Source organism: Jatrophihabitans lederbergiae, assembly GCF_031845305.1.
Classification (GTDB): Bacteria; Actinomycetota; Actinomycetes; order Mycobacteriales; family Jatrophihabitantaceae; genus Jatrophihabitans_A; species Jatrophihabitans_A lederbergiae.
This window is the reverse complement of sequence record NZ_JAVREH010000013.1, coordinates 1-57,535: the sequence shown is the minus strand read 5'-3', so window position 1 is coordinate 57,535 and position 57,535 is coordinate 1. Positions and strand designations below refer to the sequence as shown.

Genomic DNA, 57,535 nt, shown 5'->3' with positions numbered 1-57,535 from the left:
GCGATCCTGTTCACGATGGCGGCGACCACCCTGTGGTGGATGCTGCATGCCTGGCGCACGCCGGAGACCCTTTCCAGCACTGGGTTCAGCGGCCCGATCGATGCGCCACGGTTGTCCTTCAGCCTGCTCGTTCCGGCTCGGCACGAGCAGGCAGTGTTGGCCCGAACCCTCATCCGGCTGGCCGAGTCGCAGCATCCGGACGTGGAGGTCATCGCGATCATCGGTCACGACGATCCGGAAACCGAGATCCAGGCGCGGGTCGCCGAGAATGCCTTTCCGCACCGGATACGAGTGGTCATCGACCACTCCTGGCCGAAGAACAAGCCGAAGGCACTGATGACCGCGTTGCCGGAGTGTCGAGGCGAGATCATCGGGGTCTTCGATGCCGAGGACGATGTCGACGTTCGACTGCTTCGCTTCGTCGATTCCGCCTTCCGGCGAACCGGTGCCGACATCGTTCAGTCCGGAGTCCAGCTGATCGACTTCCGAGCTCGCTGGTTCAGCGTCCGCAACTGCCTGGAGTACTTCTTCTGGTTCCGCAGCAGGCTGCACCTGCAGGCCGAGCACGGCTTCATCCCGCTGGGCGGCAACACGGTCTTCGTTCGCGCCGATCGGCTGCGCGCGGCCGGCGGCTGGAACACCGAATGCCTCGCGGAGGACTGCGAATTGGGCGTTCGGATGTCAAGCCTGGGTGCCCGGACGGTGGTGGCTTACGACCCGCATGTCGTGACCCGGGAAGAGACCCCGCCGTCGGTTCGCGCGCTGCTCAAACAGCGCACCCGATGGAATCAGGGCTTCCTGCAGGTCTATCGCGCCGGGCTGTGGCGAGCTCTGCCACGGCGACGCCGGATCCTCGCCCGGTTCACGCTCGCCCAGCCGTTCCTGCAGGCCTTCGCCGGGCTGGCGGTGCCCGCCTCGATCGCGATGGTGCTCTGGGCGCGGGTTCCGGTCGCGGTGGCGTTGTTGTCGTTCTTACCGGCCATTCCGGTGCTGGCGACGGTGGCATTCGAGATCGCCGGCCTGCGTGATTTCTGCCGGTCCTACTACGTCCGGCCCCGGCTCAGCGATTATCTCCGGCTGGTGCTCGGCACGGTCCCGTATCAGCTGATCCTGTCGGCGGCCGCTGTGCGAGCAGTGATTCGCGAGCTGGTCGGTCAGCGCGGCTGGGAGAAGACCGAGCATGTCGGCACGTTCCTCGGCGAGGACGTCGATGGAAACAGTGAATCGGGGCTGGTGACCACATGACGACACTGGATGAGCGTCCATCCTCGGCAACCGCGATCCCGGCGCCGGGCGACTACGCCGCTCGCGGCCGGTGGCCGAGTTTCGGTCGCGCTCAGTTGGTCGGCGCGGTCGCGCTGCTAGCCGTGCTCGCGCTGCTGGTGCTGACTCACGTACGGGGCCTGGCCGGCTCGCCGTCGTTCGAGGACGACGAGGGCACCTACGTCTCTCAGGCCTGGTCCGTGCTGGTGCAACACCGGCTGGCGCCTTACACCTACTGGTATGACCACCCGCCGCTCGGCTGGATACAGCTTGCCGGTTGGTTCGGCCTGACCGGCGGTCTCAACCACGGGGCCGCCGTGCTGTCGGCACGATGGTTCGCGCTGGTGTGCGCGGTTCTCACCGCCGCCCTGACGTGGCTGGTGGCTCGTCGTGCCGGAGTGGGCCGGATAGGTGCGACGATGGCCGTCCTTGCCCTGGCGGTAAGTCCACTGGCCGTGGTGCAACAGCGGCTCGCGCTACTGGACAACACCGCAATGCCCTGGCTGCTCGGCTCATTTGCGCTCGTGCTGTCTCCGCGCCGCAGGATGTGGGCCGCGGCGGGTGCCGGTGCGTGCTTCGCTGTGGCGGTGCTCACCAAGGAGACCACGTTGCTGTTCGCGCCGGCGCTGGCGGTGGCCGTCCTGGCGCATGCCGACCGGCGGACCCGCTCGTTCACGGTCACCGCGATCACCAGCAGCGCCGTGCTGTTGTTGATCTTCTATCCGCTGTACGCGGCGCTGAAGGGTGAGCTGCTGCCTGGCTCCGGACACGTCAGCCTGTTCGACGCGATTCGCTTCCAGCTGTACGGGCGGCCATCCACCGGCAATCCACTCGCGGCCGATTCGCTGGGACATCAGGTGGTTCTCGGCTGGCTCGACACCGACCGGGTGTTGCCGATCACCGGCGTACTCGCGGCGGTCGCCTTGCTGTTCCTGCGCCGGTTGCGTTTCGTTGCGGTAGCGGTGCTACTGCCGGTGTTGTTCGCGCTGCGTCCGGGCTATCTGCCGATGGCCTACGTCATCGGCCTGTTGCCGTTCTTGGCGCTGGCCGTCGGTGCCGTGTTCGATCTACTGGTGTCCGCGGGTATGCCTCGCGCGGCCACCAACCCACTCGCCGCAACCGATTCCGGCAGCCACCGCAGGCAACTGACCCGGGCGGCGAGTGCGCTACTGGCCTGCGCGGCGGTAGTCGCGGCGGCAGGTTACGTCGCGCCGAAGTGGTCGGACGCAGATACCTACGTCGCGCACCAGAACGCCAATGACTATACTTTGACGGCCGAAAACTGGGTTTCAGGGCACCTTGCGCACCGCTCACGGATCATTGTCGACAACAGTGTCTGGACCGATCTGGTGCGGCGCGGCTTCAACCCGAACCTCGGCGTCATCTGGATGTACAAGCTCGACTACGCCACCAACCTGGACCCCTCGGTGCGACGGGCGCTGCCCGCCGGCTGGCGCGACTGCGACTACGTGCTCGTGACGCCGGTGCTGCGGGCAGCCGTCAGCAACACCCCCGGTGGTCTTCCTGAAATCCGTGACGCGCTGAATCACAGCCGGCTGGTGACCTCTTTCGGCACCGGAGCCGACCGCGTCGAACTCCGGAAACTTCTCAAGACGGGAATTTGATCATGACCGATACTTACCTCGACTCCAGCGCGGCGACGACGTCCGCCGTGACCACACCTGCCGCGGCCGATGTCCCGGCGGCGACGCCGGCCTATCCAGAGTTCAATTCGCAGCGGCGCGGCTACGATCGCGCGCAGGTCGATGAGTATGTGACCGAGCTGCGCCGGTTTTTGGCCGACGCTGAAACGCGAGCCGCCGAGGCACATACCCGGGCAGAGGAACTCAGCCGACTGCTGCGAGTAGCGGCCGCCGCTCAGTAAGATCGCATTGCGATCGTGGGGAAAAATCATTTGGCTGAAGTCGCCGCAGGCAGGGCCGCGTTGCTGCGTACGTTCCAGTGGCACGGGGGTCACGCTGACGTATGGCGCGTCTTCCGCGACGCGGATGCGTTCGAGCGTGTCGTGGCAGGCATGGTGGCGCCGTTTCGCACCGCGTCGATTACGGCGGTCGCGGGCATCGAGTCACGAGGATTCCTGCTCGGCGGTGCCGCAGCCATCCAACTCGGCGTCGGGTTCATCGCGATTCGCAAAGGCGGATCACTGTTCCCCGGCGACAAGGCTCGCCTGACCACCCCCCGCGACTACCGCGGACACAACCACGAACTGCTCATCCAACGCGACAGCGTTCATGCCCGCGACCGCGTCCTACTCGTCGATGACTGGGCGGAAACCGGCAGCCAAGCCAGCACCGTCCAACAGCTCGTTCGTAGCTGCGGAGCGGTACTCGTCGGCACCTCACTCATGATCGATCAACTCGACGAGACCACCCGCGCCGACCTCACGAACGTCGCCTCCCTGGTGCGCTTCACCGACCTGCCAGCCCTGGACTGACGTGCGCTCATCTGCGTCACGCCGCGCCTGACCGGGGTTGACCTCGGTGGCTCTTGCGCCATAGATGGAACGGCAAACTGCACACCACGATAGCCCGAAACTAGCGGCGAGACGACGACTCATTTATGGCACCGATTGGTGTCGGTAGCGGATCGTCATCCGGTCAGAGCGCCGACTGGATGTGGCTTTCGACCGCCGTGGCGCGAGTCGGGACGTCGCCAGGCGCGATGTCGACAAGTCTGAACCCGTGCTCTCGGTAGGTCGCTTCGTGGATGCGCTCGAACTCCAACGAGTCCGCGTAGCTGATCCGCCGAGCCGCGGTCGCGGTGACGAACCCGAGCGGGCGTAGTAAGAACACATCCTGCTCGAAGATCTTGTCCTTGACCACGCGGGCGATCTCATCGTTCAAGATCAGCGAACGGGCCGTTGCAAGTACCGCGCGAGGGCCAGGGAGCACAGCGGTGATCGGTCGAAGATCCGCACTGTGCCGTTGTCGCCAGCTTCGAGTTGGCGTTGCCGCTGCAGCTCGACGACCTGATCGAGGAAGTCTTCGCGTTCCCGCGGCTCATCGACTCCACGCGCCTGCTGTTTGGCGATGACGTCCGTCGCTGCCTCCGCCACCACGACGTAGCCCCGCTGCCCGAGTGCAGCCGCAACGGTGGTCTTGCCGCACCCCGGTGCGCCGGTAAGCACATAGCGCCTCATTGCAGGTCTCCTTCAATGTCAGTCGAGGTCGTGTGCAGTCCGTCAGGTGGGTGGGCAGCGTCATGTTGGAGCTGGCTGCCAACTCAGGCTCGCTGTCCAGCAGGCGGAGCTGCGGCGGTGTGAAGCGTCGAGTACGCCGTCGGAGCAGGCGCCCGGCGAGTGCGCAGGCTGCTCACGGGCGGACGCGGGATCAAGGTCCTCGAGAACTCGCAGGACGTCGGCCCATCGCTGCCGGTGCTCGGGCCCGTCGGTGAAGCGGGCCATCACCGTTTGTAGTGCGCGAGCGGCGCCATCGGCCGGAACAGGACCGACGGGCAGTTCGAGGAGCATGGCTGTCTGTGCTGACGACATGTCCTCAGCGTAGGCCCGGAACGTTTCGGTATGCGCCGAAGTGTGGACGCTATGTGCTTGGGCAACTGTGCCGGGTGACCATGGACGAGCGGCGCATGCAGCTGCCATTACGCCGAGCCGTGGTGCGCGATGTCCTTATTATTTCACGGTATCTGTACGGCGGAGGGTGTAGATCACCTAACAGTAGATTGGAGGTCCCCGGCTGCCTGGTCAGCCCAGTTCAGAGTTGCGTGGTTCGTAATCTGGCGGGACACTTCGATTTCGCGGGGGACGTGTGTTGGCCGGAAGCAGATGGGGGACTCGGTAGCAGCGGCGGCATCGCCCGAATGTGCCCTATAGGTCATGGTGCTGGCTTCAAACTGCCGGCGACAGTGACGCCCGATGCGGTTTTTCCGGAAGGTGTGGCAATGACTGATTCCACTCGACGCGGTTTCTTGGCCATGGCAGGCGCTGGAGCCGCCGCTGTCGGCGTCGCGGCTCTGGCCCCGGCGGCCGATGCCTCGACGCCCAGCAGCAGCAAGGCGGTCACCGTGACCGGCCCCGTTGTCGCGTACATCCACGATGTATCCAAGGGCGAGCTGTCGGTGATGATCGGCGAGCGCGAGGTAATCGTGCACGACCATGATCTCGTCAACCGGCTCGCACGGGCAGCTTCTTAACCCGTTCCTTCTCACGGGCGGCGACTTGATCCGTTGCCACCGTGCGAATCTCGCGCGTCGCGACGACAACCGGCGACGCCGCCCTGTAAACGTCCAGACCCCAGGAAGGTCAACTATGTCCTCGCATCGTGAAGCGCCGGAAACGTCCAAGGATCCGGTCGCCGACAACACTGACGTGTACGCTTTCATCTCGCCCGACCGACCCGACACGGTCACTCTCATCGCCAACTTCCTGCCCTTGCAGCTTCCGAACGGTGGGCCGAACTTCTACGAGTTCGGAGACGACGTTCTCTACGAGATCCACGTCTCCAACCGCGGTGACGCTCAAGCCGACATCAGCTACCAGTTCCGGTTCACCACCGAAATCCGTAACCCGGATACCTTCCTCTACAACACCGGCCCGATTCTGTCGCTGGGCAGCAAGAACTGGAACCGACCGCAGTTCTACTCGGTCACGCGCGTCACGCGCGGCGGCGACGCACACGTTCTGGCCTCCGGTCTTGCTGTACCGCCGTGCAACGTCGGAGTCCGGAGCACGCCTGACTATGACGACCTGTTCTTCCCGGAGGCACTACATCGACTGCCTGGCGGACGGCGGGTATTCGCCGGCCAGCGAGCGGAAGCGTTCCATGTCGACACCGGGAGTGTCTTCGACCTCGGCACGCTTCGTCCGTTCCAGAGCCACCACCTGATCCCGAGCGCGGATGCGATGGGCATCAACGGCTTGCAGGGCCTGAACGTGCACAGCATCGCCCTGCAGGTTCCGACCAGCGATCTGACGCGCCGGGGCGATGTGCCTGACGCAGACGACGTGCTGGAGTCGAATTCCGTCATCGGCGTATGGGCATCTGCCAGCCGTCCCAAGGTTCGGGTGTATGACGGCGGACCGTCCGGACGCCCCGTCGGGCACGGTCCGTTTCAGCAGGTCTCGCGACTGGCCAACCCGCTGTTCAACGAGCTGCTGGTTCCGATGGCCAAGAAAGATCTGTGGAACACGTTGCCGCCGTCGGCCGATGCCGCGTTCGCGAAGTACGTCGATCATCCCGAACTCGCAGCCCTGTTGCCGGTCCTGTATCCGACTACGTTCCCGCACCTGAAGTCCTACACCAAGGCCCGCGCCGACCTGGATGCCATTCTGCTCACCGGCATCCCGAAGGGAGTCGTGAAGGGATTCCAGAACTACACCGGTGCCACGAAAGCCGACATGCTCCGGTTGAACGTAGCGATTCCACCGGCGGCAAAGCCCAACGAGCTCGGAATTCTCGGTGGGGACCTCGCCGGATTCCCGAACGGGCGACGGGTCCTCGACGACGTCGCGACCATCGAGCTACGAGCCATCGCCGGCCTCACCATTCCGTTGGTCGATCCGAGCTTCCGACCTGATGCTGCAGCCGCGGGAGTCACCGACGGCACCCACAACACGAACGGTGCCTACCCGCGGACCTTCCCCTATCTCGCTACACCCCTTGGCGGCTACCAGTACAAGCCGGGGCCTGTTTCCGTCGACCAAAGCTGATCGACCAAAGCTGATCGACCAAAGCTGATCGACCAAGGCTGCTCGACCAAAGCTGATCGGCCAAGGCTGATCGGCCAAGGCTGATCGGCCAAGGCTGATCGGCCAAGGCTGATCGGCCAAGGCTGATCGGCCAAGGCTGATCGGCCAAGGCTGATCGGCCAAGGCTGATCGGGCAAGCTCAGAACACCGCGGTCCCGGCGGCCAGCAGGCCGCCGGGCACCGCCCATAGGAGCCACGCACATGCCCGAGGACAATACCCATGCCGGCCAAGGATCGGTCGTGCTCGACATCGGGGGCGACATCGGCGCTCTGATCGTCTCGGCGCCGGCGCAACTCGAAGGCGTCGAAATCGAGATTCGACCTACTTCGTCGGACCATTCGACTGGCACGCACGTACACACCCATCACGCATCCGGGCACGAGCACCACCTGCTGCACGTCGCCGTCCTCGGTAGACCCGCCAACGGGCGAATCCTGCATACCGCGGTGTTCGCCGAACTGACCGCTGGTTCCTACGAGCTATATCAACGCGACGGTGGGGCGGTAGCGCTCATCGTGTCTGTCCGCGGCGGTGAAGTCACCCACGCGTCGTGGCCCAGCCAAGAACCATGAGACCCCAACACCGTGATCCCTGAGAACCGGCTACGGCGTCGCTTCCAGCGCAGAGCGCTACTGGACCTCGGTACCGAGCAGCAGTCGCGGCCCGGCGCCGAACTCGGCCGCTACGTCCTGGGCGTTGTAGAGCGCGCAGCGGCGCAGGGAAAGACAGCCGCAGCCGATACACCCGTCCAGCCGGTCTTTGAGCGACTGCAGATCGGCAATGCGCTGGTCGATCGTCGCGCGCCACCGCCGCGACAGCCGGGTCCAGTCGCGCCGCGTCGGCGCTCGACCGTCGGGCAGTGTCGCCAGCGCCGTCTGGATGTCGGCCAGCGGAATCCCCAACTGCCGCGCGGCGCGCACGACGGCCAGCCGGCGCAGTTCGGTGCGGGCGTAGCGCCGCTGGTTGCCCGACGTCCTCGTCGAGCTAATCAGGCCGTTCTGCTCGTAGAAGCGCACCGCGGACACGCTGACGCCCGAACGCGCGGCGAAATCCCCGATGCTGAGCGTGGTCTCCATCGCCTCACCGTAGCGGCTTGACCTCGAGTGCACTTGAGGTATGAGAGTTGCCGCATGAACACGCATGCAACCCGATCCCAGATCATCGACTTCATGGCCCGGCAAACGGGCGACGAAAAACACGACGCCAGTGCCACCTCCGTCCTCGACGTCCTCTCGGCGCTGTACGGTGACGTCCTCGACGTGTCACCCGACGCCTTGGACGACCCTGACCGCGATCGCTTCTATCTGTCCAAGGGGCACGGGCCGATGGCCTACTTCGCGGTGCTGGCCGCGTACGGGTTCTTCGACCCCGACGTGCTGCCGACGTTTCGCGACTACGACTCCCCGCTCGGACTGCACCCGGACCGGCTGCGCGTGCCCGGCGTGGAGATCTCCAGCGGCTCACTCGGCCATGGGTTGGCGCTGGCCGTCGGAACCGCGCTGGCCGTGCGGCTGCACCGGAACACCGGTCGGATGATCGCGCTGCTCGGCGACGCCGAGTTCGACGAGGGCAGCAACGCCGAGGCGATCGCGGTCGCGGGACGCTTCGGCCTGGACGGGCTGACGGCCGTAGTGGTCGACAACCGCAGCGCGAGCCTCGGCTGGCCCGGCGGCATCGGCGCCCGCTTCGCTGTGGAGGGTTGGGGCACGACGACGGTCGAGGGCGGCGACCGCGATGCCCTGGTCACGGCGTTGCGCCATCGCGATCCACGCCGACCGCACGCCGTCGTCGTACGGGTCGCGGACAAGGCCGCCTGATGCGCGTCGCGTTCGTCGATGCCGCTATCGAAGCACTGGACACCCGTGACGATGCGGTGGTTGTGCTGGCGGATATCTCCACCGTCGCCTTCGCCGGCGTGCCGAACCGCCTGCGCGATCGTGTGATCAACGTCGGTATCCGCGAGCAAGCTCTGGTCGGCGTGGCCGGTGGGCTCGCGCTGGCCGGAATGGTGCCGATCGTGCACACCTACGCCACGTTCCTGATCGAGCGTGCGTTCGAGCAGATCAAGCTGGACCTGAGCCATCAGGACGTGCCCGCAGTGCTGGTGTCCATCGGCGCCTCGTACGACGAGCCCGCGTACGGGCGGACGCATCACGCTCCGGGCGACGTCGCGTTGCTGTCGACGCTGGGGGACTGGCACATCGAGGTGCCGTCGGCCGCGGCGGATGTGCGGCCGCTGCTCCTGGACGCGGTGGACCGGCGGGCCCGGACCTACCTGCGGCTCAGCGCGCAGACGGCGGCGCCGTCAACCGGCGGCCTGGCGGTCGTGCGCCGAGGCCGCGACGCGGTGGTGCTCGCCGTGGGACCGCTGCTGGATCGGGTGTGTGCGGCCGTCGACGACCTGGACGTCACGGTGCTGCACGTGCGGACCGTCCGCCCGCTCGACGCCGCCGCCCTCGCGGCCGAGACCGACCGCGTGCTCGCTGCGGGATCGGATTCCGCAGCGACGGTCGTGCTCGTGGAGCCTTACCTCGCGGGCACCGCAGCCGCGCAGATCAACGACGCGCTCGGGCACCGCGCACACCGACTGTTCAGCCACGGCGTGCGCCAGGCTGAGCTGCACCGCTTCGGCACCGTCGCCGATCACGACCGGGCGCACGGCCTCGACACAGACTCCCTGCGGTCCGCCATCACCGCGCAGGTGCACCGGGCCGGCTGCGTCGCGCATCCGGTCGACCAGTCGCAAGAGCCGGCCGAGTAAGAGTCGGCCGCCGAATGCGCCGTCCACCAGCGACTGCGGGGATCGGGACCACGATCGCCTGGTCACCATGCTGGAAACCATCCTCGAAGCTCCGGGCATAGTCCCGGGTAGCAGCCCATCAGCTCTTGCTGAATAGCGCGGTCTTCCTCCGCCGACGCAATCATGGGGCGCCCATGACGTGCCAGCCCGGTACGGCCGCACGCCGGTCAGATCTGGACGCCGCCCTGCAGCACGATTCGCTTGGTCCGGTCGGACCAAAGTACGGCCGGGTTCTCCACCGGGTTGCCGGCTACGATGAGCAGGTCGGCCACGGCGCCCTCTTGGATGCGTCCGAGATCGGACCGACCGATCAGCTCGGCGTTGACCGAGGTCGCCGAGCGCAGTGCGGTCAGCACCCCGTCCAGCTCGACCTGCAGCCGCAGTCCGTTGAGTTGCTCGTCCTCCAGTGCGCCCATCAGGTCGGTGCCGAAACCGACACGCACGCCGGCTGTCCGAGCGAGCTGTACGGCTTCGCGTCCCGCCTCGAGGACCTCGCGGTTCTTCTGTCGCGAGATCGCGGCCATGCCGACATCGGCCCCGCGCCGCTCCATGGCGTCGTAGGTAGCCAAGGTCGGCACCAAGAAGGCGCCGGCGGCTGCCATGGCCGCGGCGGTGTCGGCGTCCAGCAGGTTTCCGTGCTCGATGCTGCGCACCCCGTTGTCGATAGCGTGGCGGATCGCCTCCGACGAGTAGGCGTGCGCCGCGACATAGCTGCCGCGTCGAGCCGCCTCCTCTGTCACGGCGCGTATCTCGTCATCGGAATACTGCGGAATGCGGATCGGATCGGTCAGTGACACGACACCACCCGAGGTCATGATCTTGATGGCGTGGGCACCGCGTCGGAACCGCTCCCGCACGGCTCGCCGAAGCGGGTCCACACCATCGACAACCTCGACGGTGTGCGCGGAACAGCCGCACACGTCACTGTCCGCGGCGCGGACGTCGCCGTGACCTCCGGTCTGGCTCAGCGCCGGACCGGTCCACAGGTAGCGCGGCGCTGGAATCAGGCCCTCGGCAATGGCCCGAGCCAGCCCGGCGTCGCCACCGGAAGGGTCGCGCACAGTGGTGAATCCACGCGCCAGCGCAGCGCCGAGCCGACGGGCTGCGGCCAGTGCGACGTAGCTCAGTGGACGGGACTCCAACGCCAGCATGTCCAGATCGATGCCGTAGGCATGGCAGTGAGCGTCGATGAGCCCCGGCAGCACCGTTCCGCCGCGCGCGTCGAGAATGTGATCGGCTGGCTGCTCCGGTCCACCGACAGCGGCGATGCGGCCATCGACCACATGCACCGGTCCGTCGACGAGCTCATCCGACACCCCGTCGAAGACCAGGGCGTTGACTACCGACAGGGTGCTCACACCGCCTGCTCTCGCCGTAGGCTCGTGGCTTCCCCGTCCACCACGAAGGTCTCTGGATCCACGATCACACCGTACTCCCGCTCGGCGGCCGCAACCGATACGAAGCCGTTGCGCACGTCGTGCGCGACGCGGGCCGGCTCGCGTTGGAACGGATCGCTGTAACCGCCACCGCCCCCGGTGTTGTTCAGCAGCACGTCGCCGGCTTCGAGGTGGTTGTAGCTTCCCCCCTGCACGATCTCGCGGTCGGTTCCCGGGTTCAGCACGACGTGGTTGTTATCGCCCTCGGAGCCGCCAGCGATCGGCCATGGCTTCGTTTTTGTCTTGTACACCAGGCAGATCCCACTGGAGCGCGCGGTGAATCGGTACGCTCGCCCGACGCCGACGCCACCACGGTGCCGTCCCGCGCCGCCGCTGTCGGGCCGATAACCGTAGGACTCGATGAACATCGGGGACTTGGTCTCGAGAACCTCCACCGGGTTGTTGCGGCAGCCAGGCTCGGAGAGGTGCATGATGCCGTCCGCGCCGTCGCCGCCGGCATGTCCACCGAAGCCGACCGCTTCGTTGGTTGCCTCGAGCCACGCCTCACCATTGCGGGGATTGATGCCCAGCCCCATCATCGAGCAGACGTCACCGCCGGAGCAGGCCGGCACGATTTCCGGCATGCCCTGCGCGAGCGCCTTGAGCACCACCTCGCCGCCGATCAAGGCGGTCCACAGTGTGAAGGTCGGCATCGGCGGCACCGCGTGCATGACCGAGCCGGGCTCGGTGATCACCCGCAGCGGCCGGAAGTTGCCCGCCACCACGGATGTGTCGGGAGTAGTCATCGCTTTGAAGATCAGGCTGCAGAAGGCCGCGGTTTGGCCGACCGGCAGGTTGATCGGCCCGCGCACATCCCGGTCGCTGCCGGTCCAGTCGATGATCATCTCGTCATCGGCCACGGTGACGGTCACGTTCATCTTGATCATGCGGTCAAGGTCTATACCGTCGGAGTCGACGAAGTCGTGTGCGGTCCAGGTGCCCTTCGGCAGCTTGGCGAGGGCGAGCCGGGCCAGCTTTTCACCGTGATCGTTGATGGCCTCCATCGCGTTGACGAGCGTCGACGTGCCGTACTTCTCGGCGATCTCCCGTGTCCGGCGCACGCCCGTGAAGCACGCCGACACCTGCGCCTGGATGTCGCCGACAGTGCGCTCCGGTAACCGGCTGTTGAATCGGATGATGTTGAAGATATCCTCGTTCGGCTCGCCGGCGCGATAGAGCATGGTCGCGGGGAAGAACAACCCTTCCTGGTACATGTCAGTGGAGTCCAGGACGTAGCCCGGATCCTTCTGCTTCAGATCGAGCACATGAATCCGGCAGGAAGCGAAACCGACGAGTTCGTCCTCGACATGGACGGGCGCGAACACCAGCGGGTCCAGGGTGTGAGCCGAGGACCAGTACGGATAGTTCAACAGGAAGACGTCGCCCGGTCGCATCTTGTCGACGCCCAGGAACGTCATGGCCTCCTTGATGCCGTGGTCGTTTCCGCGGGTGAACACGGCGATACCCGGGGCGTCGGCGACCACGTCGCCGTTGGCGTCGTGAATGCCGATGCCGTAGTCGTGAATCTCATAAACCACCGTGTTGTAGGCCGTCCGGCACAGGTTGCGGGCCATCTCTTCGGCAGCGGCCAGCAGACCGTGCCTGATGATCTCTGTGGTGATCGAGTCATTCATCGGTGCTCAGGCCTTCCACTCGTTGCCGACGGTGATGATCATCTCGCCGTGCTCGCCTACCGTAAGTCGGTCGGCGGCGTGGATGACGGTCGTGGCGGTGTGCTCGGAGATGACTGCGGGGCCGGCAATCCTGTCGCCGGCCAGCAGGGATTCACGGGTGTACAGCCGGTAGCTCGCCGTCGGTTCGTCGACGGAGAGATACACCGAACGGACGCCGTCCGGCTCGGGTGCACCGGAGCCGCGTGATGCCATCTTCGGCAGGCTCGGCTTGTCGACGATTCCGGTGGCACGCAACCGCATCGTGGTGACCTCGATCGGGTCCTCCATGGTGTGGCCGTACTGACGTTCGTGCAGTTCGGCGAAGGCGGCCTCGACTGCGGTCGCCACGTCGGCAATGCCTTCGGGCACCAACACGGTGACGGTGTGCTCCTGGCCCGCGTAACGGACGTCCACACTGCGGGTGAGGACCTGCTCATCCTCGGCGAAGCCCTCGGTCCCGAGCTGCTCACGCGCTTGCGCTGTCATCGGGTCATAGCTGTCTGCCAGCCGTTCCGCGTTCAGAGCGGCCAGCGGGAAGACCGTCGTGCGCGAGAAGTCGTGCTGGACATCGGCCATCAGCATGCCGAAGGCAGAGAATGCCCCCTGCCCCGGCGGCACGATCACGGTGGGGATACCCAGCTCGTGCGCGACGTCGACGGCGACCAGCCCGCCGCCACCCCCGAAGGACAGCAGCGCGAAGTCCTTCGGATCCCGGCCGATCTCGACGGTGATCGAGCGGACCGCGCCCATGATCTTGGTCGTCGAGATACGCACGATGCCGCGCGCGAGCGCAAGGGCGCTCAGCCCCACCTCGGTCGCCAGCGGTTCGAGCGCGGCAATCGCGAGCTTGTCGTCCAGCGTGAGCCTTCCACCGAGCGGTGTAGCGGTGCCCAGATATCCGATCGCCAGGGCCGCGTCGGTGAAGGTAGGGATGGTGCCGCCGCGGCCGTAAGATGCCGGGCCGGGGTCAGCGCCAGCACTCTGCGGACCGACCTGGAGCGCTCCGGCCCCGTCGAGCCAGGCGATCGAGCCACCGCCCGCGCCGATGGTGTGGATGAACAGCGACGGTGTGTTGATCGGCAACTGCTCGAACTCCGCGCCCTGGTGCAGAACCGGCTTGCCGCCGACGATCAGCGAGGCGTCGAGGCTGGTTCCGCCCATATCGATGGTGATGAGGTTCTGCTCGCCGATCAGCTCGGAGAATGCCGCCGCACCGATCACTCCGCCGGCAGGCCCAGAGAGGATCAGGCTGACGGGCTGCTCCCTCGCCGAACGGGCGGTCATCGCGCCACCGCCCGAGCGCGTCATCAGAAACCGTCCGCTGAACCCACCCGCGGCCAGCTCACCCTCGAGCGTCTCCAGGTATCGACGCACGATCGGCTTGACGTACGCGTCCAGAACGGCAGTGCTGGTCCGCTCGTATTCCCGGTACTCGCGGGACAACTCGTGCGAGAGGGTCACTGCCACGTTCGGTGCCAGCTCTGCCAGGATCTCGCGCATCCGCAGTTCGTGCGCCGGGTTGACGTAGGAATGCAGAAACGCCACCGCGACCGAGTCGTAGCCGCGCTCGGCCACGGTACTGGCCACGACGCGCGCAGCCTCGACATCCAGCGGCTGGTGCACCGAGCCGTCGAACAGGCTGCGTTCGGGCACCTCGAAGGTGTCGTAGCGCTCGAGCAGGGCCGGCCGCGGGCGGTATGTGATGTCGTAGTTCGTCCGACGATCGGTCCGGCCCAGCAGGTACACGTCGCGGAAGCCGAGGGTGCCGATGACGGCGGCGCGGGCGCCGGTGCGGGTGAGCAGCGCATTGAGCCCGAGGGTCGTGCCGTGCGTGAACATTGTGACGTCCGGCAGTTCCGAGTCGGTGACGCCGAAGGCGTCCATCACGCCGGCGGTCGGCGCGGAAGGCGTCGTGGGCACTTTGTCGAAACGTAGCTCGCCGGAGGCCGATGAGAGTTCGACGACATCGGTGAATGTGCCGCCGACATCGATCGCGATGCGGCTGTTGCTGGTCATGGGTTCGCCTTTCATTCGTCGTGCGCACGCCAGGGTGCGACGGAGCGAGGCGGCCATCGCGGCGGATGTGCCGACATCGGCAGTTCGAGGGATTTATGCGCAGCACACCCGGGTGCGGCACGGACCATTCCGTGGCGCGGCGACGTGCTGGTGCAGCAGGCCGACCCAGAAGCCGTTGTCCCTCGGTCACGATGGTGCATGACGAGCCGGTTGCCGGTCAGCCGATTGATCCTCGCCGGTTGGCACGGCGAATCATTCGTACGCTGACACATCGGTATCGAGGGTGTCAACCGACTCGGGTTCAGTCCCGCGCGGAACGAATCCGGCATGCCGGAACGCTGCACATCGAGCTCGCCGGAGGCTGTGCTCGGCGCACATTCGCGCCGTCGTTCACGACGACAGCATTTCGCAATCGACCAGCTAGAACGAGGGGAGCGCCAGTGATCCGCAGTGTCCTCACCCTTCGTGCGGCGACCGGACAGGGCCGTGCGCTCGAAGAGTTCTATGACGAGAAGGGGGTCCTGACGCGTGCCCGGCAGTTCACCGGTTGCCGAGACGCCGTTCTGATGCGGTCCATCAGTGGCACTTCCGCCACCCACCTGGTCATCGCCGACTGGGACGGGCCAGCGGACTACCAGCGGTGGATCGATGATCCCTGGCGCGCTGCTGTGTCCCGGCAGCTCGCCACCCTGCTGGACACCGAGTGGAGCGAACCGATTGTTGGCGCAATTTATCAGTTCGTGACCGCGCGGTGAGTATGTCCACCCACGACTTCCCGCCATTCCTAATGTCTGAGGAGTACCCGTGACACGAGCTGTTCGACTTCTGGCGGTCGGTGCGACCGCCGCCCTGACGCTGACGGCTGCAGCGTGCAGCAAGCCTTCGTCCGGCACGGCCGGAACCACCGGCGCCGCATCCGCGAGTAAGTCAGTATCGCAGGACAAGAAACTGAGCATCGGCTTCCTCGGGTTCGCGAAGGCGAACTCGTTCGCGCAGGCAGGCTGGGCCGGAGTTCAGGAATACGCCGCGGCGCACAACGCGTCGGCGACCTTCCTGGACGCGAACTTCGACGCCCCCACCCAGGTCAACCAGCTGCAGGACGCCGTGACGTCCAAGCGCTACGACGTGGTCATCATCCAGGCCAACGACGGGACGGCCATGGTGAACCCGGTCAAGCAGGCGATCGCCGCGGGCATCACGGTCGTCGCCGAGTTCACCCCCATCGGAGGCCGCTACGACACCGCCGAGCCGCAGGTGCCCGGCACGATCAACATCATCGATCCGCCCACGGTGAACGGCAAGGGACTGGCCAAGCTCGGGATCCAGGCCTGCAAGGCCGCAAACGTCAGCAAGTGCCAGGTGGCCTATCTACAGGGCTTCGCCAACTTCCCGTTGGACACGGCCCGAACCAAAGCAGCAGTCGACGATCTTCGAGCCGGTGGCGCCGAGGTGATCTCCAACCTCGTCGGCGGTTACACCCAGGACAGCGGCCGGACGGCGATGCAGAACCTGTTGCAGGCGCACCCCGGCGTCAACGTGGTGATCGGCTCGTCGCAGGCGTTGGAAGGTGCGGCTCCGCTCGCCAAGGGCAAGAAGATTCAGTTCATCGGCAACGGCGGCTCGACTCAGGCCTTTGCCGCGGTGAACTCCGGAGCCTGGTTTGCGATTTATGACGTACCTGAGAAGGCCGATGGCGCCAAGGCGGCCGAGCTTGGGCTGGACAAGGCGCGCGGAAAGAACGTACCGACGTCCATGGCCACCTGCGACCTGACCAAGTTCGCCTGCCTTGGCACGAAGCAGACGCTTGCCGGGGTCACCGCCGACTACTCGGACTGACACAGCCGAAGCGGGGACGGTGCAGCACGCCGTCCCCGCTCCACTTCACACCGGGGCCCGACTGGAGGACGCGATGACACGTACCGGTAACCGAGCGCCGGCGGTGGCCGTACGCGGAGTCGGCAAGCGCTACAGCGGCGTGTCGGTGCTTCGCGACGTCGACCTGGACATCGCCCCGGGCGAGGTGCACAGCCTCGTGGGGGAGAACGGCGCAGGCAAAAGCACCCTGCTCAAGATTCTGGGCGGCGCGATTCGCGCCGACACCGGCTCCCTACACTTCGACGGCGCGCCGGTGAGCGTCGGCAATCCGCGTGACGCAATCGCCCATGGCGTCAGCCTTATCTCCCAAGAGGGGGCGTTGGTGCCGGTGTTGTCGGTACTCGAGAACGTCTTTCTCGCGCGATGGGCGAATCGTCTGGGATTCCGCCAAGCCCGGGCGGACCGCCGCAGATTCGATGAACTCATCGAGTTCACCGGCTTCGATGTCGATCCACGCGAGCGGGTCGACCGGCTGCCCATCGGAACCCAACAGCAGGTCGAAATCCTGCGTTCGCTGGGTCGCGGCGCACGCGTGTTGGCGCTGGACGAGCCCACCGCCGTGCTGGCCGAGCATGAGAAAGCGAACCTGCTCGAACTCATCCGCCGACTTTCCGCCAATGGGACAACGGTGATCCTGGTATCCCACTTCCTGGACGAGGTGCTCGGGGTCGCCGACCGGGTCACCGTCCTGCGGGACGGCTCGCTCGTCCTGAGCGACGACGTTGCCAACCACACGCCGGGTTCGCTGGTGCGGCACATGGTCGGACGTGAGGTCGACATGCTGTACCCCGAACCGGCGCCGGTGCCGCCGGACGCGCCGGTGCGGCTGTCTGCCAGCGGTCTGCGCAGGGGGCTGGTGCACGATGTCGATCTCACCGTTCGCGCCGGCGAGATCCTCGGCATTGCCGGTCTCGTGGGCAGTGGCCGCACCGAGACGCTGCGGCTGCTGTTCGGCGCCGACAAGGCCGTCGATGGCGTCATCGAGGTCGATGGCACGACGATCACTTCGATGAGCCCGCGTCGCAGCATGTCGGCCGGCGTGGCGTTGGTGCCGGAGTCGCGCAAGGAACAGGGCTTGGTGATGGCCCGCTCCGTACAGGACAACGTCGCATTGGCCTCGCTCGGTGAGCGACGACGGGGACCCTTCGTGCACCGAGCAGCCGAACGTACAGCCGTCGACAATGTCTCCCGCGCGGTGGACATCCGGGTCGCGCGCAAGGATGCCCCTGTCGAGACGCTGTCAGGTGGTAACCAGCAAAAGGCTCTGTTCGCCAAGTGGCTGCTGCGTTCGCCGCGGGTGCTGCTGATCGATGAGCCGACCCGTGGCGTAGACGTCGCGGCCAAAGCACAGATCCACCACCTCATCACCGGGCTCGCAGCTGAGGGAATGGCCGTCATCTGCGTGTCTTCCGAGATCGAAGAGCTGCTCGGGCTCTCGCACCGAGTGCTCGTGCTGCGGCACGGGCGTGCGGTCGGCGACTTCCCCCGCGGCACGCCGCGCGAAGTCGTCATCGCCGCTGCGTTTGGAGACGAAGGAGAAATCACGTGACCATCGACGCTGCCAAGAAGACCAGCGCCGCGCCGCATGCCGACCCGGACGCCAGCGTGCGCCGCGCCTTCCGCGTTCGCGATTACGGCATTGTCGTCGCGGCCGTCGCGATCGTTGTCGCGCTGTCTTTGAGCACCGACACCTTCCTCACCACGGCCAACATGGTCAACCTGCTGGATCAGTGCGCGGTCATCGGTCTGCTCGCGGCCGGCGCGACGGTATGTATCCTCAGCGGAGTTTTCGACCTCACCGCGAGCGCGACACTGGCGCTCTCGGCGATCATCGGGGTCAAGGCGGTCCGGGCGGTCGGTGTTCCGCTCGGATTCGGAACAGCCGTCCTCGCGGGCGCCGTGCTGGGACTGATCACCGGAACCATCGTGGTGCGCAGCGGGGTCAACTCCTTCATCGCCACCCTTGCGACCAGCATCATCTACCGCGGCCTGGCCGTCGTCCTCACCGCGGGTGCGATCGTGTACCCGCTGAGCAGCCAAGGGACCGACTTCGGCGTCCTGACCTGGCCGTCGCTGTTCAACCTCACATCCGCGACCATCCTGTTCATCATCGTCGTCGCCGTCATCGGGATCGTTGTCTCGGCGACCACCTTCGGCCGGCGCGTGTACGCGGTCGGCGGCAACTCCGAGGCTGCTCGCCTTTCCGGCATCAGGGTGGGCCAAATCCACGTCGCCGTATACGTGGTCAGCGGGATGTGCTCGGCGCTGGCCGGTCTCATCCTCGCCTCGCGTGCCGGCTCGGCACAGTCGAGCATGGCGACCGGGTTGGAGCTGTCGGCGATTGCGGCTGCTGTCATCGGCGGCACCAGCATTGTCGGCGGCGAGGGCGCGATCTGGCGTGGGGTTGTGGGGGCATTGTTGCTGACGCTGATCGGCAACGGATTCAACCTGCTGGGCTGGAACACCACCTACCAGCAGGTCGTGCAGGGGTGCTTGATCCTGTTTGCCGTCGGCGTCGATCGGTGGCTGCGCAAGCGGGCTCGCTAGCCACGCATACCCTTCTCGAATGTCGCCCCCAGTCGGAGAACCCGTGTACGCGGGAATCAGCTTGCGGCACCATCGTTGCGACGCGGTGGTGATCCAGGGCGGGGACGTTCGTCCTCTTCCGCCGGTCGCGGCAGGGCCGCACGCGATAGACGAGCTGCTCGCGGCGGTCGTCCGCGCCGCGCCGGGTGCGCTCGAAGCAGTGACGGTCGATATCTCGCAGGTGCTGCTGGCGGCCGTGGTGCAGCCGCTGCCGGATGTGCCACTCGTCATGGTGATCCGGATTGTTCCGCGAGCAGCGAGCGATCCAGCCCTGGCCCGGTCGCCGGCCGAGCTGGTCGAGCGGTTGATCGCGCGGCGGTTCACGGTCGCCGGCGGCCACGATCTGCTCGGCAACGAATTGTGTCCGCTCGACGTGACCGGTGTGGTTGAACTCTGCCGGGAGCTACAGGCCGCCGCCATTACCCGCGTAGCCATCGTCGGTGCCGGCTCGCAGGCTCAGCCGCAGCACGAGCGTGACGTCGCCGACGCGGTCCAAGCTGCCTTACCGGACGCCAGAATCTCGGCCGCCAGCGGTTTCGGCGGTCAGGGACTGGTCGCCCGCGAGGCCACGGTGACTCTTGACTGCGCGCTCGCAGCGCTCACCGACCGCCTGCTGCGGCGATGTGAGCGCGCGCTGGCTCGCTCGGCGCCGAAGGCCTCCTTGCGGGTGGCCCGCGGTGACGGTGGCTACAGCACACCGGCGCAGGTTCGGGCACTGCCCGTCGTCGCTCTCGGCGCCGACGATGCCCTGCAGTTGCGCGGGGCCGCGTATCTCAAAGGCATCCTAGATTGCCGCATCCTGCTGCCACGCCCGAGCGGCCAGGTCGCCGGAGATGTACGTCGTGGCCTGGTTGTGGTGCGTTCCGGTGAGCTTGCCGGCATCGGCACCGAACTCGTGGTGCCCACCGCGGTACTCGCGCCTGACCCTGGGCCGTCGCCCGAGGACGGAGAGCTGCGTCGGGTAACTGACGTACCGGTGGTGCTGACCGATCGCGATGCGGCAGAGCTGGCTTGCACCGGCGCTGCGGTGAGCCAGCCGACGTCCTGGCTGGATGAAGTGGCTTTCATCCGCTCGGCGCCCCAACTCGAGCGGGTGCGCCAGGACGCCGAGCAGCGCGCGACCGCAATCGTGATGGCCAACGGAGCCGCGCCCGGGTCGACCTATATCGCCGAGGTCTCGACGGTGGCCGTTCCGTATAGCCCGTCCGGCATGGTGCGGGTCCGAGTGCGGGTGGCTGGTGCGCCCGACACCGAAGCCGGCCGCGCGGCCATCCGGGAACCGGTGTCGCCGTGAGACCCGCAGCGGCCTCGGGCTACGTCGGCGCTATCGCCTCGATAGCCGCGGCGGACGTGACCGCGCTGTACGAGGGAGCAAGGTTTTACTCACCGGCAGTGGGGGATGCGAGCAAGTCATCGCTCACGGCATGGCTCACCGGACTGCTGAACCGCAACGGCCCAGTGGTGCTACGACGGCCGGAGTCGATCGATCCGGACACGCCCTGCGTCTCGCTCTGCGTGGTGGGCTCAGGCTCCGCACTCGCTGACGTGCCACCGTCCGGGGACGAGTTCGCCCGTGCCGTACAGCACATCGAGCGATTGCAACAGGTGAGTTTCGGTGCGGTATACCCATTGGCCGCCGCGACCGTCAGCGCCCTGGTGCCCGTGGTTGCCGCGTCCCAGCTGGGGGTGCCGTTGCTGGATGCGGACGGGATGGGACGTACCTACGCCCTGATCCACCAGACCGCGATGCACCTGGCCGGCGTTTCACCGGCGCCGATGGTGGCGCAGGGCCCAACCGGCGAGAGCGTGCTGATCGACGTGCCGACCGGGCCGCGGGCCGACCGGCTGCTACGCGCGAACGTCGACATCCTTGGCGGCTGGGCGGCACTGGCGGCCTACCCCACCACAGCTGGAGTGCTGCGGCGCGCGGCCCTGCCTGGCACGGTGTCGCGGCTGATCAATGTCGGACGCTTGCTGCTGGAGCGCACCGACCCCGACTTGCTCGTGACCCGTCTGGCGGCTATCACCGGCTGCCGGCGGATCGGTCGCGGGCGGATCGTCGAGCTGGAACACCTGAGCCGGCCCACCGATCTCACCATGCCCGCGCACCCGTCCAGCCTGGTGATAGACGAGATCGGCGGTCGGGGCAGGCAACTTCGGATCGAACTTCGCAGCGAGATCGTCGCGGTCTTTGCCGATGGTTCGCTGGTCGCGGCCGCGCCGGACCTGTTGTGTCTGGTGGATGTCTCGCGCGGTGAGCTTGCGACCCTGGACAGCCTCGAGCCGGGCGACCTTCTCGACGTGCTGGTCACGCGCGCCGATGCGGTCTGGTACTCCCCTGAGGGCCTGGCCATGGTGGGCCTCAGTTCCCACGGCATCCATCTGGACCATCCGAGGCGGCGGTGAGGAGCCTCCGATGAAACCGCGCCCGTCCACCCTTCCCATCCTGCTCTCGGAGCTGATCCGGGTCGATCCGCTCGCGTCGGCGAAAACGGTTCAACTACCCGACCCGTCCCGGCGGGTGGAGCAGGTGATCCTCGCCGAGACGTTCGACCGGTTACGCCGCTGCACCCCGCACTCCCTGGTAGTCCTGCATGCCGAGGTAGCGACGGGTGGTTGGTCCCTGGCGGCCGCGTTGCACCTGGCGTGGGAGCGCAACGCCTCGGGCGTGGTAGTGCCGAGGGCGGTCGCCGCGCCGTCGGGCACGGCGCTGGCCCAGCGGCTGACCATGGCTCTGCTACTCATCGACCAGGATCCGGTCGATGTCGCGCTGCGCCTTGCCGCACAGGTCAGCGCGCCGGCGTCGGCGCGGGCCCTGCGGCAGGCGCGGTGCGCCGAGCGTCTTGCCGAGCAGACGAGCATCCGGGGCGTGCTCGGCGTGCTGAACAGCGAGTTGGACACCGTTGCGGTGGCCCTCGTGGTCGGCGACGCGGTGGTGGCCGGTCGAGCCGCGGCTGTCCAGGCGCGCCCGAACGTGGCTCAGGTGTCGGTGCCGGTGGACGGGCCGGGGGAGCGGACCTGGGCACGGCTGGTCGCGGCGGTCCCTGAGCACGTGCCCGCCGCGGCGCAACAGGTCGAGTCACTGTTGAGGCTGGCCCGACCGTCCCTGCTTGCTGCCTGGGCACAGACGCGACTGAACACCTCGATGCATGCCGCCCACGAGCAGGCGGCTTTCGACCTGCTGCGCCGGCTTGCCAGTGAGCCGCCGCCCCACGCATCCCCGATAGATTCGGCCGTCGTGGACCCGCCACCCTGGAGCAGCGAGCTGGGATGGCAGGTCGAGCACCTGAATCGGGCGGTGTGGCTGGCGCCGCTGCGGTCCCAAGGGGACCCACCGCAGGAACTGACCCACCTGGTCCGGACGGCGTGGCAGCTGGGACGACCGACCTGGCCACTGATCGCCGACGGCGACGGGTGGGTGTCGTGGCAGAGCAGTGTGGAGCCCGACGGTGGCGCGCCGCTGCGGCGGGCGTTGACGTCGTTCCGCGACTCGGCCGCCGCGTACGACCTCGTTGTCGGCGTCGGGCGTGCGCACCCGGGTGTCGCCGGACTGATGCGATCGGTGGCCGAGGCTCGGCTCGCGGCCCATGTCGCCCGGGAGGCCGGCCCGACGGTGCAGTGGTTCGACCAGGTCGGCGCCAAGGCTGCGCTTGCCTGGCTGCCGGTGGCTGAAATCGCCCAGGTGGCCGAACTCTGCCTGGGTGATCTGATGGGTGCGCGTGACCGCGTGGCGTTGGTGGACACCGTCCTCGCCGTGCTCGACTCCGGAGGGGCACTGAGCCAGGCCTCGCACCGGCTCGGAGTGCATCGCAATACCGTTCTCGCACGGGTCGGGCGGGCGAAGCAGTTGGGCCTGAGCTTCGACGAGCCGGAGCAGCGGCTGGCGTTGCACGTCCTCTGCTATGCCCTCGCCTCGCTCTGGGAGGCACAACCTGTCGAGCCACCAGCGCCGGAGGCGGGGGCGCCGGAGGCAACCCCGCCTGACTGAGCTTCGCGTCAGCCCGTCGACCTCACTCCTCGCCTATCCCGTACCGCGTCAACGCGGTCTCGGAGGTGATGTTGCGGTCCAGCACGTCGGCCCGCACGTCCTCTGCCGCCCGTTCCACCGGGTCTCCGTAGCCGCCGCCGCCGCCGGTTGAGCAGCGCACCACGTCGCCCTTCTTGAGCCGCAGGCCATTGACCTTGAGGATCCGGCGCTCGTCCGGGCGTCCCGGGTTGATGATCACCTCCGGCCCGACCGCGTCCTCGCCGCCGAAGAGGCCCCAGGCCGGCTGACGGGACCGTTCGAACCACAGCGACACGGACACGTCGGCCTGTGCCTCGTACTGTCGCACCACACCGTTTCCGCCGCGCCACCGACCGGACCCCCCCGAATCGGGGCGGATCCGGTACTCGGTGATCCGCCATGGGTACCGGGTCTCGTGCACCTCGATCGGCACGTCCTTCAGTGAGCCGTTGACGTTGTTGATGAGGGCGCTCTCGCCGTCCGAGCCGTTCCAGGCGCCCCACCCGCCGACGGTGGCCTCGAGGCTGACGAATTCACGGTTGACCCGCGGATCTCTACCTGCGGTCAGGATGATCATGGAGTCGCCGTGGCTTGCGCCCGCGACGTGATCGGGCAACGCCGGGGCCAGTGCCCGGGCCACCATGTCGATCAGCAGCCCGAGGTGCGAGAAGTACCACTGGCACGCCGCGGGGGACCGGGCACCCAGAACAGAACCCTCACGCACCTTGGTGGTCATCGAGCGGAACGATCCGCCATTGCCGGGCAGGTCTGGGCTGACGAGCAACTTGTAACCGACGCGCAATGCGGATACGGCTTGCGAGACCCCGCAGTTCACCGGCCCGACGGTCTGATCGGCCGACTCTGTCACGTCGAAGTCGATCGACTCACCCGTGACCGTGATCTTGAGCCGGATCGGCACTGGCGTGTCCAGATCGATGCCGTCATTGTCGAGCACACCTTCGGCGGCATACACACCGTCCGGGATCTGGGCGATCATGCCGCGTTCCAGGACCTCGGTCTGCCGAAAGATCTCGTCCCGCGCTTGCTCGAGGGTTTCCAGCCCGAACCGCTCGACAATCTCTTGCAGCCGCTTCTCGCCCATCGTGATGCAGGCGATCATGGCATGCATGTCGCCGGTGGTGGGGTAGGGAAAGCGGACGTTGGTCGAGATGGTGTCGATGACGGCGCGCTCGTCGACGCCACCTGCCACCAGCTTCTGCGGGCCGAGACGCAGCCCCTCCTGGAAGATCGTCACCGAGTCCATGGAGCCGCCGGGGTCTTTGGAGCCGACGTCGATCCAGTGCGCCCGCGAGGCGGTGAATCCGACGAGCGTGTCGGCGACGAATACCGGCCCGAAGATGGTGACGTCGTTGAGATGGGTGCCACCGAGGTAGCTGTCGTTGAGGATCCAGACATCGCCGGGTTGCCACACCTCGCGGCCGAAGCGCTCTTCGGTCGCGAGTGTGCAGGTTTCGAGGTTGCCGAGGAAGATCGGCAATCCGGCGGACTGGCCCAGCACCTGGTGGTTGGCGTCCAGCAACGCGACGACGCAGTCCCCGCACTCGTAGATGATCGGCGTGTACGCCGACCGGATGAGCGTGGCGTTCATGTCCTCAGCCGCCGAGTTCAGCGCGTTGCGGATGATCTCGACGGTCACCGGGTCGATGCCCAGCGCTGTGACTGCGCCTGTCATTTCTGGTCCTTCCCTCTGATGATCAGCGAACCGATGTCATCGACGCTGACGGAGTTCTCCGGTGGCACAACAGTGGTTGCGGTGTCCTCGACCACGACCGCCGGACCGTCGAAGGTGTGCCCGACCAACAGGTCATCGCGGCGCACCACGATCGCGTCGTGCGGCTGGCCCTCGAAGATGACCTCGCGGATTTCGTGCGGGAATTCCTGTGACATGGCCGGTGGCCACTTCTGTGCCGCCGGCTGTCCGAGGTCGCCGAAGGCTGTCGTCCGCAGCGTGACGAACTCGATCGGTGCGCCCAGATTGGCGTGTCCGTAGCGGGACTCGTGCAGTTGGGCAAAGCGTTGCGCCACCGTCTTGACGAAACCGGGCGTGGCGGCCTCGCTCGCATCGAGCAGTGGCACGGTGAGGGTGTATTCCTGGGCGGCGTAGCGGATGTCGACCGCGTGGGTGGCCGAGCGCCGATCGGAGTGCACGCCCTCGTGGGACAGGGCAGTAAGTCCGGACTGTTCCATGCGGGCCAGTACAGCGGCCATGTCCGCGCCGTCCAGGTCCTGGTCCAGGAAGAAGTACGGCTCGCTGTAGTCCTGCCGGATGCGGGTCTGCAACATCCCCCATGCCGAGAAGGCGCCCGGGAAGCGCGGCACGATCGTCTCGGTGATGCCCAGCTCACGCGCCAGAAAGACCGCGTGCATAGGACCGGCCCCGCCGAAGGCGACCAGGGCCGAATCCCGCGGTTCGATGCCACGAGACACCGTGATCGTCCGGATGGCCTGCGCCATCTTCGAGTTCGCCACGTCGCAGATACCCTCGGCCATCGCGACCGGTTCCAGGGCGAACTGCTCAGCAAGGTCGGCCACAGCGGTGGTGGCAAGCCCGGTGTCCAGGGTCAGCTGGCCACCGGCGAAGCCGTTCGGGTCGACGCGGCCGAGCACCAGGTTCGCATCGGTCACGGTCGGTTCGGTGCCCCCGCGCCCGTAGCAGGCCGGACCGGGCCGGGCGCCGGCCGAACGGGGCCCGACGCGGAGGCCGCCGGCTTCGGCCCATGCGACGGAGCCGCCACCGGCACCCACCGTGTGGATGTTGACGACGCTCATCAGCATCGGCAGGCCCTCGAGCTGAGCCTCAGCCGACACATCAGGCTCGCCGTCGACGATCAGCGAGACGTCGAAGGACGTGCCACCCATGTCGATTCCGATCAGGTTGTGTCTGCCGGTCTGTCGGGAGAGCTCGGCACAGGCGATGGCGCCACCGACCGGGCCCGAGAGCAAGGTTTGCAGGGGGCGTTGCCGCGCAGACTCGGCGGTGAGGATGCCGCCTGAGGATTGCATGACGTGCAACGGCACCGACATCCCGCGGTCGGCGAGTCGATGCTCGAGGTCGATGAGGTAGCGGCGCACGATCGGACCGGTGTAGCTCTCGACCACGGCCGAGGAGGTGCGCTCGTATTCGCGCCATTCCTTCGCCGCTTCGTGCGATGCCGACACGGTGAAGTCCTCGCCGAGTTCCTCGAGCAGGATCTCACGGGCGCGGAGTTCGTGCGAGGGGTTCTTGTAGCTGAACAGGAACCCGACGGCGATCGCGCCGTGTCCGCGTTCGCGTGCGGTACGGGCGGCGTCGCGGACCGCCTGCTCATCAAGCGGCTGGAGCTCGCTGCCGTCAGCGGCGATGCGTCCGCCGATGCCCAGGACGTCGCGGCGAGGTACGAGTGGGGTCGGCTTGCGGTAATGAAGGTCATACAGGCGCGTCCGTGGGCCTCGTGCGATGTGGTAACTGTCCTCGACTCCGGCGGTGGCGAGCAACAGCACGGGGACGCCGCGGCGCTCGAGGAACGCGTTCAGACCCTGGGTCGTCCCATGGACCAGAAAGTCGATGTCAGACGGTTGCTCGACGACCGAGCCGAGACCCGTCAGCACGCCTTCGCTGAGATTGCCCGGCGTCGTGGACGCCTTGGTGGCTGCGAACACTCCGGAGTCATCGTCGTAGGTGACCACGTCGGTGAACGTGCCACCGATATCCATCGACACTCGGTATCGGGCCATCACATCTCCTCTTGGCGTTGAAACGATCGTCGGCAACGTATGAGCAACCCCGGTCCGTGTGCTGTGCGCACTGCATAGCCGCAGGTTGCCGGTGCGTGCGACCAGCACGACGGGGAACCGTCCTCGCCGAGCATTCCGGCTTTCAGGAAGGCAAGACGGGGACGGAACTCAGAGCTGCCCGGCGAGGCGGACCTGGTCGCGGCCGTGGCGTTTGGCCTCATACATCGCCTGGTCGGCCGTGATCAGCAGCTCGTCGATGGCCTGCTGGAGTGAATCGGCGGCCACCATCGGCCGCGACGGGGCGCTGATGGCGACGCCGATGGAGATGTGCACGGTGAGTCCGGGGGGCAGCTCCGGCTCACCAAGCGCGGCGGCGCGGCTGCGGAGCTGTTCAGCCAGCGCACACGCCGCTTCGGCATCGGTGTCAGGGGCCAGGATGACGAATTCCTCTCCGCCGTAACGGGCGAGCAGGTCCCGTGCGCGCACGCGACCGGCCAACGCGTTCGCGACCGCCTGCAGCGCCTGATCTCCGACCGGATGGCCATAGCGATCATTGACGATCTTGAAGTGGTCCAGGTCGCAGAACAACACCGCGCAGGGGGTTCCAGCCCGGCCGACGTCGGTGAGCGTACGGCGCAGCGCCTCCAGCAGCACCTGCCGGTTGGCGACTCCGGTCAGCGGATCGGTCCGAGCCTGTGCGGCTAGCTGCTCGTGCTGGCGTGCTTGCCCGATCGCGACCGCCGCCTGATCAGCGAAGAACTCCAGCGCCTGGATGTGGGCCAGGTCGGGGAATTTGCCGTCCCACGGCTCGTCGGCGGAGATGATGCCGATCAAGGCGCCACGTTGGTCGTACAGCGGAACGGTCATGGAGTCCAGCGGGTGCCATCGATCGGCGGCGTCCTGGGGGGCGTCCGCGTCGGAGGGGCCGTGATCGGGGACGCTCAGCAGCGCGAGCAGCTCAGGTGGGCAGTCGAAGTAGCGGTGGTCGAAGACGTAGGAGCGGCTGACGCGCATCTGCGGACGCATCAGCGGGCCCATCGCCGATATGGAGGTGGGCGTGGCCCGCAGCCGGGCGGCGTCGGCCTCGGGCATACCAGCCGTGGCCTGGGTATGCAGGATCCCGGCCTCATCGAGCAGGTTGATTCCCACCCGGTGGAATCCGCCGGTCGCGGTCATTGCCGCGGCGATGTCGGCGAGTACCTCGTCCAGTTGCAGGCTGCTGCGCACCCCGGCGGTCGCGTGCAGCAGGCCCTCGGTCAGATAGCCCTGTGAGCGTGCCGTCGCCCGCGCGGCGGCCAGCGCCATAGCGGCCACCGCCAGGTCGGCCAGGACCGACCAGTGCGAGGCCAGCTGACCGCCGATGCCCGCGTCCGCGGGTGGCACGTCGACATTGATGAAGCCCACCAGTTCCCTGTCGGCATCCTGCAGCGGTATCAGCACCAACGGCCGCCGGCCGCGGTCCGTCGCAGCTGTGGTGATGGAGTCGGGTTCGTGGGCGTTCACCAGACATCCCAGCACAGCGGGCTCCCGAAACAACGGGTGATCGACAGGCACTACCCGCGCAGGACCGGCGGGAGTGCCGGCTTCCCATAACCGCCGGTAGATCTCGCGGGCAACGGGCCGGTTCCGTAGCTGCTTGTCCGCCGCCGCGCTGACCCCCGCGGTCGCCCTCGCGTGCAGCAGCCCTTCAGCGTCGGGGATGGCAACCACGCAAGCGCCCCACCCGGACACCCCGCAGATGGCCTCGGCAACGAGCCGTAACACCTGCTGTTCGTCGTCGATCTCCACCACTGCCCGGCAGACCCGGGCGAGCCAGTCTCCCGCGGAAGGAGGCATGCCGGCACCGCGATACGCCGCGGGCACCTGAGCTGCCACCCCTCGCCCCCGTTCTCACGCGGCCGAGGTAACTCTCTCGGCGGTCGCCGATTACCGGCCATGCACTATCCCATCGGCCGGAGGGGACGGTTCCTGAACCGCGTGTTCGCTGTTGTACCGGTCATGCTGATGCCATGGCGGCGTCCACGGCAGCGGCGGGCAAGGGCCGCGACCAGAGGTACCCCTGGGCGTAGTCACATCCCAGCTGGTGCGCGATGGTGGCGTGCCGGTGGGTTTCGACGCCCTCGATGGTGGTTATCAAGCCCATCTCGCTGGCCAGCCCGGTGACCGCGCGGGTGACGGCGTTTCCGATGTGGGTGCCTAGCGCCAGAGCGACCACGCGGTCGATCTTGATGCCGTCCACCGGCAACCGGATGAGGTGTTCCAGCGATGACCAGCCGGTGCCGAAGTCGTCCAGCCACACCCGAAAGCCTTGTTCGCGCAGGCGGGTGACGCTGGAGTTCGAGGTCGTGTCGGTGATCAGCGGGATCGTCTCGGTCAGTTCGAGGTCGATCTGCTCGGGTGCCACGCCGGCATCGAGGGCCACCGAGTGGATCTGAGGAAGACCCTCTGAACGGCCGAAGTGGCGCGCGGACAGGTTGACGCTCATCCGCGTGCCTGGTTGGTGTCTTTGCCATTGGTTGAGGTCGGTGAGGGCCTGACGCATCACCATCAGGTCGAGATCGATGATCAGGTCGCTGTCTTCAGCCAGAGGCACGAACACACCGGGCTCCTCCAACTGCCCGGACGGATGCTGCCAGCGGGCCAACGCCTCGAACCCCACTATCGCGCCGGTGCCCAACTCGATGATGGGCTGATACCACGGCACGATCTGTCCCGTCCTGATAGCCGTGGCGAGCTCGGCGGCGGCGACTGTGCCGGCAGTGCGGTGCTCCCGCAGGCGTCGCATGAGGTCCAACTGGTCCTCCACGACCTTGCCGAACTCGACCAACCGCTGGACCTGACCTTCGTCGACCTGGTGGCTGCGCACGTCGATCACGCAGATCGTTCCCACGACCAGGCTTTCGCGGCCGGTCAGTGGCACCCCCACGTAACTGCCCAGGGCACCGGCCGCGACCGCTGGCACGTCGGCGAACCTGGCATCGGCGGCGGCGTCGGCGACGATGAGCGGTCGACCCGAGCGGACCGTCGTGTCACACATAGCCCCTTCCCGGGGGGATGCGGCGAGGTCGCCGGCACCGACCAGGCTGATGGTGTGCGCGAAGTCCTCGTCGAGGATATTGACCATCGCGGTAGGAAACTCCAACGCGCGCGCGGCCAGCGCGATGGTGATCTGCAACCGCCTGGTCAGCGGCCCGTCGAACAGATAGTGCCGCGCCGACCGGGCTTGACGTCGCTGCTCGTCGCTGTTCACGCATACCCTCCACGCCACACTCGCAGCCCACACCCGATGAACGGACCATAGCGGCATGATCATCTGGCTGCACTGTGAGCTGATAGCGATCCGCGAGGTGGACGTCTCCGCGACAGCGGTGCGGGACTTTCCTCTCGAGCGTTTCGCGCTGACGACCATGCTTCCTCGCGTCGGAACCTGTCATCGTGCAGGCGTACGAACTCGGTGGCGAATCGCTGTTCGCGCCCACAACTCGAGGGACGACGGGCATTTCCTAAGCTGTGGCGGAAGCCCGGCGGCTCGATGCAACAGCCAACCTGGAGGAGCGATTCGCATGGCGAACGCGAAGACCGACGACGTGACGACGGGACCGGTCGACGACGGCGACGTTCGTCTGCGACAGCTCGGTTACGCGCCCCGGCTCGAGCGTGGACTCACGACAATGGGCTCGGTCATCCTGACGCTGTCCGACATCACGCCCGCGGGCTCGCTGCTGATTGTGGGGATTGCGGTCGTCGCCTTGGCCGGAACGGGCTCGGTGATGGCCTATCTCGCGGGAGCCGGTCTGGCTGTCATGGTCGCGCTGTGCATGGCAGAGCTGGGCGCGCTGTTCCCCATCGCCGGCGGGATTTACAGCATCGTGGCGCGCGTCCTGGGCACCTGGGCCTCGTTCCTCACGTTGCTGAGCTACGTGGTCCAGGCCATCTTCCTGCCGGCGAGCATCGCTCTCGGAGTGGGGACGTACCTCAACTCGCTCAACTCGTCGATTCCGGTGAACCTGACTTCCGCGGTAGCGATGGTGGTCGTCACCGGACTGGCGATGCTGAAGATTCACGTCAACGCGTTGATGACCGCGCTGTTCCTCCTCCTTGAGATGGTGGTCATCGCGGTGATCGCCATCGCCGGGTTCTCTCACCCGGTCCAGAGTGTGTCGACGTTCGTGCACCCACAAGGTCTTGTCGACGGTCGTCTGGTCTCCTTCAGCACGGGGGCTGTCATCGCCGCGGTAGCCGTCGCCTTGCAGTCGGTCAACGGCTACGACGCGGCCATTTCTTTCTCGGAGGAAACGAAAGGATCCACCCGTAACGTCGGAAAGGCGGTGCTGTACTCCTGCCTCATCGGCGTGGTTCTGGAACTCGCCGCCTTCCTGGGAGCTGCGTTCGGCACGCCGGACCTCACCAAGTTCCTCGGATCCAGCACGCCGCTGACCTACGTCGTCGAGCAGCGATGGGGGCACTCCGCGGCGACCGTCCTCACGATCGGCGCGGTGATCGCGTTCTTCAACGCCTGCCTGGCGATCACCTTGCAGATGGCGAGGGTGCTGTGGGCCAGTGGCAGGGACGGAATCTGGCCGGTGCCGGTCAGCAAGGCGCTGCACAAGTTGCTGCCAGCCACGGACGCACCTTGGGTGGCTACGCTCGCTGTCGGGTTCTGCGCCACCATCCTGTGCTTCCTGTCCAACATCGTGGCGGTTGTCACGTTCGTATCGGTACTGACCATCTCGATCTACATTTTCGTCGGTGTCACCGCGATCGTCAGCCGGCTACGGGACAAGACCTCGGCACGGACGTTTCGACTGCCCCTGTTCCCGCTTCCCCCGCTGTTGGCCATCGTCGGGGCAGCGCTGGCCCTGAGCCAGCAGACCCGACGGGACCTCGTCATCGTGGTCATCATCTATCTGGTCGGCCTCGCCTACTACCTCTTTTATCTGCGGTCGAAGACTGCGGCGATCGCGGCCCTTCGACATGCACAGGTCTCCGAATGACGTCGAGCGCGGGAAGTTCTGGACCGGGCCCAACGAGCGGAACGGAGCGCATGTCCACTGATGCCGACCTGCTCCACCTGGTGCACCGACGAGACCTCGTTGTGCCTGACGAGGACCGGCAGCCGCTCAGCGAGTACTGGACGAAGATCCGGCTCCTGCGTGCACAGATCGATGAACACGCCTTGGCGGACAGCGAGATCGCGATCACGTGGACGGCGGTGAGCCCGGATGCGGAGTGACCTCGCGGCACTTTCTGTCGCGGAGCTCTCGGTGCTCATCGCCTCGCGCGACGTTTCGCCCGTCGACGTCGTCTCATCAGCGCTCGCCGCCGTACAGCGCCACGACGAAAAACTGAAGGCGTACATCGACGTGTACGGCGATGATGCCCTCGACAGTGCGAAGAGAGCCGAGTCCGAGATTGCCGCCGGTCATTACCGCGGTTCGCTGCACGGAATTCCCATGGCCATCAAGGACAACATCTACATCGCGAACAGGCGAACGACGATGGGCTCGAAGATCCACGCGAACTTCGTCCCGAGCAGTGACGCGGGAGTCATCAGCCGTCTGACGGGCGCCGGAGCGGTTTTCTTGGGCAAGGCCAACATGCACGAATATGCGCTGGGAGGCACCACGGACAATCCCCACTGGGGAACCTGTCGAAATCCGTGGGACCTGTCGAAGACTCCTGGAGGATCGAGCGGCGGGTCAGCGGCAGCGATCGCCAGCAACATGGCGGTGGCCGCTCTGGGGTCCGACACCTCAGGATCGATCCGGATCCCCGCGGCCATCTGCGGTGTCGTCGGCCTGAAACCGACGTACGGCCGGGTGAGCCGCTTCGGTGTCTTTCCCGAGGCCTGGACCCTGGACCACGTCGGACCGATCACCCGGACCGTCAGGGATGCCGCACTCGTGCTGGACGCCATCAGCGGCCACGATCCTCGCGATCCAGGATCGCTCGAGCTGCCACCGACCCTGACGGCGAAATCTCTGAGGGACGGCTGCGAGGGCCTCGTCATCGGCGTGGAGGAGGATTTCTACTTCGCCGACGTGGACGATGCGGTTGCGCAGAGCGTCTGGGACAGTATCGACACCCTCCGGCACCGGGGCGCCACGGTCCAGGCGGTATCGATCAGCGGGCTCGGACACACCGAGTTCGCTCTCACCGTCATAGATACCTCCGAGACCAGCACGGTGCACCACGCCAACCTCAGGGACCGTCCTGAAGACTTCGGGGACGACGTGCGGTTGCTTCTGGAGTGCGGCGAATTGCCTTCGGCCGTCGACTACCTGCAGGCGCAGCAGATTCGGCGACAGCTCAGGCGGGAGGTGCATCGCACGTTCGCCGACGTCGACGTGCTGGTGGCTCCCACTCTGGGCAGCCGCACACCGGCGGTCGGCGCGTCCACAGCACTCGTCAACGGGCAGCAGGTCAACGCGATCGACAGCATGATCCGCCTCGTCGGCCCCGCCAGCCTGCTCGGACTGCCGTGTCTGTCGGTGCCATGCGGTCTCGTGGACGGCCTGCCGGTAGGCATGCAGATAATCGGACCGGCCTTGGGCGAGCAGAAGGTACTCGATGTGGGCAATGCCCTGGAGCTCACGCGGCCCCTTGGCACACACCGGCCCACTGCTTATCTCGGCTGAGTCCGAGGTCGACGTGCACCGAGGCCGCCACGGACCGGTCGCCCGAGATACGAGAGCGACCGGCCCGTGGTGTTCGACGTTGGTTTGAGAGTTAGTAGACGCTCACGCCGTAGACCGAGAGCGCCTCGGTGACCGGCTGGAAGTAGGTCGTGCCACCGGAGGTGCAGTTGCCGCTGCCGCCGGAGGTCAGACCGAGCGCGGTGGTCCCGCTGAACAGCGAGCCACCGGAGTCGCCGCCCTCAGCACAGACGTTGGTCTGGATCAGACCCGAAACCGCGCCCTCGGCGTAGTTCACCGTGGCGTTGACGGCCTGCACGGTGCCGCCGTGCACACCGGTGGTGCTGCCGCTGCGCTTCACCGCTTCGCCGACGTAGGCGTTCGCCGCCGTAGTGATGTCCTGCGAGGTGCCGTTGTACAGGTCCACGGCGCCGGGCGGAACGGTGCTGGTGCTGTATCGCACGATCGCGTAGTCGTTGCCGGGGAAACTGCTGCCAGCGGTGTTGCCGAGCACCGCGGTCTGCGATGAGTTGGAGTACCAGGTGGAGGCGCTGTTGCCGCAGTGCCCGGCGGTGAGGAAGTAGTAGGTGGTGCCCGAACGCACGTTGAAGCCGAGCGAGCAGCGGTATCCGCCGCCGTAGATGGCGTCACCGCCCGCGATGCGCTTGCTGAACGTTCCGGCCACGTGTTCGATGCGGGCCGCGGCACCGAACTTGGCGGCCACCGCGGTGACCTTGGCCAGCTTGGCGCCGGTAACGGTCCGGTCTACGGACACGACGACCTGGTCGGCTCGCGTGTCGACAGCCCAGGCGGTTCCGACGATCCGCGCGGAGGCGTTCAGCGAACTGGTCACCGCGGCCAGGGTGGCGGCGCCGTACTTGACGAGTGCCGGAGTCGCTCCGATCGCACGCACCTGGTCGGCGGCCGTGGCGTCGGTGACGGTGACGACGGTGTGGTCGGCGGCGTCCGCGTAGGCGCCGGCTGAGCGCGCACCTAGTTGGCTGGCCAACGCGCTTGCCGCGGCGGGGGTGGCGACGGGCGTCGGGGCGGCTTGCGACGACGGGGCGCTGAGCAGGGCGCCTGCCGCTACGGTGGTGACCGCGACGGCTGCCATGGCCGTGCGCAGAGAGGTACTGGTGGGTCTCACTTAGAGCCTCCTATCAGCGACTGGGCGGCCGGGGGTAGCGCGCCCAGAGTGGCTCGGCGGACTGCTGTTCCGATCGCGAACTCTCCTGAATCGCACTCAAGGCGATGACTGCAGTCAGGGTGATCGCGAGGTAACAAAGCCGAGCTACGGCATGTTTAGCACGTAACGTCCGATTCGGACAAGGCTTCGAGGTCAATGCGGCAGCCGGTTAGCAACGTGGCGAGTGCAGGGTGCACCCCTCATGCCGCAGTCACCGGTCAGTCCGCAAGGCTCCGGCTGGTCCCGGCGGGGGCCGTCGGTGAGGGGGACAGGGCGAGCGAGGGCAGACCGCGGCGGCGCAGCAGCAGCTCGGCCACAACCAGGTTGGGCAGCCAGGAAAGGAACGGCAGGACGGCGTACGCGGTGTCCAGCACATGGTTGCTGTCGACCGGTCCGGACGCGAACAGCAGCTGCACGCCGATGAGGACGCCGAACCAGGCACGCAGGGTGACCCCGGCGTACGTGAGGGCGAAGCAGCGGATCATCCAGGCCTGGTGGCTGGCGTAGTCGTGCGCCCGAGCGGAGGTGTAGCCGCGCCACGCCGTCCACGCCCATAGCAGCGCCAGCGTGCCGAACCCGAAGAAGCCGTCGAAGGCGGCTGAGCTGACGAACGACATGGTGAACGCGGCGACCGATCCGACGGCGACCGAGCCGAGGAAGACCCGGCCGATCCAGCGGTGAATCCGCGGGCGGCTGCGCCGGATGGCGGTGACGAACTGCAGCGGGCCGAGGCCCAGCGCCAACGCGGAGAAGGTGATGTGGCAGTAAAACGCTACCTGGATCGCGACGGGGCGGTCGGCGTACGTGGTCGACAGTCCGGCGCCGGTCTTCGACAGGGTCGCCAAGGTGCCCTGGGCGTAGATCGCGACGACGTAGCCCACGATGGCGAGACTGCTCAGGGCTACGACGACCCAGCGGATCCGGCTCCCCCTGCTGGCGCGGGACGGGATGGCGGTGCGTACCCGAACGGGTGGGGACTGCGTGGTGGCTGTCATGACGGGACCTGTCTGTGAGGAAGGGCGGCAGCGGCGGCGTAACGACTCCAAAGGAGAGGAGACTTGACTTAGCCGACCGTACGCCGGGCCCGGACCTAACGCAACGATTCTTGCGCTAAGGTCGACTGATGCAAGGTAGAGGAGCGAATCGGCGCACCGGTGGCCGCAGTGCGAGGGTCCGTGCGGCGGTGCACCAGGCGGTGACGGAGCTGCTGTCCGAGGAGGGGGTCGAGGGGGTAACCGTCGCCGAGGTTGCAGCTCGGTCAGGTGTGCACCCGACCAGTCTCTACCGGCGCTGGGGGACAGTTGAGGCCCTGGTGCTGGACGTCGCCGTCAGCCGGGTCAGCGCCCAGTCGCCGATCCCGGACACCGGTTCGCTGCGTAACGACCTGTTCAGCTACGCGAGCCAGGCCGCCGCCGACGTCGGCCGCCCCGACGGTCTCGCCTTTCTGCGCGCCGTCCTCACCGCCGCCGACAGCGCGAACAGCACCGCCGCCGACAACGCGAGCCACGCCACCACCGCCAGCGGCGCCGCCACCGACAGTGCCGACCCACGGCTGCCGTTCCTGGCCGCTCGCGGCGCCCAGCTCCAGACGATGCTCGACCGCGCGGCCGAGCGCGGCGAGCCGCCGCTGGACTACACCGACGTCCTGGACGGCATCCTGGCCCCGATCTACCTGCGCTTGCTGTTCGGCATCGGCGGCGTCGACGACGCCTACCTCACCCGCCTCGTCGACCACCTGTTAACCGTGCCGGTGTGCTGACCACGGACGTTGGTGAAGTGCGAGCTGTCTCGGGAGCGCACTTTCTGGAGGTCTTCGTGTCCCACCGTAATACCCCGCCATCCGAAGTGAGGATCTGTTTGGCGCCACGCCGACCATGTGATCACTCCTTCGGGATGCTGACCTGTTCGACGGCCCGCTTAGGCCGTCGGTGCCAGCTGATGTCGAGGCTTTCGCCGAGCACGATCGCCCGGATGGTGGCAAGGGGAAGCTTCGGGCGCCGTTGGGTGTCGGTGAGGCCGTTGGCCTCCTGACCGGTGTCGGTGAGTTGGGTGTAGCAGAAACCTGCCAACACGGGGCTGGACTGAAGGGCTTGAAACAGGTCGCGGAGGAGGTCTTCGAAGTGTGTGTCCTTGGCGGCGGTGACGTAGCCCCAGGATTTGCCGGGGTTCGCCGGGGCATAGCTGATCCCCCCGAATTCCGACACGACCACCGGTTGCCCGCGGTCTGGCAGGTCCAGCAGCTTCATCCGCCGACCGAGCGGTCCGACGCCTGACATCAGGTCATCGACCGCATGGTGGTCCAGGTAGTTGGCTTTGAGCTCGTCGCCGCTGACGCCGTAGTCGTGGATCGTCCAGAGGTCGGAGTCGGCGTGTTCCCAGCCGTCATTGGTGATGACCGGTCGTGACGGGTCCAGGCTCTTGGTCAGGTGGTAGAGCGCGCGGGCGTAGTCCAGTTGTCGAGGGTCGTGGGCTATGTGCTGGACCCCCCAACTTTCGTTCAGGGGCACCCAGATGACGAGAGACGGGTGCGACTCGTCGCGCCTGATGACCTCGACCCATTCGCGGGTCGTCCTGGTGACGGCTGTGGGGGAGAACTCGTAGGCACTGGGACTCTCTGCCCAGACGAGGATGCCGAGGCGGTCGGTCCAGTACAGGAATCGTGGATCCTCCACCTTCTCGTGGATGCGGACTGAGTTGAATCCGAGGTTCTGGATCAGCTGCACCTCGTCGCGCAAGGCTTGCGCGTCGGGGGCGGCGAGGTGGGTGTCTGGCCAGTAGCCTTGATCCAGGACCGCTCGAAGGTAATAGGGCCGATCGTTGAGCATGAAATGGCCATCCGCCCAGCCGACGGTGCGAAGGCCGAGGTAGGACTGGATTTCGTCGCTGGTCCCGTCGGCGAAGACGACGCGCAAGGTGACATCTAGTAGCCGTGGCTTCTCCGGCGACCAGAGGAGCGCCTCGTAGGCCTGGCCGTTCGTCTGTCCTTGCAAGCTGATGGTTGTCCGCGTTCGCGGTTCATGCTGTGTGAACTGCACTTGGGCCAGAGGTTCGCCGGCGAATTCGATGTTCACCGTCACCGTCACCGGGCCAACGGGGCGCCTGCTGAGTTCCAGTGCCAGCTCCACCGTGGCGGCCGGTAGGTCGCAGGACCAGCCGACCGCCGCTATGAAGGTCTGCGGCACGGCCTCGAGCCAGACTGGTTGCCAGATGCCGGTGGTTCGCTCATACCAGATGCCGTGCGGCTGTTCCTGCCAGTCTTGTTTGCCGCGGGGTTGGGCGATGTCGTGAGGATCGTCGGCGGCGCGTACGACGAGGGACCAGGCACGATGTGGTTGCTGTGCCAGCACGTCGGTGACGTCGAATGCGAACGGGGTGTGGCCGCCCTCGTGGTGTCCCAGGTGCTGCCCCGCCAGCCACACGTCGGCGCGGTAGTCAACCGCGCCGAAGTGCAGCATCATGCGCTCGCCTTGTACGCCCAGACCTGCTGCCTGAAGATCCGCGGGGTCGAGCTGCCGGCGGTACCAGACGACGGGGTGGAACCCGGGGTCGCCCACGCCCGACGCGCTCGATTCCGGGGGGAACGGGACAACGATCGCTCCGTCGAACGAAGCGTCCGGCGCGTACCACGACTGCCCGCGCCCGACGTCGGCGTCGTCGAAGGCGAAGCCCCACGCCCCTCCCAGGTCGAGCCAGGCGGGCCGAACGAGCTGAGGACGGGGATAGGAGCCATCCAGGGTGGTTGCGAGCCGATGGCCGGTGCTGTTCATAGCGGCCATACTGCCCTGCCGAAAGATGATTTGCAACGTGGCAAGAAGCGTGGCAAGAAACGTGGCGCGGTGACCTCGACACGCTCGAGCACAAGAAATCCGTCACGCCGGTCCGGCATCGGCGAGAGCATCTCAGCGGTGGGGCGGAAGCAGGGGCCGAGCACGGAACTCCGTGGTCAGGTATGCGCAGCTTGACTGTGGGCAGCCTACTGACGAGTGCTGCTTTCCCGGGCGAGGAGCTGGTAGCCGACTTGCAGGGCGCGGGGCCTGAGGTCCGAGCCGGCTATGCGGGCCATGAGCGTCTCGAGGGCGGTGCTCGCGATCTGGTGCTTGTCGGGGCTGATGGAGGTGAGCGACGGCGTGGTGAAGCGCGACTCCTCGATGTCGTCGAATCCCACGACGCTGATGTCTGATGGCACCCGCAAACCTTGCTCGTACAGTTCTCGAAGTGAGCCGATCGCGAGCTCGTCGCTGAAGCAGAACAGAGCGTCCGGCGGCTCCGGATGAGCGAGAAGCGCACGCACGGCGACCGCCGCGTCTCCTCGCCGGTATTTCGGGGTGCGCGCGTAGAGGTAGTCCTCGGTGGGAAGTCCTGCGGCTCGAAGCGCTGCCCGGTAGCCCTTCAACCGCAGGCGGGAGGTCATGTCGGACGGGGCGTGGCTTCCGCCGATCGCGGCGATGCGGTGCCGGCCTGAGTCGATGAGATGTTGCACAGCGTCTCTGGACGCGCGCACGTTGTCGATGCCGACGTGGTCCAGTGCCGACTTGGCCGTTCGTTCGCCCAGTAGCACCACCGGAACGTCTGACTTGACCCCGGCGAGCGCCGCTCCGTTCAGGCCGAGCGTGCTGAGCAATACGCCGTCGACCCAGCTGGAACGCATCGCGACCTCGAGGAGCGCGAGTTCGCGATTCGGTGCGCCGCTGGTTTCATCGATCATGACGGTGATGCCGAGTTGGCTTGCGCGCTCGACGATCTCGTGGGCGAGTTCGCTGAAGTACGCCACGGTGATCTCTGGAAGGAGCAAGGCGATGGTGCCGGTGCGCCCTTGGCGCAGCCCGCGGGCCAGCAGGTTCGGTTTGTAGTCCAGCTCGTCCAGAGCCGCCCGGACCTTCGCCTGCATCGCGGGGGAGACGTAGCGGAAGTCATTGACGACGTTGGACACGCTCCGTGGCGAGACGCCGGCAAGCGCAGCAACATCGCGCAGAGTGACGGCCACCGCTTCACTCTCTCATGGGCTCGGATAGTCGGTCCACGTCTGGCCGGTCGAACGGTCGTTCCGATTCGTTCGGTTGGGCCAGCTCGCGCATCGCAGGTGAAGCCCGGCGCAATCCTGGCGTCACCTTCGGCTTCGGGAACGATACGGCGGAGGGGTCTGCACAGGCGACTGGCAGGTGGCGTGGGCGAACATCAGGCCGGTCGGCCGCTGGCTGGGTCAGCCCGTCATTACCACGATGCAAGGAAGTTGCCGGGGTCTTCGGAAAGTCTTTACCGGAGCGCTATTGCAGCGATGCAAATTTTGTGGAACAGTCTGCCGCGGTGTAGTCCACACGGTTGGAGTGATAGGCATGCCTGGACCCGTTTCCCGTCGCCAGTTCCTCGCCGCAGGGGGAGGGATGACGCTCGCCGGACTGCTGGCGGCGTGTTCCTCTCCGGTCGCGACGAGCTTCACCGGTGGACAGCCGTCGACCGCGGATGTCATCTTCTGGCACCTCTTCGGTGGCGGTGATGGCGCCAACATGAAGCTGATGGTCAACGCGTTCGAGAAGTCGAGCCACCGGTCCGTAGAATCGACGCTGTTGCCGTGGGGAAACCCCTACTACACGAAGTTGGCGTTGTCGGCGTCCAGCGGCCGACCGCCGGACGTGGCGATTGCGCACCTGTCCCGGCTGCCGTTGCTCGCGCGTGCCGGTCTGCTGGCACCCGTCCAAGACGAGGGGGTAACCGCCGCGGGCATCACCCAGGACAAGTTCACCCCGGCGGCGTGGTCGAAGGCGACCGTGAACGGAAAGGTCTACGCGGTTCCGCTGGACACCCACCCGTTCGTGATGTTCTACAACGTGGACCTGGCGAAGAAGGCCGGGCTGCTGAACGCCGCCGGTGACGCCCTCAAGCCGATGCACGGCCGGGACGACTTCGTAAACGCCCTCAAGGCGATGAAGCGGGCCGGCGCGAAATACGGCGCGGTCTCGGCCAACACGGCCGATCCGTCGACCACCTGGCGCTGGTTCATGACCCTGTATTCGGGCCTGGCCGGACCCATCGTGTCCGATCAGGGCACCCGGGTCACGATCGATCAGGCTGCCTTGGAGGAGACCTTCGCCTTCATGCAAAGCCTCACCGGCTCCCTCGCCTTGATGCCAGGGAACGCCACTCCCACGACGGTGGGCACGCTCTTCGGCCAGGGCAACGCCGGCTTCCTCTTCGAGGGCGAGTGGCAGATCCCGACCTACCGCGGAGTCACGCTGGCCAACGGCAAGCCACTGAACTTCAACGTCGTTCCCTTCCCGGCGATCCTCGGTCCGAAACCGGTCGCCTACGCCGACTCCCACTCGTTGGTCATACCCAAGAGTTCGGGACGCTCTGCCCAGCGCACCGCGGATGCCGTCGATTTCATCAAGGGACTGCTGGACAATAGTTCCATCTGGGCCGAGGGGGGCCACATCCCGGCTTGGCTGCCGGTTCAGCGCAGCAAGGCCTTTCTGAAGCAGAAGCCGCAGAGCAACTACATCCAGGCCGCCTTCAACGCCGTCTATGACCCCGAAGCCTGGTACACGGGCGCCGGATCGGACTTCCAGAACGCCATGGGAGCGGTGGTCACCAACGTCCTCGCCGGCGCCATCAGCCCCAAGAACGGCGTGGCGGCGATGACGGCCAGCCTGAAATCGTTCTCGACCGCCCGTCCCCCGGTCCAGTAGGAGGAAACGACGATGACGACGACCTCAGTAGCCAGGCCGGTCACGGGCATCCGTGCGGCAGCGGACACGTCGCGGGAAGCCCCAAGCCAGGAACACCGGGCCGGCTGGCTGTTCGCCGCCCCGTTCCTCGTCCTGTACGTCCTGTTCCTCATCGGGCCGGTCCTGATCGGAATCGTGATCAGCCTTTTCAACACCACCACCGTCAAGTCGGGGTTGGGCGGCTGGGTCGGCCTCTCGAACTACGCGGCCGTGTTCAAGAGTTCCGATTTCTGGTATTCGATGTGGCACTCGACCCTGTTCACGTTGCTCACCACGCCGCTGCTCATTCTGCTTCCGCTCTTGTTCGCCATCTTCGCCTCCCGGCTCACCCACAATCGTTGGTTCTTCCGGTTGGCGTTCTTCGCACCGTACGTGGTGCCCTCGTCGGCGGTCTGCCTGATCTTCGCGTTCATGTACACGCCCCAGACCGGGCTGATTACCCGGGCATTCGGGTGGGTCGGTCTGACCGCCCCCAACTTTCTGGGAAGCACCTCCGGCGCATGGGCCGCCGTCGTGCTGCTCACCTTGTGGTGGACGTTCGGCTTCAACTTCATCCTGTACACCGCAGCTATCCAGGACATTTCGGAAGAGGTCTATGAGGCGGCGGCAATCGACGGGGCGAGCCCCTGGCAGCAGATTCGCATGGTGACGATTCCGCTGCTGCGGCCGACCACCAGCTTGGTGCTGATTCTGCAGATTTTGGCCTCGTTGAAGGTCTTCGACCAGATCTACATATTGCTGTCGGGCGGTCCCAACGAATCGACTCGACCGGTCATCGAATACATCTACGACACCGGATTCACCTCGTACCGCGGCGGCTACGCCTCGGCCGCCACGATGGTGTATTTCGTCATCCTCGTGGCCATCTCTGCCGGCTGGTTACTCCTGCGCCGCGGCCGCGACAACAGCGTGAATGCCTGAAGGGACCACCCGCGACCATGACGACCACCCTCGCTCCACCCGCCGCACACCTACGGCGTGGAACCACAGCCGAGCCGGAGAAAGGCGCCAAGGCGTTCAACCGGCTGGCCGCGACCTGCCTGACCCTGTTCGCGCTGATCTGGTTGGTGCCCTTTCTGTGGGCACTGATCACCTCACTGCGTCCGGACAACGAGATCACCGCCAACCCGACCACGCCGTGGTCGAATCACTGGACCTTCCGCGCCTACTCGAGTACCTGGAGCAGCAACCCCCTCGGCTGGTGGTACCTGAACAGCTTCATCATTTCCAGCCTGTCGGTGATCTTCACCGTCATTGTCTGCTCGATGGTCGGCTTCGCCCTCGCCCATCTGCGTTTCCGGGGAAAACCGGTGATCATGGGACTGATCCTGGCCGGCCTCATGCTCCCCACCGAAGCGATCGTCCTGCCTCAGTTCATGGAGTTCCGGGCCATTCACCTCCTCGGTACCTACTGGGCGCTGGTACTGCCCGCCGTCTCCGCACCGATCGCCGTGTTCGTCTTCCACTCGTTCTTCAAAGGGATCCCGGTTGCCCTGATCGAAGCCGCTCGCCTCGACGGAGCGAACTGGTGGCGGATCTACGCCCAGGTCTGCATGCCACTATGCCGGCCGGCGATCTCCGCTGTCGCAATTCTGACCTTCGTCACCACCTGGAACGCCTTCCTGTGGCCACTGCTCGTCCTGACCCAAACCAAGTCACAAACCATCCCGGTCGGCCTGAGCGGCCTCATCGGCGGCTCGGCAATCCAGTACGCCGAAACCATGGCCTCATCCGTACTGGGCATCCTCCCGCTGCTCGCGGTCTTCCTGCTCTTCCAACGCCAGATCGTCCAAGGCGTCGCCAACACCGGCATCAAATAACATCCGCCGCTCTCAACGGGGCGCGTCGACTGCAGATTGGCCCGGCGGTTACGTCCGGGCCAATCTGCACGCTGCTCGACCAAGGCGGTCAGGCGTCTTGGCTCTTCAGTCTGACAGCGGCGGCGGCGATGGCGGCGGCGGTCCACCCGCAGAGCACGAGTAGTCCGGCCAGGGCGGATAGGTGCACGCCGTTGGGGTGGCCCCAGAAGGATTCGCCCGCATTGGAGGGCAGGTAGGGGCCGATGTTGTTCGCCCAGCTCTTGGGCAGCAGGTTCAATACCGGCGGGATGACGAAGAATAGCGCGACCAGGCTGGAGATACCGGCGGCGGTGTTGCGCATCAACCCGCCCAGCGCCATCCCGATGAGACCGACGAGTAGCACGTAGATTCCCGCGCCGGCGACCATGCGCAGGGCGTCTGGGCTGCTGATGGTGACCTGCAGGTGCTGACTCGACAGCATCGCCTGGCCGAGGAAGAACGCTATGAACGTCGAGATGATGGAGATGATCCCGACGACGCCGGTGAACACCGAGAGCTTCGCCCATAACACCGGAAGCCGCTTCGGGACCGCGGTGAGGGAGGCGCGGATCATGCCGGTCGCGTATTCGCCGCTGATCAGCAGGACCCCGAGGACCCCGACGGCTAGTTGGGAGAAACGGATTCCGTCCAGGCTGGTGACGACGGCGTTGAAGTCGGCGCGATCGCCGGGGGAGGACTGGGACCAATGTGAGGCGGTGACGGCGCTGATCAGCGTGCCGAGTCCGATCGTGAGGATGACGCTGACCACGAGGGTGATGAGGGTGGAGCGTAGGGATCGAAACTTGGTCCACTCCGACTTGATCACGCGTCCTTGCGTGACTTTCATGCCGCTGAACCGCGGTGTCACGGTAGGTCTGATCGGTTGCTGGGTCACGGTGCTGGTCATCGCGGACCTCCGGCGTGGGCGGTGACCGGTGCGGGCGCACCGGTGTGGTCGGTGGTGCTGTGAGCGTGGAACTCGACGGAGTCGCGGGTCATCTCCATGAACGCGTCTTCCAGGGACGCCTGTTGGACGGCGAGACCGTGCAGGCGGATGTGGTGGTCGTAGGCGATGTCGCCGATTGCTTCGGCCGGGACGCCGCGGATTTCCAGCACCCCCGCTTCCTCGCTGGTGATGGTGACATCCGGTGCGAGCAGCAGTTCGCGCAGCTGGCCGGCTTGCGGTGAGCGGACGAGGACAACGTTGGTCGACGCCATCGCGACGAAGTCGTCGACGTCCACGTCGGCGATGAGTTCGCCGCGGCCTACCACGATGAGGTGATGGGCGGTGAGAGCCATCTCGCTCATCAGGTGCGAGGAGATGAAGACTGTGCGCCCCTCAGCGGCGAGGCCTTTGAGCAGGTTGCGTACCCAGAGGATACCCTCGGGATCCAAGCCGTTGATCGGTTCGTCCAGCACGACGGTCTGAGGGTCTCCGAGCAGGGCCGAGGCGATCCCGAGCCGCTGCCCCATACCCAGGGAGAAGCCACCGGCGCGTTTGCGGGCCACCTCGCCCAGACCGACCAGATCGATCACCTCCATCACTCGGGAGCGAGGGATGCCGTTGGTCTGCGCCAACGCCAACAGGTGGTTGTAGGCCGAGCGGCTGGTGTGGACGGCCTTGGCTTCCAGCAGAATTCCGAGCTCGGCCATCGGCACCCGCGCTTGCTGGTACGAGGCGCCGTTGACCAGCGCCGTACCGGATGTCGGGGCGTCCAGGCCCGCGATCATCCGCATCGTCGTCGACTTGCCGGCACCGTTGGGACCAAGGAATCCCGTGACAATTCCCGGCTTCACGGTGAACGTCAGATCCCGCACCGCCGTCTTATCGCCGTACCTCTTCGTCAAGCCAGACACTTCGATCATCATGTGCTCCCATCGGTGATGCCTTATCGCATCGACCTGTTCACCGTATGGGCGCCCCATTTGCGGTCGCATCAGCCGCGAGGCCACACTTCGGGTCACCGCCTTATGCCTCAAGGTCTAGGCAGCTGTGAACCGGCCGCGGTCGCGCCGCCCTCGAAGGGCCGCGTGGAAGCCGGGTCGTGTGAGCTAACTCCCCGGTGTGATGAGCCCGGACTCGTAAGCCAGGACGACAGCCTGGACACGGTCGCGTAGTTGCAGCTTGGCCAGGATGCGCCCGACGTGAATCTTCACCGTGCCCTCGGACAGATGCAGGTCGGCGGCTATCTCCCGGTTGGAACGGCCTGCAGCGAGCTGGGCGAAGACCGAGCGTTCTCGGTCCGTCAGACGGTCCAGCAGCTCGTCCCGCACGGTCCGCCGGTTCGCCTGGGGCATGAGCGGCATCAACTGGTCGATGAGACGGCGGGTCGCGGTGGGAGCCAGGACAGCTTCGCCACCGGCGACGGTCCGGATTGCTGTCAGCAGTTCCGTCGGGGGTGCGTCTTTGAGCAGGAATCCGCTGGCACCGGCCCGCAGTCCGGCGAACACATACTGGTCGAGGTCGAACGTGGTGAGGATCAGGACCTTGCTGTCGGCGCCGGTCGCGCCGATCGCCTCGGTGGCCTCGATACCGTCCATGCCGGGCATCCGCACGTCCATCAGCACGACATCGGGCTGTAGGGCGGCGGTCATGCTGACGCCGGCCCCACCGTCGCCGGCTTCACCCACGACGTCGATGTCGGACTCGGCTTCCAAGATCAGGCGAAACCCCATCCGCAGTAAGGATTGGTCGTCCACGATCAGCACGCGGATCACGTGGGGTCCGTCTCGTCCAGCCGCAGCCGGGCTGAGACCCTCCAGCCGGTGGGTCGACCTGGGCCGGCGCTGATGTCACCGCCGTATGCGTGTACCCGTTCACGCATACCGGCCAACCCGCCGCCCACGCCGACCGGGGCGGGTGCCGAGGTGCCGGCGCCGTCATCGACGATGTCCAATCGCAGCTCATGCGGCAGATACTTCAGCCGCACCGAGGCGCGTGCGTCGGTGCCGCCGTGTTTGAGGGTGTTCGTCAGCGCTTCCTGCACCAGCCGGTACACCGTTAGCTGAACACCGGCGGGCACCTCCGCCGCCACCCCGTGTACCTCGAACGTGGTCGGCAGCCCGGCGGCGCGCACCCGGTCGAGCAGGCCGTCGAGCTCCGCCAGGTCAGGCACCGGCTGAAGCACGCCCTGCCGCTCGTCGGTACTGGGGTTCTGCCGGAGCACTCCGAGCAGGCGACGCGTGTCGGCCAAGGCCCGGCGCCCGGTGGCCGACACGGTGCGCATCACCTCGATCCCGCGTTCGGGGGAGGACGCGGTGGCAGCGATCGCCCCGTCGCTGAGAGCCACCATCACGGTCAGATGATGCGCCACGATGTCGTGCATCTCTCGAGTGATGCGGGCGCGTTCGGCGGCTGCGGCCAGCTCGCCTTGCTGATCGCGTTCGCGTTCCAGACGCTCCGCTCGGTCACGCAGCTCAGCCAGGTAGGCGCGCCGGGTCGAGGCATACAAGCCCAAACCCACGGCAGCCCCGACCAAGCCGGACACGAAGATCGCGTCGTACCAGAAGCCGGCGCCATTGACGATCACAGCCGCGATGATCACGACGGCCTCGAGCACACCCGCCGCGACGACAGCGTCGCGGCGAGGTTGCATCGAGGCGACGGTGTACAGCGCAACCAACAGTGCAAAGCCGGGTAGTACGTGGTGATTCCACGAGCCGCTCAGGACTGACGCGGCCAACAGCCATGCCAGGACGGGGATGGGGAAAATCCGGCGGAGCACGAGCGGTGCCACGAGGATCACCAACACCGGAATGGCGGCCCGCGGCGGATGCGGATTGTCGTGAAACAGGTACGGCAAGGCGGTCGCCGCAGCCACCAACGCAACCAGTACATCGAAGCCCCAGCGAGCCGCTGATCGATTCGAAGGAAGCTCTGACGGCTTCAGCACCCTCACCTGCGATCACCCTTCTCGTCCTGCGTCCTACGTAAGCCGGCGCACCGGCCCACGCTAGCGGCGTCGTGGCTCGAAATCATCTACCAAGCGACCACGACTCTGCGTCGAAGGTATGCCTTTCGGCTTACGACGGCAGGTGCTGCCCGCCACACTCAGCGACGCCAATGCATTCGGCCGACGCTGAAGGCTTCGATGCACGGGAGGCCCTTCGCGGGCGTTCCCTATGGCGAGAGCCGTTTGATGAGCAATTGGTCGGTCTCGATCTCGTGGTGTTGCTGCCCGTCATCGTCGGTCCAGTCATAGGCGCAGACATCGATGACGCCGGTCGGGGTGTATCCGAGTCGCCGGTAGAGGCGCGTGGCGTCAGGGTTGTCCAGAGCCACGCCAACTGCGATCAATTTGTATCCGCGGTTTTCCGCGAGCTGTTCCGCCGCCTTGAGGAGGACAGTTCCGACACCTCGTCCGCGTAGCTCCGGTCGGACCTGCAGATGGTTGACCTCGACACTGTCGGGGAAGGCGGCTCGTGCGTTCATACCGATCGGTCCGTGCCATTGGATTAGCCCCGAGCCGAGCGGTTCCTCGTCCTGCCAAGCCACCAGATAGGTGGCCGTGCCTTCACGTTGCTCCGTGTAGTGGGCGCCGTGCACGTCGTCAGCCGTTGGCCACGCGTTCCGCAGAGCGACGAGGTCGTGTTCGTTGCAGGCACGGGTGTCCATGTCGCAATCGAACCAGGGAAGTGGATCAACGCAAAGCATGCTCCCGTTCACGGACCCATGTCGTATCGAGCCGTATCGCAGCGTGCTGACGGGTGTTCAGTCGTGGTCTCGGCGTGCTCGCAGGACGGTGTCGTGGATGATGATGTCGTGGCCGTCAGGGTCGGTTGCATGCCGTGGTCGGGCTTCGGAGACGGTGATCGACCAGCCGTCGCCGAGCGAGTCGATGATCTCCTCGGTCGTCCAGCCCATTTCGTCCAATCTGGGCCTGGGCATCGTTGTCTGTAGGTCGCTGAGGTCGTGGCCGACGATCAGCAGCGTGCCGCCCGGCGCGACGGCGGCGACGAGATGCGCGAACAGGGTCCGTCGTGGCTCGGCGGGCAGGTGCAGGAAGAAGGCCGACACCAGGTCGTACGTGCCGGTCGCTGGTTCGCGGGCGAGGTCGAGGTGTTGCCAGTTCACCGTCAGGTCGAGGCGTTCGGCCTGTGCGGCGGAGCGCTGCAAGGCTGTTGTGGAGAACTCGGCGCCGGTGACGACCCAGCCTCGGGATGCCAGCCACAGGGCGTCCGCACCTTCGCCGGAGCCCGCGTCGAGCGCGGTGCCGGGCACGAGGTCGGCCACCTCGGTGATGAGCACGGGGTTGGGGTTGCCGCTCCAGTTCTGTGGCCGGGACCGATAGCGCTCGTCCCACGCCTGCTCGCTGTAGATCTGTCGGTAGCGGTGCGTTTCGAGCGCTGTCCGAGTGTCTTCGGCAAGGAGGTCGGCGTTGATTGCCGCGCCGGCGGCCAGTCCGGCTGCAGCGGAGCTGACGACCTGCGCCTGCATATCCGTCACGTTGCCGGCGACCCATACTCCGGCCACAGCGGTCGCCCCGCTGGCGTCGGCCTCGATTCGGGTGCCCAGCAGGTGATCACCGATGAAGACCTCGACCGGCTCGAGCCCCAGCGGGGCCAACGCTTCGGCTCGGGCCATGAACGTAGGCGCGACGACCAGCGCGTCGAGCGGCACCGTGCTGTCGTCGGACAGGCGCACACCGGTCAAGCCATTGGAATCCAACTCGACCCGCACGACCGGTCCGGCGAGAACGGGAATGTCGAGCGCGTCGAGCTGCTCCCGCTGCTCATCGCTGAGAGCGAGACCGGTGTGTTGCACGACCGTCACGTGCGCGCTGAGTTGCCGGAACAGCAGCGCCTGGTGCACCGCCATCGGACCGGTCGCCAGCACGCCGAGGCGCTGGTCGCGGACCTCCCAGCCGTGGCAGTACGGGCAGTGCAACACATCGATTCCCCACCGCTGGGCCAGGCCGGGGATGTCGGGTAGGTCGTCGCGCAGGCCGGTTGCGACCAGGACCCGGCGAGCACCGACGGTGCGCTCACCGATCTCGATCGCGAAACGTTCGTCCTGTCGTCGCACGGCGGTGACCCGGCCGGCTTGGACGTGCGCGCCATAGCGGGCAACCTCGGCCCGGCCCTGGGCATAGATCTCGGTGGGGGGCGTCCCGTCGCGAGTCAGGAAATTGTGCAGGTGACCGGCCGGGGCATTACGTGGAGAACCCGCGTCCAGCACCAGCACCGATCGCCGGAACCGGGCCAGCGCCACCGCACCGCTGAGTCCCGCGGCGCCACCGCCGATCACGACCACGTCGTAGAGATTGTCATCCAGCTGATCCATGGCTCAACAGTGCGCCGGCGGTCGCAGGCTTGACAAATCTGTTTGCCGCAGTAGCAATGGAGTGATGGATGACAACGACGTGCTTGACGCGGTGGGGCCGCGGTTGCGGGCTGTGCGCCAGCAGCGGGGCGCGACGTTGGCTCAGTTGTCGGCGGCGACCGGTATCTCGGTGAGCACGTTGTCGCGGCTGGAGGCCGGCGGACGCCGGCCAACACTGGAGCTGTTGTTGCCACTGGCCCGAGCGCACCGGGTACCCCTCGACGAGCTGATCGGGGCACCCGCGACGGGGGACCCGCGGGTGCGTGCCAAGCCGGTACAGCGCCACGGCCGCACGCTCTTTCCGCTCACCCGGCAGCCGGGCGGGATGCGGGCCTACAAGATGGTCGTACCGCCCGGCGAGGCCGAAACCGAGCTGCAGAGCCATGAGGGGTACGAGTGGATGTACGTGCTCGCCGGCCGCTTACGGCTGAAACTGGGCACCCTGGACTTTGTCATGAAGTCGGGCGAGGTCGCCGAGTTCGACACCCATACCCCGCACTGGTTCGGCAGTGCCGGGACACTACCCGTCGAACTGCTCGTCCTGTTCGGCCCACAAGGCGAACGGCTACACGTCCGCACCCGTAAAGGCGCAACATCCTGACGCTACCGGCGTACGGACTGCGAGGGCGGCGGTGTCCGGACCAAACGACACAGCGGTCAGGGCGACGGGCGAACTCGCTCGGCCCCGAAGGGACGATGGTCGGAGCGGTGGGCTACCCAGCGCATGCATCGGTGGTGGTGCTCATGCGGCGATGCTGGCCAGCTCGATCAGGTCGTCATCGGTCCTGCCTCTCGCCGGCAGGGGGCAGGCGGCAGCGGTGCCCGTCTGAGGCCTGCCGGATCTCGCTGCTTTGCCGTCATTCCAGCGCGTCGAGCAGTGCGTGCACCGACTCGGGACCGGTGCTGGCGTGCACCGACACCCGGACGTACCCCTTGTGCGCCGTGGCGCTGATTCCGGCGGCGGTCAGTCGGCGTTGCACCTGCGCGGACGACCGATCGGGCAGTTGGAAGCTCACGATGCCGGCGCGTTCGGTACGGGATCTGGGGGAGCGCACGAGCGCACCGATCCGGTCCAGGGCTGCCAGCACCTCGTCTACCCGGTCGGCGATCCGCTGCTCGATCCAGGCCGGGCCGACGGACTCCACCAGCCGCAACGCGGCAGCGAAGCCGGCGTCCGCCGCGGGGCTCAGGTTGGTGATCGAGTATTGCTCCGCTCCGGCGGCGCGGGCTTGGATGATGCTGTCGTACGCCGTCGGACGCTCGACGCCGGTCCACCCGGACAGCAGCGGGTGCAGGCGGTCCAGGGCTCGTTCGGACAGCGCCAGAAAGCCGGTGCTCCAGCCGGCTCGCAGCCACTTCTGCCCGCCGACGACGAGTACATCGGCAACGGTCCAGGGAAACTCCGCGGCGCCGAACCCCTGGATGCCGTCCACCACGAGCAGCCGATCGCCGATCGCCTCGCGCAGACCGGGCAGGTCAGCGCGGTAACCGGTCGCGAAGTCCACGGCGCTCACCGCGACCGCCGTGGTCCGTGTGCTCATTGCCGCCGCGACCGCGTCCGGTGTGGTCCGGCCGTCCGGGGAGGCGATGTCCCGAACTGCGAGCAGCCCCGCTTCGGCGGCCCGGACCCAGGGGTAGCGGTTCGCCGGGAACTCGGTGCCGCCGTAGGCAACCTCTCCGGACAGCGCGAAGGCCACCTGGAACAGGCCGGTGGAGGTGTTCGGGACCAGCGTGATGCCGTCCGCCGGGAATCCGCTGAGTCCGGCGACTGAGTGGATGACATCCTGTTTGGCGGTCATCAGCTGATCGACGGTGGCCGGGCCGGCCGTCACGGTGGCTTGCACCGCGGTGGCGATGGCGGTGGCGACGGCGCGTGACGGCGGACCGATCCGGGCGTGGTCGAGGTAGCCGACCGGCTCGGCGAACTGAGCGAGGTACCGGGTGTGCACCGCGTCCTCGACCATGGTCACGTGAGCACCCGAGCCAGAAACTGCCGGGTCCGCGCGTGCCGCGGGTTACCGATCACCTGCTCCGGTGGGCCCGCCTCGACGATCTGGCCGCCGTCCATGAACACCACTTCGTCGGCGGCCTCACGCGCGAAGGATATCTCGTGCGTCACCACCACCATGGTCATGCCCTCGTGGGCCAGCTCGGTCATCACCTGCAGCACCTCGCCCACCAGTTCGGGATCGAGCGCGCTGGTCGGCTCGTCGAACAGGATCACCTTTGGTTTCATGGCCAACGCCCGTGCTATCGCGACCCGCTGCTGCTGGCCGCCGGAGAGCCGGGCCGGGTACTGGTCAAGTTTGTCGGCCAGGCCGACTCGCTGCAGCAGTTCGATGCCCTGTGCCCGGGCCTGCTTGGCCGGCACGCCGCGGACCTGCATCGGCCCCTCGATCACGTTCTCCAGTGCGGTGCGGTGCGGAAACAGGTTGAAGCGTTGGAACACCATGCCGATCTCGGCCCGCTGCGCGGCGAGCGCGGACTCGCGCAGTGCGTGGAGCTTGCCGTCGCGCTGTCGGAAACCGATCGGCTGGTCGCCGACCCAAATCTCGCCTTCGTCCACCACTTCGAGCCGGTTCATGCAGCGCAGGAAGGTGCTCTTGCCCGCTCCGGACGCACCGAGCAGCACCACCACCTGGCCGCGTCGCACCGTCAGGTCGATGCCGCGAAGCACCTCGTGCGTGCCGAATCTCTTGCGCACACCGATTGCCCGCACCACCACGTCGTCGGTCACTGTCGTCATTCGGCACCTCGCATCAGTGGTGGCGTACGCAGGGAGCGGCCGATGCGGAAGGTCAGGCCCCGGCCCGGATCACGTAACGAGGCGCTGTAGTACCGTTCGAGAAAGTACTGACCGACATTGGCAACGCTGACGATGACCATGTACCAGACGGCACCGGCAAGCAGGTCCTCCACGACTGCCAGGCTGTGCGAGGAGAGGTTCTGCGCTGCCTTGGTGATCTCGACGAAGCCGATCACCGAGGCCAGCGAGGTGCCCTTGATCATATTGATGAAGTCGTTGCCGGTCGGTGGCACGATGACCCGCATCGCCTGTGGAAGCACCACCCGGCGAAGGATCTTGCCGGGCGTCATCCCGATCGACTCGGCCGCCTCGCGCTGCCCGGGATCGACGCTGCTCAGCCCCGCCCGGACGATCTCGGCCATGTACGCGCTCTCGTTCAGACCGAGCCCGAGCAGCGCGGCCAGGAACGCGGTGACCAACGTGTTGGACGACTCGTTGATCAGATGCAGCGATGTGAACGGAACCGGCACGACGATCCGGGGAAAGATCAGCGCGATGTTGTACCAGAGAATGATCTGCAGCAGCACCGGCAGGCCGCGGAACAGCCAGGTGTAGCCGAAGGCGACCAGCCGCAGCAGTGGGTTACGCGACAGCCGCATCAACGCGACCACCACCCCGATGACGACCGCGCCGGCCTGGGCGACCACCGCGAGTTCGATGGTGTTCCGGACGCCTTCCAGCATCACCGACTGGGTCAGCTGATCCGGCACCAGATGCCACTCGATCGCGCCCTGGGAAACCGCATAGCCGAGTGCGAGCAGCACCGCCAGCACGATCACTGCCGAGACGTAACGGCCCCAGTGCCGCAGTCCGACCTTGGGCAGCAGCCGACGATCAGGCTGCAGGCCCGTCTCAGCCACCATTGACCGTGGCCTTGGTCAGCGCTCCGGACGTGACCTGCCACGCCGAGAGGATCTTGCCGTACGTGCCATCGTTGATCAGTTCCTGCAGCGCCTTCTGCATCGCGGTGGACAGCGCCTTGTTGGTCTTGGCGACCCCGATGCCGTACGGCGCGCCGTTGATCGGTGCCTGCTGCACGACCTGGAAATACTTGCCGCCACCCGCGATGCGCGAGATGTAGACGGCGGTGGGCAGGTCGTTGAGGATCGCGTCGACCCGGCCGGTCCGCAGCTGCGTCTGGTTCTGTGAATCGCTGTCGGTGGCGGTGACCTGCAGCGCCGACTTACCACCGGACTGGCATTTGCTCGACTGCTGCTTGGCAAAGTCCTCTTGGGTGGTGCCGCTGACGACCGCGATCTTCTTGCCACAGAGGTCCATCGAGCTGCCGATGTTCTTCGGGTTGCCCTTTCCGATCATGATCGTGATGCCGGAGTTGAAGTAGTCGATGAAGTCGATCTTCCGCTCGCGCTCCTTGGTGTCGTTCATGCCGGCGATGGTGGTGTCGATGCGCCCGCTGGCCAGGCTGGTGATCAGCGAGTCGAAGCTCATGTCCTGGTAATGAACCTTCATTCCCAGCTTCGCGGCGACGGCCGTGATGAGGTCGACCTCGAAGCCGACGGCTGTCTTGCCGTCCGGGCCGTAGAAGTTGTTCGGCGGTGACTGGACGTTGGACCCGACGGTCAGGGTGCCCTTGCCGCTCAGTGCGGGCGGAACCGCCGCGGCCAGCGTCGCATCCTTGCTGACCGCTCGCACGATGCTCGAGGTGTCCGGAATGGCGGAACCGGACGAGCTCGAGCCGGGTGAGGTCTTGGCATCGCTGCCTTTACTGCCGCCGCAGGCGGTGAGTGCGAGCGCGGCCAGGGTGACGGCGGCGACTGAGAGCCGGCCGGTGGATACGGAACGGGACACGGAGAACTCCTCGGTAGGAACGCGACGATGGTGGCGTGAGCGGTTCAGCGTCGACCGGAGTCGCGCTGAATAAGGCGGGTAGGGATGACGACGTGCTGGGCCGCCGCGGCGGTACCGGCGATGCGGTCGAACAGCAGCTCCGCCGCGCGCCGCCCGATCTCGTCGGCGTCCTGAGCGATGACCGTGACCGCCGGCTGGATCAGCTCGGCGGCCTCGAAGTCGTCGAAGCCGACGTAACCCACCCGGATCTCGGGGTGGCTGCGCAGGAATCGCACGAGCGCGAGGGTGGCGCGGTTGTTGGCGGTGACCAGGGCGGTGACCGGGTTGTCGCCCGACGTCCAGCTTGACCACGCGGCGGCGATCGTGTCGTCGTCGTGCGGTCCCATCGCGATCCGCTCCACCGACTGCGGGTCGATCGCCGGATCGGCACGGACGGCGGAGCGGTAACCGTCCAACCGCCGCCGGATGGTCCAGCTGTGCTCGTCCGCACCGAGGAAGCCGAGCGAGGTGTGGCCGAGGTCAACCAGATGGCGCACCGCGGCCCGCGTACCGCCCTCGTTGTCGCTCGAGACCGAGTCGGCGTCACCGCGCCGGCTGGGGCGGTCGACGAACACCGCGCGGGTGCCGGCCGGGATGCAGTCGTCGAGGTCGCTGTGGTCAGCGCGGCTCGCCGCCACGATCAGGCCGTCGACCCGCCGCGCGGTGAACGCGGCAACCAGTCGGGCCGCACGCTCCGGGTCGTTCTCCGCAGCGCCGGTGAGCATCAGGTAGCCGCGATCGCGGGCCACCCGCTCGACGGCTCCGGCGAGCATTGCGTAGAACGGTCCGGAGAAGTCCTCCAGAACCATTCCGATGCTGGCCGTGCTGGAGCCGCGACGCAGCATGCTGGCACCGTCGTTGCGCTGGAAACCCAGCTCGGCGATGGCCCGCTGGACCCGTTCGGCAGTGACCGGACGGACGCCCGGCTCGCCGTTCACCACCCGGGAGACCGTCTTGAGCGACGCCCCTGAAGCACGCGCGACATCGACCATGGTCGGCCACTGCCGGGATCGCTCGGGCGCCGGCTCGCTCGCCGCCGCGCCGTTTGACAAGGTTGTCATCGGCACTATGTTAGGCGCCTAGACAACGTTGTCAAGACCGTTTGCCCAGCTCACCGCCTCGACTGGTACGCCTCCACAGGCTGGGCCAAGCCGTATCCCGGTGACAAGTCGATCCTCGGTCCGTACCAGGTGCCCGGCTGGGACAAGCCAGCCGGCGAACTCGGAGACTGACGACACACCACCTACCCTGGCGTCGATCACGCTCCCGACGCTGAAGCACCGTGGGTGCCTGCTTGACCGCTGTCCTCAGCCAGCCCGGCTGAGGACAGCGGCTTTCTCACCTGAGCGGCCGGGCGCGTCCGGCGTCAGCGGTACGTGCGGGCGGCACGCCGCGCTTCGGTTCGCGCGGTGCGAGCGGCCTGTTGCTCGCGTTCGTACAAGATGCCGAAAGCGAATCCGTTCTCACCCTGGATGCTGCCGGCTTTCGTCCCGAGACGACGCAGTAGCTCGGCGCTGACGAGGCTGTCCTGGTGTTCACCGAGCAGGTCCTGCAGACGTTGGTAACGGTCGGCGTGGACGGCGGCGGCCTGGGCACCGATGACCGGTTGCGCCGCTTCGGCGGCGTAGCGGGCGCGTTTCGCAGCTTTACGGGCGTCGTGGAGAAGATGGATGTCGCCGGTGGCGTTGGCGTGTTCCAGGCGCCGCGTCACTTTCTTCTCGGCCTGAGCGAGGAGCTTGGCCATCGCCTGGGCCGGTTTGCCGGCCGCGGCGGTGCACGGGGGTCGGGTGACCCAGGCGTCGATGTCGGCCAGCAGGGCGAGGTATCGCGGGCCGGTGATGTCGTGCTGCAGGCTCTGCCAGTGTTCGGCCTGCTCATGGTCGAGTTCGGTGTGCACCCGGGCCCGGACGGGGCCGAGCTGCAGCGTGTCATCGAGGTCGTCGAGCATGGCGTCCAGGCGCTTGCGCAAGACCTGGCGGTCCCGGACCTCGCCGAGTAGGGCGGCATACCAGCGCAGCTCACCATCCAGAGATGCGGCGCGGTCGGCGTCCAGCAGGCTGCCGTAGATCCGCAGCGTGCTCCGCAGTCGGCGGGTCGCTACCCGGGTCTTGTGAATGACGCTGTCATCCAGGCGGCGCAGCCCGAGATCACCGGCCAGGATCGCCTGCTGCTGTTCGGCGATGTAGGCGGCGACCACGTCCCCCGAACGCAGCTGGGGGTCCTTCTTCGTGGACTTCTTGGCCTTGGACGTCCCGGTGGGCATCGTGGTGTCGGGCATCGTCCCAGTGGGCGTGGCGGGAGTGTCGGGCAGGGCGCGGGCCAGCTTGGAGGTGCTGACCGAGGCCTGGGCCCCGGCCCGACGTAGCCGCTTGCTGACGGCATACAGCAGCTCGATGTCATCCTCAACCAGTTCGACCTCGACCTCGCGCCAGCTGGTCGCAGTGGCGGCTTCACCGGCGGAGGAGGCGTGCACGGTGTCGTCATCGATCTCAGCCACCCGGCGGCCGGCGGCGTCCAGTAGCCGGGTGACGGAGCGTTGCGTGCGCACGCTCGCGATCTGGGTCAGGGCCTGCCCGCGGACCACCCCCACCAGCAGCTGGTGCAGCTCGGCCGGCACATCGTCATCAGCAGTGAGCCCGGTACGGATCTCCTCGCGAAATGGTGGGTGCGGGATCTTCAGCTGCCAGCCGGTGTCGGTGCTGCCGGTACGCCGGCGCAGGGTCATGTGTGCTTTGAGCAGGGCGCGATCGGCGGTGTCGAAGTAGTCGCTACGCAGGTGCTCGGTGGCGGTCTCGACGCACCCACCCTCGGGCAACAGTGCAGTGATGTCGGGGACCACGAAATCGGGCTCGACATCGAACTTGAGTTCACGTTCGATCATTGAATGCGTCACCGAACCATTGTGCCGGGGTCGGGCGCTCATCGTGGTGAAGGTCGGGACCTGACCCCGAGTAGTGGACACGCTCAATCCCTGCTTCGGTGGGGTGGAAGCGAGATGATCCACTCATGGCGAGGAAGAACTACTCCGAGGAGTTTCGCCGCGACGCTGTCGAGTTGTATCG

51 protein-coding genes are annotated in these 57,535 nt (G+C 66.8%); 24 read left to right on the top strand and 27 right to left on the bottom strand.

Annotation, left to right across the window (positions count from 1 at the left end; translation table 11 throughout):
* The first annotated feature begins 15 nt into the window (after nt 1–15).
* Genes RM423_RS11730 through RM423_RS11715 form a run of 4 tightly spaced genes read left to right on the top strand, consistent with a single transcriptional unit; the run spans nt 16 to nt 3,718 of the window.
* Nucleotides 16–1,245, top strand: coding sequence for a glycosyltransferase (locus RM423_RS11730; protein WP_311423219.1), 1,230 nt, complete (start codon nt 16–18; stop codon nt 1,243–1,245).
* A complete protein-coding gene (locus RM423_RS11725) occupies nt 1,242–2,888 on the top strand; it encodes an ArnT family glycosyltransferase (RefSeq protein WP_311423218.1) in 1,647 nt (548 codons plus the stop codon). The genes RM423_RS11730 and RM423_RS11725 overlap by 4 nt, the downstream gene beginning before the upstream one ends.
* 2 nt (nt 2,889–2,890) lie before the next feature.
* The gene (locus RM423_RS11720) at nt 2,891–3,148 is read left to right on the top strand and encodes a hypothetical protein (protein WP_311423217.1); all 258 of its coding nucleotides are present in this window, start codon (nt 2,891–2,893) and stop codon (nt 3,146–3,148) included.
* A 30-nt stretch (nt 3,149–3,178) separates the two neighbouring features.
* Nucleotides 3,179–3,718 carry a hypothetical protein gene (locus RM423_RS11715; RefSeq protein ID WP_311423216.1) on the top strand — a complete coding sequence of 180 codons (540 nt, stop codon included), beginning with the start codon at nt 3,179–3,181 and terminating at the stop codon, nt 3,716–3,718.
* A 163-nt stretch (nt 3,719–3,881) separates the two neighbouring features.
* Here RM423_RS11715 and RM423_RS11710 read toward each other — a convergent pair whose 3' ends face one another.
* The 3 genes from RM423_RS11710 to RM423_RS11700 are packed head-to-tail and all read right to left on the bottom strand — an operon-like array spanning nt 3,882 to nt 4,774.
* A complete protein-coding gene (locus RM423_RS11710) occupies nt 3,882–4,127 on the bottom strand; it encodes an AAA family ATPase (protein WP_311423215.1) in 246 nt (81 codons plus the stop codon).
* A gap of 2 nt (nt 4,128–4,129) precedes the next feature.
* Nucleotides 4,130–4,423 carry an ATP-binding protein gene (locus RM423_RS11705; protein WP_311423214.1) on the bottom strand — a complete coding sequence of 98 codons (294 nt, stop codon included), beginning with the start codon at nt 4,421–4,423 and terminating at the stop codon, nt 4,130–4,132.
* 60 nt (nt 4,424–4,483) lie between these two features.
* Nucleotides 4,484–4,774 carry a hypothetical protein gene (locus RM423_RS11700; RefSeq protein WP_311423213.1) on the bottom strand — a complete coding sequence of 97 codons (291 nt, stop codon included), beginning with the start codon at nt 4,772–4,774 and terminating at the stop codon, nt 4,484–4,486.
* Nucleotides 4,775–5,181: 407 nt separating this feature from the next.
* Here RM423_RS11700 and RM423_RS11695 point away from each other — a divergent pair, with 407 nt between their 5' ends.
* The 3 genes from RM423_RS11695 (at nt 5,182) to RM423_RS11685 (ending at nt 7,561) form a co-directional block, all read left to right on the top strand.
* Nucleotides 5,182–5,433, top strand: a complete 252-nt coding sequence (locus tag RM423_RS11695; protein WP_311423212.1) for a hypothetical protein — start codon at nt 5,182–5,184, stop codon at nt 5,431–5,433.
* A gap of 115 nt (nt 5,434–5,548) precedes the next feature.
* Complete coding sequence (locus tag RM423_RS11690) at nt 5,549–6,949, top strand: DUF4331 domain-containing protein (RefSeq protein ID WP_311423211.1); 1,401 nt, start codon at nt 5,549–5,551, stop codon at nt 6,947–6,949.
* Between the two features lie 240 nt (nt 6,950–7,189).
* Nucleotides 7,190–7,561, top strand: a complete 372-nt coding sequence (locus RM423_RS11685) for a hypothetical protein (RefSeq protein ID WP_311423210.1) — start codon at nt 7,190–7,192, stop codon at nt 7,559–7,561.
* 57 nt (nt 7,562–7,618) lie between these two features.
* Here the strand turns inward: RM423_RS11685 and soxR are convergent, their stop codons facing one another.
* A complete protein-coding gene (gene soxR / locus RM423_RS11680) occupies nt 7,619–8,065 on the bottom strand; it encodes a redox-sensitive transcriptional activator SoxR (protein ID WP_311423209.1) in 447 nt (148 codons plus the stop codon).
* A 54-nt stretch (nt 8,066–8,119) separates the two neighbouring features.
* On the opposite strand from soxR, the gene RM423_RS11675 reads away from it, so the two are divergent.
* Entirely contained in the window at nt 8,120–8,806 is a 687-nt protein-coding gene (locus RM423_RS11675) for a transketolase (RefSeq protein ID WP_311423208.1), read from the top strand.
* Entirely contained in the window at nt 8,806–9,750 is a 945-nt protein-coding gene (locus RM423_RS11670) for a transketolase family protein (RefSeq protein ID WP_311423207.1), read from the top strand. Before RM423_RS11675 ends, RM423_RS11670 begins: the two co-directional genes overlap by 1 nt.
* A gap of 206 nt (nt 9,751–9,956) precedes the next feature.
* Here RM423_RS11670 and RM423_RS11665 read toward each other — a convergent pair whose 3' ends face one another.
* Genes RM423_RS11665 through RM423_RS11655 form a run of 3 tightly spaced genes read right to left on the bottom strand, consistent with a single transcriptional unit; the run spans nt 9,957 to nt 14,914 of the window.
* Nucleotides 9,957–11,147, bottom strand: a complete 1,191-nt coding sequence (locus tag RM423_RS11665) for a metal-dependent hydrolase family protein (protein ID WP_311423206.1) — start codon at nt 11,145–11,147, stop codon at nt 9,957–9,959.
* Nucleotides 11,144–12,859 (bottom strand): hydantoinase B/oxoprolinase family protein, encoded by a 1,716-nt coding sequence (locus tag RM423_RS11660; protein WP_311423205.1) that lies wholly within the window; start codon nt 12,857–12,859, stop codon nt 11,144–11,146. Before RM423_RS11660 ends, RM423_RS11665 begins: the two co-directional genes overlap by 4 nt.
* 6 nt (nt 12,860–12,865) lie before the next feature.
* Nucleotides 12,866–14,914: a hydantoinase/oxoprolinase family protein gene (locus RM423_RS11655; RefSeq protein WP_311423204.1), complete on the bottom strand. Its 2,049-nt coding sequence runs from the start codon at nt 14,912–14,914 to the stop codon at nt 12,866–12,868.
* Between the two features lie 440 nt (nt 14,915–15,354).
* Between RM423_RS11655 and RM423_RS11650 the strand changes: the two genes are divergently transcribed.
* From RM423_RS11650 to RM423_RS11620, 7 genes are all read left to right on the top strand, one after another.
* A complete protein-coding gene (locus tag RM423_RS11650; RefSeq protein ID WP_311423203.1) occupies nt 15,355–15,669 on the top strand; it encodes a hypothetical protein in 315 nt (104 codons plus the stop codon).
* 49 nt (nt 15,670–15,718) lie between these two features.
* Nucleotides 15,719–16,750 (top strand): sugar ABC transporter substrate-binding protein, encoded by a 1,032-nt coding sequence (locus RM423_RS11645; protein WP_311423202.1) that lies wholly within the window; start codon nt 15,719–15,721, stop codon nt 16,748–16,750.
* A 73-nt stretch (nt 16,751–16,823) separates the two neighbouring features.
* The gene (locus RM423_RS11640) at nt 16,824–18,338 is read left to right on the top strand and encodes a sugar ABC transporter ATP-binding protein (protein ID WP_311423201.1); all 1,515 of its coding nucleotides are present in this window, start codon (nt 16,824–16,826) and stop codon (nt 18,336–18,338) included.
* Nucleotides 18,335–19,336: an ABC transporter permease gene (locus RM423_RS11635; RefSeq protein ID WP_311423200.1), complete on the top strand. Its 1,002-nt coding sequence runs from the start codon at nt 18,335–18,337 to the stop codon at nt 19,334–19,336. The genes RM423_RS11640 and RM423_RS11635 overlap by 4 nt, the downstream gene beginning before the upstream one ends.
* Before the next feature lie 19 nt (nt 19,337–19,355).
* A complete protein-coding gene (locus tag RM423_RS11630) occupies nt 19,356–20,669 on the top strand; it encodes a hydantoinase/oxoprolinase N-terminal domain-containing protein (protein WP_311423199.1) in 1,314 nt (437 codons plus the stop codon).
* Nucleotides 20,666–21,781 (top strand): DUF917 domain-containing protein, encoded by a 1,116-nt coding sequence (locus RM423_RS11625; protein ID WP_311423198.1) that lies wholly within the window; start codon nt 20,666–20,668, stop codon nt 21,779–21,781. The genes RM423_RS11630 and RM423_RS11625 overlap by 4 nt, the downstream gene beginning before the upstream one ends.
* Nucleotides 21,782–21,791: 10 nt before the next feature.
* On the top strand, nt 21,792–23,363 hold the full coding sequence (locus tag RM423_RS11620) for a PucR family transcriptional regulator (RefSeq protein WP_311423197.1): 1,572 nt from the start codon (nt 21,792–21,794) through the stop codon (nt 23,361–23,363).
* A 22-nt stretch (nt 23,364–23,385) separates the two neighbouring features.
* On the opposite strand, the gene RM423_RS11615 is transcribed toward RM423_RS11620, so the two are convergent.
* The 4 genes from RM423_RS11615 to RM423_RS11600 form a co-directional block, all read right to left on the bottom strand.
* Complete coding sequence (locus RM423_RS11615) at nt 23,386–25,074, bottom strand: hydantoinase B/oxoprolinase family protein (RefSeq protein WP_311423196.1); 1,689 nt, start codon at nt 25,072–25,074, stop codon at nt 23,386–23,388.
* Entirely contained in the window at nt 25,071–27,116 is a 2,046-nt protein-coding gene (locus RM423_RS11610) for a hydantoinase/oxoprolinase family protein (protein WP_311423195.1), read from the bottom strand. The genes RM423_RS11615 and RM423_RS11610 overlap by 4 nt, the downstream gene beginning before the upstream one ends.
* A 168-nt stretch (nt 27,117–27,284) precedes the next feature.
* The gene (locus RM423_RS11605; RefSeq protein ID WP_311423194.1) at nt 27,285–28,952 is read right to left on the bottom strand and encodes a GGDEF domain-containing protein; all 1,668 of its coding nucleotides are present in this window, start codon (nt 28,950–28,952) and stop codon (nt 27,285–27,287) included.
* 160 nt (nt 28,953–29,112) lie between these two features.
* Nucleotides 29,113–30,366, bottom strand: coding sequence for an EAL domain-containing protein (locus RM423_RS11600; protein ID WP_311423193.1), 1,254 nt, complete (start codon nt 30,364–30,366; stop codon nt 29,113–29,115).
* Between the two features lie 313 nt (nt 30,367–30,679).
* Here RM423_RS11600 and RM423_RS11595 point away from each other — a divergent pair, with 313 nt between their 5' ends.
* The 3 genes from RM423_RS11595 to RM423_RS11585 are packed head-to-tail and all read left to right on the top strand — an operon-like array spanning nt 30,680 to nt 33,754.
* Complete coding sequence (locus RM423_RS11595) at nt 30,680–32,110, top strand: APC family permease (RefSeq protein ID WP_311423192.1); 1,431 nt, start codon at nt 30,680–30,682, stop codon at nt 32,108–32,110.
* 50 nt (nt 32,111–32,160) lie between these two features.
* Nucleotides 32,161–32,349, top strand: coding sequence for a hypothetical protein (locus tag RM423_RS11590; protein ID WP_311423191.1), 189 nt, complete (start codon nt 32,161–32,163; stop codon nt 32,347–32,349).
* Complete coding sequence (locus tag RM423_RS11585) at nt 32,339–33,754, top strand: amidase (RefSeq protein ID WP_311423190.1); 1,416 nt, start codon at nt 32,339–32,341, stop codon at nt 33,752–33,754. Before RM423_RS11590 ends, RM423_RS11585 begins: the two co-directional genes overlap by 11 nt.
* Before the next feature lie 91 nt (nt 33,755–33,845).
* On the opposite strand, the gene RM423_RS11580 is transcribed toward RM423_RS11585, so the two are convergent.
* Nucleotides 33,846–34,898 carry a S1 family peptidase gene (locus RM423_RS11580; protein ID WP_311423189.1) on the bottom strand — a complete coding sequence of 351 codons (1,053 nt, stop codon included), beginning with the start codon at nt 34,896–34,898 and terminating at the stop codon, nt 33,846–33,848.
* Nucleotides 34,899–35,155: 257 nt separating this feature from the next.
* The gene (locus RM423_RS11575) at nt 35,156–35,932 is read right to left on the bottom strand and encodes a DUF2306 domain-containing protein (RefSeq protein ID WP_311423188.1); all 777 of its coding nucleotides are present in this window, start codon (nt 35,930–35,932) and stop codon (nt 35,156–35,158) included.
* A gap of 128 nt (nt 35,933–36,060) precedes the next feature.
* Between RM423_RS11575 and RM423_RS11570 the strand changes: the two genes are divergently transcribed.
* Entirely contained in the window at nt 36,061–36,696 is a 636-nt protein-coding gene (locus tag RM423_RS11570; RefSeq protein ID WP_311423187.1) for a TetR/AcrR family transcriptional regulator, read from the top strand.
* A 121-nt stretch (nt 36,697–36,817) separates the two neighbouring features.
* Here RM423_RS11570 and RM423_RS11565 read toward each other — a convergent pair whose 3' ends face one another.
* A complete protein-coding gene (locus tag RM423_RS11565) occupies nt 36,818–38,704 on the bottom strand; it encodes a glycoside hydrolase family 2 protein (protein WP_311423186.1) in 1,887 nt (628 codons plus the stop codon).
* Between the two features lie 206 nt (nt 38,705–38,910).
* The gene (locus RM423_RS11560; RefSeq protein WP_311423185.1) at nt 38,911–39,921 is read right to left on the bottom strand and encodes a LacI family DNA-binding transcriptional regulator; all 1,011 of its coding nucleotides are present in this window, start codon (nt 39,919–39,921) and stop codon (nt 38,911–38,913) included.
* Between the two features lie 349 nt (nt 39,922–40,270).
* Between RM423_RS11560 and RM423_RS11555 the strand changes: the two genes are divergently transcribed.
* The 3 genes from RM423_RS11555 to RM423_RS11545 are packed head-to-tail and all read left to right on the top strand — an operon-like array spanning nt 40,271 to nt 43,479.
* On the top strand, nt 40,271–41,620 hold the full coding sequence (locus RM423_RS11555; protein WP_311423184.1) for an extracellular solute-binding protein: 1,350 nt from the start codon (nt 40,271–40,273) through the stop codon (nt 41,618–41,620).
* 12 nt (nt 41,621–41,632) lie between these two features.
* The gene (locus tag RM423_RS11550; RefSeq protein WP_311423183.1) at nt 41,633–42,580 is read left to right on the top strand and encodes a carbohydrate ABC transporter permease; all 948 of its coding nucleotides are present in this window, start codon (nt 41,633–41,635) and stop codon (nt 42,578–42,580) included.
* A 17-nt stretch (nt 42,581–42,597) separates the two neighbouring features.
* Entirely contained in the window at nt 42,598–43,479 is an 882-nt protein-coding gene (locus tag RM423_RS11545) for a carbohydrate ABC transporter permease (RefSeq protein ID WP_311423182.1), read from the top strand.
* 88 nt (nt 43,480–43,567) lie between these two features.
* On the opposite strand, the gene RM423_RS11540 is transcribed toward RM423_RS11545, so the two are convergent.
* The 6 genes from RM423_RS11540 to RM423_RS11515 all read right to left on the bottom strand — a co-directional run bounded on the left by RM423_RS11540 (nt 43,568) and on the right by RM423_RS11515 (nt 49,780).
* The gene (locus RM423_RS11540) at nt 43,568–44,404 is read right to left on the bottom strand and encodes an ABC transporter permease subunit (protein WP_311423181.1); all 837 of its coding nucleotides are present in this window, start codon (nt 44,402–44,404) and stop codon (nt 43,568–43,570) included.
* Nucleotides 44,401–45,363: an ABC transporter ATP-binding protein gene (locus RM423_RS11535; protein WP_311423180.1), complete on the bottom strand. Its 963-nt coding sequence runs from the start codon at nt 45,361–45,363 to the stop codon at nt 44,401–44,403. The genes RM423_RS11540 and RM423_RS11535 overlap by 4 nt, the downstream gene beginning before the upstream one ends.
* A gap of 186 nt (nt 45,364–45,549) precedes the next feature.
* Complete coding sequence (locus tag RM423_RS11530) at nt 45,550–46,215, bottom strand: response regulator transcription factor (protein WP_311423179.1); 666 nt, start codon at nt 46,213–46,215, stop codon at nt 45,550–45,552.
* Nucleotides 46,212–47,390 carry a sensor histidine kinase gene (locus tag RM423_RS11525; protein ID WP_449555810.1) on the bottom strand — a complete coding sequence of 393 codons (1,179 nt, stop codon included), beginning with the start codon at nt 47,388–47,390 and terminating at the stop codon, nt 46,212–46,214. Before RM423_RS11525 ends, RM423_RS11530 begins: the two co-directional genes overlap by 4 nt.
* Nucleotides 47,391–47,617: 227 nt before the next feature.
* The gene (locus RM423_RS11520) at nt 47,618–48,163 is read right to left on the bottom strand and encodes a GNAT family N-acetyltransferase (RefSeq protein ID WP_311423177.1); all 546 of its coding nucleotides are present in this window, start codon (nt 48,161–48,163) and stop codon (nt 47,618–47,620) included.
* Between the two features lie 45 nt (nt 48,164–48,208).
* Nucleotides 48,209–49,780, bottom strand: a complete 1,572-nt coding sequence (locus RM423_RS11515) for an FAD-dependent oxidoreductase (RefSeq protein WP_311423176.1) — start codon at nt 49,778–49,780, stop codon at nt 48,209–48,211.
* Nucleotides 49,781–49,844: 64 nt separating this feature from the next.
* Here RM423_RS11515 and RM423_RS11510 point away from each other — a divergent pair, with 64 nt between their 5' ends.
* Nucleotides 49,845–50,420 carry a helix-turn-helix domain-containing protein gene (locus RM423_RS11510; RefSeq protein WP_311423175.1) on the top strand — a complete coding sequence of 192 codons (576 nt, stop codon included), beginning with the start codon at nt 49,845–49,847 and terminating at the stop codon, nt 50,418–50,420.
* A 256-nt stretch (nt 50,421–50,676) separates the two neighbouring features.
* Here RM423_RS11510 and RM423_RS11505 read toward each other — a convergent pair whose 3' ends face one another.
* The 6 genes from RM423_RS11505 to RM423_RS11480 form a co-directional block, all read right to left on the bottom strand.
* Entirely contained in the window at nt 50,677–51,783 is a 1,107-nt protein-coding gene (locus tag RM423_RS11505; protein ID WP_311423256.1) for an aminotransferase class V-fold PLP-dependent enzyme, read from the bottom strand.
* A gap of 2 nt (nt 51,784–51,785) precedes the next feature.
* Entirely contained in the window at nt 51,786–52,565 is a 780-nt protein-coding gene (locus tag RM423_RS11500) for an amino acid ABC transporter ATP-binding protein (RefSeq protein WP_311423174.1), read from the bottom strand.
* Nucleotides 52,562–53,488, bottom strand: coding sequence for an amino acid ABC transporter permease (locus RM423_RS11495; protein WP_311423173.1), 927 nt, complete (start codon nt 53,486–53,488; stop codon nt 52,562–52,564). Before RM423_RS11495 ends, RM423_RS11500 begins: the two co-directional genes overlap by 4 nt.
* Nucleotides 53,478–54,434, bottom strand: a complete 957-nt coding sequence (locus RM423_RS11490) for an ABC transporter substrate-binding protein (RefSeq protein ID WP_311423172.1) — start codon at nt 54,432–54,434, stop codon at nt 53,478–53,480. Before RM423_RS11490 ends, RM423_RS11495 begins: the two co-directional genes overlap by 11 nt.
* A 44-nt stretch (nt 54,435–54,478) precedes the next feature.
* Nucleotides 54,479–55,534, bottom strand: a complete 1,056-nt coding sequence (locus RM423_RS11485) for a LacI family DNA-binding transcriptional regulator (RefSeq protein WP_311423171.1) — start codon at nt 55,532–55,534, stop codon at nt 54,479–54,481.
* 305 nt (nt 55,535–55,839) lie between these two features.
* A complete protein-coding gene (locus RM423_RS11480) occupies nt 55,840–57,366 on the bottom strand; it encodes a CYTH and CHAD domain-containing protein (protein WP_311423170.1) in 1,527 nt (508 codons plus the stop codon).
* Nucleotides 57,367–57,535 lie beyond the last annotated feature (169 nt).

What these genes read in the sequence shown, in the direction of transcription:
- RM423_RS11730 (WP_311423219.1), top strand. Translation starts at nt 16, where the DNA reads ATGGCGGCGACCACCCTGTGGTGGATGCTGCATGCCTGGCGCACGCCG.
- RM423_RS11725 (WP_311423218.1), top strand. Translation starts at nt 1,242, where the DNA reads ATGACGACACTGGATGAGCGTCCATCCTCGGCAACCGCGATCCCGGCG.
- RM423_RS11720 (WP_311423217.1), top strand. Translation starts at nt 2,891, where the DNA reads ATGACCGATACTTACCTCGACTCCAGCGCGGCGACGACGTCCGCCGTG.
- RM423_RS11705 (WP_311423214.1), bottom strand. Translation starts at nt 4,423, where the DNA reads ATGAGGCGCTATGTGCTTACCGGCGCACCGGGGTGCGGCAAGACCACC.
- RM423_RS11700 (WP_311423213.1), bottom strand. Translation starts at nt 4,774, where the DNA reads ATGTCGTCAGCACAGACAGCCATGCTCCTCGAACTGCCCGTCGGTCCT.
- RM423_RS11695 (WP_311423212.1), top strand. Translation starts at nt 5,182, where the DNA reads ATGACTGATTCCACTCGACGCGGTTTCTTGGCCATGGCAGGCGCTGGA.
- RM423_RS11690 (WP_311423211.1), top strand. Translation starts at nt 5,549, where the DNA reads ATGTCCTCGCATCGTGAAGCGCCGGAAACGTCCAAGGATCCGGTCGCC.
- RM423_RS11685 (WP_311423210.1), top strand. Translation starts at nt 7,190, where the DNA reads ATGCCCGAGGACAATACCCATGCCGGCCAAGGATCGGTCGTGCTCGAC.
- soxR (WP_311423209.1), bottom strand. Translation starts at nt 8,065, where the DNA reads ATGGAGACCACGCTCAGCATCGGGGATTTCGCCGCGCGTTCGGGCGTC.
- RM423_RS11675 (WP_311423208.1), top strand. Translation starts at nt 8,120, where the DNA reads ATGAACACGCATGCAACCCGATCCCAGATCATCGACTTCATGGCCCGG.
- RM423_RS11670 (WP_311423207.1), top strand. Translation starts at nt 8,806, where the DNA reads ATGCGCGTCGCGTTCGTCGATGCCGCTATCGAAGCACTGGACACCCGT.
- RM423_RS11660 (WP_311423205.1), bottom strand. Translation starts at nt 12,859, where the DNA reads ATGAATGACTCGATCACCACAGAGATCATCAGGCACGGTCTGCTGGCC.
- RM423_RS11655 (WP_311423204.1), bottom strand. Translation starts at nt 14,914, where the DNA reads ATGACCAGCAACAGCCGCATCGCGATCGATGTCGGCGGCACATTCACC.
- RM423_RS11640 (WP_311423201.1), top strand. Translation starts at nt 16,824, where the DNA reads ATGACACGTACCGGTAACCGAGCGCCGGCGGTGGCCGTACGCGGAGTC.
- RM423_RS11630 (WP_311423199.1), top strand. Translation starts at nt 19,356, where the DNA reads ATGTCGCCCCCAGTCGGAGAACCCGTGTACGCGGGAATCAGCTTGCGG.
- RM423_RS11620 (WP_311423197.1), top strand. Translation starts at nt 21,792, where the DNA reads ATGAAACCGCGCCCGTCCACCCTTCCCATCCTGCTCTCGGAGCTGATC.
- RM423_RS11615 (WP_311423196.1), bottom strand. Translation starts at nt 25,074, where the DNA reads ATGACAGGCGCAGTCACAGCGCTGGGCATCGACCCGGTGACCGTCGAG.
- RM423_RS11610 (WP_311423195.1), bottom strand. Translation starts at nt 27,116, where the DNA reads ATGGCCCGATACCGAGTGTCGATGGATATCGGTGGCACGTTCACCGAC.
- RM423_RS11605 (WP_311423194.1), bottom strand. Translation starts at nt 28,952, where the DNA reads ATGCCTCCTTCCGCGGGAGACTGGCTCGCCCGGGTCTGCCGGGCAGTG.
- RM423_RS11595 (WP_311423192.1), top strand. Translation starts at nt 30,680, where the DNA reads ATGGCGAACGCGAAGACCGACGACGTGACGACGGGACCGGTCGACGAC.
- RM423_RS11590 (WP_311423191.1), top strand. Translation starts at nt 32,161, where the DNA reads ATGTCCACTGATGCCGACCTGCTCCACCTGGTGCACCGACGAGACCTC.
- RM423_RS11585 (WP_311423190.1), top strand. Translation starts at nt 32,339, where the DNA reads ATGCGGAGTGACCTCGCGGCACTTTCTGTCGCGGAGCTCTCGGTGCTC.
- RM423_RS11575 (WP_311423188.1), bottom strand. Translation starts at nt 35,932, where the DNA reads ATGACAGCCACCACGCAGTCCCCACCCGTTCGGGTACGCACCGCCATC.
- RM423_RS11570 (WP_311423187.1), top strand. Translation starts at nt 36,061, where the DNA reads ATGCAAGGTAGAGGAGCGAATCGGCGCACCGGTGGCCGCAGTGCGAGG.
- RM423_RS11565 (WP_311423186.1), bottom strand. Translation starts at nt 38,704, where the DNA reads ATGAACAGCACCGGCCATCGGCTCGCAACCACCCTGGATGGCTCCTAT.
- RM423_RS11555 (WP_311423184.1), top strand. Translation starts at nt 40,271, where the DNA reads ATGCCTGGACCCGTTTCCCGTCGCCAGTTCCTCGCCGCAGGGGGAGGG.
- RM423_RS11550 (WP_311423183.1), top strand. Translation starts at nt 41,633, where the DNA reads ATGACGACGACCTCAGTAGCCAGGCCGGTCACGGGCATCCGTGCGGCA.
- RM423_RS11545 (WP_311423182.1), top strand. Translation starts at nt 42,598, where the DNA reads ATGACGACCACCCTCGCTCCACCCGCCGCACACCTACGGCGTGGAACC.
- RM423_RS11540 (WP_311423181.1), bottom strand. Translation starts at nt 44,404, where the DNA reads ATGACCAGCACCGTGACCCAGCAACCGATCAGACCTACCGTGACACCG.
- RM423_RS11535 (WP_311423180.1), bottom strand. Translation starts at nt 45,363, where the DNA reads ATGATCGAAGTGTCTGGCTTGACGAAGAGGTACGGCGATAAGACGGCG.
- RM423_RS11515 (WP_311423176.1), bottom strand. Translation starts at nt 49,780, where the DNA reads ATGGATCAGCTGGATGACAATCTCTACGACGTGGTCGTGATCGGCGGT.
- RM423_RS11510 (WP_311423175.1), top strand. Translation starts at nt 49,845, where the DNA reads ATGGATGACAACGACGTGCTTGACGCGGTGGGGCCGCGGTTGCGGGCT.
- RM423_RS11505 (WP_311423256.1), bottom strand. Translation starts at nt 51,783, where the DNA reads ATGGTCGAGGACGCGGTGCACACCCGGTACCTCGCTCAGTTCGCCGAG.
- RM423_RS11500 (WP_311423174.1), bottom strand. Translation starts at nt 52,565, where the DNA reads ATGACGACAGTGACCGACGACGTGGTGGTGCGGGCAATCGGTGTGCGC.
- RM423_RS11495 (WP_311423173.1), bottom strand. Translation starts at nt 53,488, where the DNA reads ATGGTGGCTGAGACGGGCCTGCAGCCTGATCGTCGGCTGCTGCCCAAG.
- RM423_RS11485 (WP_311423171.1), bottom strand. Translation starts at nt 55,534, where the DNA reads ATGACAACCTTGTCAAACGGCGCGGCGGCGAGCGAGCCGGCGCCCGAG.